At 66.8% G+C, this 56,841-nt stretch carries 52 protein-coding genes and 1 tRNA gene (2 of these 53 running past the window's edge); 27 read left to right on the top strand and 26 right to left on the bottom strand.

The window, feature by feature from the left end:
• From N1F91_RS11035 to N1F91_RS11020, 4 genes are all read left to right on the top strand, one after another.
• Positions 1–118: the 3' portion of an FAD-dependent oxidoreductase gene (locus tag N1F91_RS11035; RefSeq protein WP_289992123.1), read on the top strand. 1,097 nt of this gene lie to the left of the window's left edge; the window shows 118 of its 1,215 coding nt (coding positions 1,098–1,215); its start codon lies off the left edge, out of view; it ends in the stop codon at positions 116–118.
• Between the two features lie 99 nt (positions 119–217).
• On the top strand, positions 218–1,234 hold the full coding sequence (locus N1F91_RS11030) for an alpha/beta fold hydrolase (protein WP_289992121.1): 1,017 nt from the start codon (positions 218–220) through the stop codon (positions 1,232–1,234).
• A gap of 119 nt (positions 1,235–1,353) precedes the next feature.
• Entirely contained in the window at positions 1,354–2,307 is a 954-nt protein-coding gene (locus N1F91_RS11025) for an SPFH domain-containing protein (RefSeq protein ID WP_289992120.1), read from the top strand.
• Positions 2,308–2,332: 25 nt separating this feature from the next.
• Positions 2,333–2,791 carry an NfeD family protein gene (locus N1F91_RS11020; RefSeq protein WP_289992119.1) on the top strand — a complete coding sequence of 153 codons (459 nt, stop codon included), beginning with the start codon at positions 2,333–2,335 and terminating at the stop codon, positions 2,789–2,791.
• Between the two features lie 12 nt (positions 2,792–2,803).
• Here N1F91_RS11020 and N1F91_RS11015 read toward each other — a convergent pair whose 3' ends face one another.
• Positions 2,804–3,802 carry a KpsF/GutQ family sugar-phosphate isomerase gene (locus tag N1F91_RS11015; protein ID WP_289992117.1) on the bottom strand — a complete coding sequence of 333 codons (999 nt, stop codon included), beginning with the start codon at positions 3,800–3,802 and terminating at the stop codon, positions 2,804–2,806.
• 139 nt (positions 3,803–3,941) lie between these two features.
• On the opposite strand from N1F91_RS11015, the gene N1F91_RS11010 reads away from it, so the two are divergent.
• On the top strand, positions 3,942–5,579 hold the full coding sequence (locus tag N1F91_RS11010) for an outer membrane beta-barrel protein (protein ID WP_289992115.1): 1,638 nt from the start codon (positions 3,942–3,944) through the stop codon (positions 5,577–5,579).
• A 39-nt stretch (positions 5,580–5,618) separates the two neighbouring features.
• Here N1F91_RS11010 and galU read toward each other — a convergent pair whose 3' ends face one another.
• Positions 5,619–6,521, bottom strand: a complete 903-nt coding sequence (gene galU, locus N1F91_RS11005; RefSeq protein WP_289992110.1) for a UTP--glucose-1-phosphate uridylyltransferase GalU — start codon at positions 6,519–6,521, stop codon at positions 5,619–5,621.
• Positions 6,522–6,724: 203 nt separating this feature from the next.
• Between galU and N1F91_RS11000 the strand changes: the two genes are divergently transcribed.
• A complete protein-coding gene (locus N1F91_RS11000; protein ID WP_289992109.1) occupies positions 6,725–7,945 on the top strand; it encodes a lytic murein transglycosylase in 1,221 nt (406 codons plus the stop codon).
• Between the two features lie 5 nt (positions 7,946–7,950).
• The gene (locus tag N1F91_RS10995) at positions 7,951–9,210 is read left to right on the top strand and encodes a DUF459 domain-containing protein (RefSeq protein WP_289992107.1); all 1,260 of its coding nucleotides are present in this window, start codon (positions 7,951–7,953) and stop codon (positions 9,208–9,210) included.
• A gap of 33 nt (positions 9,211–9,243) precedes the next feature.
• On the opposite strand, the gene N1F91_RS10990 is transcribed toward N1F91_RS10995, so the two are convergent.
• The 4 genes from N1F91_RS10990 to gltB all read right to left on the bottom strand — a co-directional run bounded on the left by N1F91_RS10990 (position 9,244) and on the right by gltB (position 16,462).
• Positions 9,244–9,435: a hypothetical protein gene (locus N1F91_RS10990; RefSeq protein WP_289992106.1), complete on the bottom strand. Its 192-nt coding sequence runs from the start codon at positions 9,433–9,435 to the stop codon at positions 9,244–9,246.
• 162 nt (positions 9,436–9,597) lie between these two features.
• On the bottom strand, positions 9,598–11,052 hold the full coding sequence (locus tag N1F91_RS10985; protein ID WP_289992105.1) for a glutamate synthase subunit beta: 1,455 nt from the start codon (positions 11,050–11,052) through the stop codon (positions 9,598–9,600).
• 14 nt (positions 11,053–11,066) lie between these two features.
• Positions 11,067–11,672, bottom strand: coding sequence for a DUF4274 domain-containing protein (locus tag N1F91_RS10980; RefSeq protein WP_289992104.1), 606 nt, complete (start codon positions 11,670–11,672; stop codon positions 11,067–11,069).
• Positions 11,673–11,719: 47 nt separating this feature from the next.
• Positions 11,720–16,462, bottom strand: a complete 4,743-nt coding sequence (gene gltB, locus N1F91_RS10975; RefSeq protein WP_289992103.1) for a glutamate synthase large subunit — start codon at positions 16,460–16,462, stop codon at positions 11,720–11,722.
• Positions 16,463–16,972: 510 nt separating this feature from the next.
• Between gltB and N1F91_RS10970 the strand changes: the two genes are divergently transcribed.
• From N1F91_RS10970 to N1F91_RS10950, 5 genes are all read left to right on the top strand, one after another.
• A complete protein-coding gene (locus tag N1F91_RS10970; protein ID WP_289992102.1) occupies positions 16,973–18,019 on the top strand; it encodes a low specificity L-threonine aldolase in 1,047 nt (348 codons plus the stop codon).
• Between the two features lie 168 nt (positions 18,020–18,187).
• A complete protein-coding gene (locus tag N1F91_RS10965; protein WP_289992100.1) occupies positions 18,188–18,490 on the top strand; it encodes a DUF2282 domain-containing protein in 303 nt (100 codons plus the stop codon).
• 31 nt (positions 18,491–18,521) lie between these two features.
• Complete coding sequence (locus tag N1F91_RS10960) at positions 18,522–19,442, top strand: DUF692 domain-containing protein (RefSeq protein ID WP_289992098.1); 921 nt, start codon at positions 18,522–18,524, stop codon at positions 19,440–19,442.
• A complete protein-coding gene (locus N1F91_RS10955) occupies positions 19,426–20,238 on the top strand; it encodes a DNA-binding domain-containing protein (RefSeq protein ID WP_289992096.1) in 813 nt (270 codons plus the stop codon). Before N1F91_RS10960 ends, N1F91_RS10955 begins: the two co-directional genes overlap by 17 nt.
• A 24-nt stretch (positions 20,239–20,262) precedes the next feature.
• Positions 20,263–20,871 (top strand): DoxX family membrane protein, encoded by a 609-nt coding sequence (locus N1F91_RS10950; protein WP_289992093.1) that lies wholly within the window; start codon positions 20,263–20,265, stop codon positions 20,869–20,871.
• A gap of 99 nt (positions 20,872–20,970) precedes the next feature.
• On the opposite strand, the gene N1F91_RS10945 is transcribed toward N1F91_RS10950, so the two are convergent.
• From N1F91_RS10945 to N1F91_RS10930, 4 genes are all read right to left on the bottom strand, one after another.
• Positions 20,971–21,441 carry an Hsp20 family protein gene (locus N1F91_RS10945; RefSeq protein WP_289992091.1) on the bottom strand — a complete coding sequence of 157 codons (471 nt, stop codon included), beginning with the start codon at positions 21,439–21,441 and terminating at the stop codon, positions 20,971–20,973.
• A 157-nt stretch (positions 21,442–21,598) separates the two neighbouring features.
• Positions 21,599–22,018, bottom strand: a complete 420-nt coding sequence (locus tag N1F91_RS10940; protein WP_289992088.1) for a GFA family protein — start codon at positions 22,016–22,018, stop codon at positions 21,599–21,601.
• A gap of 84 nt (positions 22,019–22,102) precedes the next feature.
• The gene (locus tag N1F91_RS10935) at positions 22,103–22,567 is read right to left on the bottom strand and encodes an SRPBCC domain-containing protein (RefSeq protein ID WP_289992086.1); all 465 of its coding nucleotides are present in this window, start codon (positions 22,565–22,567) and stop codon (positions 22,103–22,105) included.
• Positions 22,564–22,893: a metalloregulator ArsR/SmtB family transcription factor gene (locus N1F91_RS10930; protein WP_289992084.1), complete on the bottom strand. Its 330-nt coding sequence runs from the start codon at positions 22,891–22,893 to the stop codon at positions 22,564–22,566. Before N1F91_RS10930 ends, N1F91_RS10935 begins: the two co-directional genes overlap by 4 nt.
• A 367-nt stretch (positions 22,894–23,260) precedes the next feature.
• On the opposite strand from N1F91_RS10930, the gene N1F91_RS10925 reads away from it, so the two are divergent.
• Positions 23,261–24,256: an alpha/beta hydrolase gene (locus N1F91_RS10925; protein WP_289992082.1), complete on the top strand. Its 996-nt coding sequence runs from the start codon at positions 23,261–23,263 to the stop codon at positions 24,254–24,256.
• A 27-nt stretch (positions 24,257–24,283) separates the two neighbouring features.
• Here the strand turns inward: N1F91_RS10925 and hisN are convergent, their stop codons facing one another.
• Together hisN and N1F91_RS10915 are read right to left on the bottom strand one after the other, a co-directional pair.
• Entirely contained in the window at positions 24,284–25,054 is a 771-nt protein-coding gene (gene hisN, locus N1F91_RS10920; protein ID WP_289992079.1) for a histidinol-phosphatase, read from the bottom strand.
• Positions 25,055–25,326: 272 nt separating this feature from the next.
• Positions 25,327–26,217 carry an N-formylglutamate amidohydrolase gene (locus N1F91_RS10915; protein WP_289992077.1) on the bottom strand — a complete coding sequence of 297 codons (891 nt, stop codon included), beginning with the start codon at positions 26,215–26,217 and terminating at the stop codon, positions 25,327–25,329.
• A 225-nt stretch (positions 26,218–26,442) separates the two neighbouring features.
• Here N1F91_RS10915 and cpdR point away from each other — a divergent pair, with 225 nt between their 5' ends.
• The 4 genes from cpdR to N1F91_RS10895 all read left to right on the top strand — a co-directional run bounded on the left by cpdR (position 26,443) and on the right by N1F91_RS10895 (position 31,393).
• On the top strand, positions 26,443–26,805 hold the full coding sequence (cpdR, locus tag N1F91_RS10910) for a cell cycle two-component system response regulator CpdR (protein WP_126701504.1): 363 nt from the start codon (positions 26,443–26,445) through the stop codon (positions 26,803–26,805).
• Between the two features lie 115 nt (positions 26,806–26,920).
• Positions 26,921–26,995, top strand: a tRNA-Val gene (locus tag N1F91_RS10905).
• Positions 26,996–27,364: 369 nt separating this feature from the next.
• The gene (locus N1F91_RS10900; protein ID WP_289992075.1) at positions 27,365–29,482 is read left to right on the top strand and encodes a hydantoinase/oxoprolinase family protein; all 2,118 of its coding nucleotides are present in this window, start codon (positions 27,365–27,367) and stop codon (positions 29,480–29,482) included.
• A gap of 15 nt (positions 29,483–29,497) precedes the next feature.
• Positions 29,498–31,393, top strand: a complete 1,896-nt coding sequence (locus tag N1F91_RS10895; RefSeq protein ID WP_289992073.1) for a hydantoinase B/oxoprolinase family protein — start codon at positions 29,498–29,500, stop codon at positions 31,391–31,393.
• Between the two features lie 56 nt (positions 31,394–31,449).
• Here the strand turns inward: N1F91_RS10895 and N1F91_RS10890 are convergent, their stop codons facing one another.
• A complete protein-coding gene (locus tag N1F91_RS10890) occupies positions 31,450–32,418 on the bottom strand; it encodes a LysR substrate-binding domain-containing protein (RefSeq protein WP_289992216.1) in 969 nt (322 codons plus the stop codon).
• A gap of 182 nt (positions 32,419–32,600) precedes the next feature.
• Between N1F91_RS10890 and N1F91_RS10885 the strand changes: the two genes are divergently transcribed.
• The 10 genes from N1F91_RS10885 to N1F91_RS10840 are packed head-to-tail and all read left to right on the top strand — an operon-like array spanning position 32,601 to position 45,277.
• Positions 32,601–34,208 (top strand): ABC transporter substrate-binding protein, encoded by a 1,608-nt coding sequence (locus N1F91_RS10885; protein WP_289992072.1) that lies wholly within the window; start codon positions 32,601–32,603, stop codon positions 34,206–34,208.
• Between the two features lie 15 nt (positions 34,209–34,223).
• Positions 34,224–35,255 carry an ABC transporter permease gene (locus tag N1F91_RS10880; RefSeq protein WP_289992070.1) on the top strand — a complete coding sequence of 344 codons (1,032 nt, stop codon included), beginning with the start codon at positions 34,224–34,226 and terminating at the stop codon, positions 35,253–35,255.
• Between the two features lie 3 nt (positions 35,256–35,258).
• The gene (locus N1F91_RS10875) at positions 35,259–36,128 is read left to right on the top strand and encodes an ABC transporter permease (protein WP_289992067.1); all 870 of its coding nucleotides are present in this window, start codon (positions 35,259–35,261) and stop codon (positions 36,126–36,128) included.
• On the top strand, positions 36,125–37,099 hold the full coding sequence (locus tag N1F91_RS10870; protein WP_289992065.1) for an ABC transporter ATP-binding protein: 975 nt from the start codon (positions 36,125–36,127) through the stop codon (positions 37,097–37,099). Before N1F91_RS10875 ends, N1F91_RS10870 begins: the two co-directional genes overlap by 4 nt.
• Positions 37,096–38,049, top strand: a complete 954-nt coding sequence (locus N1F91_RS10865; RefSeq protein ID WP_289992064.1) for an oligopeptide/dipeptide ABC transporter ATP-binding protein — start codon at positions 37,096–37,098, stop codon at positions 38,047–38,049. Before N1F91_RS10870 ends, N1F91_RS10865 begins: the two co-directional genes overlap by 4 nt.
• Positions 38,050–38,077: 28 nt before the next feature.
• On the top strand, positions 38,078–38,965 hold the full coding sequence (locus N1F91_RS10860) for an amidohydrolase family protein (protein ID WP_289992063.1): 888 nt from the start codon (positions 38,078–38,080) through the stop codon (positions 38,963–38,965).
• Positions 38,966–38,968: 3 nt separating this feature from the next.
• On the top strand, positions 38,969–40,522 hold the full coding sequence (locus N1F91_RS10855) for an AMP-binding protein (RefSeq protein ID WP_289992062.1): 1,554 nt from the start codon (positions 38,969–38,971) through the stop codon (positions 40,520–40,522).
• A complete protein-coding gene (locus N1F91_RS10850; protein WP_289992061.1) occupies positions 40,519–42,156 on the top strand; it encodes an alpha/beta hydrolase in 1,638 nt (545 codons plus the stop codon). The genes N1F91_RS10855 and N1F91_RS10850 overlap by 4 nt, the downstream gene beginning before the upstream one ends.
• The gene (locus tag N1F91_RS10845) at positions 42,153–43,703 is read left to right on the top strand and encodes an FAD-binding oxidoreductase (protein WP_289992060.1); all 1,551 of its coding nucleotides are present in this window, start codon (positions 42,153–42,155) and stop codon (positions 43,701–43,703) included. Before N1F91_RS10850 ends, N1F91_RS10845 begins: the two co-directional genes overlap by 4 nt.
• Positions 43,703–45,277, top strand: coding sequence for an AMP-binding protein (locus N1F91_RS10840; RefSeq protein WP_289992059.1), 1,575 nt, complete (start codon positions 43,703–43,705; stop codon positions 45,275–45,277). Before N1F91_RS10845 ends, N1F91_RS10840 begins: the two co-directional genes overlap by 1 nt.
• Positions 45,278–45,384: 107 nt before the next feature.
• Here the strand turns inward: N1F91_RS10840 and N1F91_RS10835 are convergent, their stop codons facing one another.
• The 13 genes from N1F91_RS10835 to N1F91_RS10775 all read right to left on the bottom strand — a co-directional run.
• Positions 45,385–45,921, bottom strand: coding sequence for an N-acetyltransferase (locus N1F91_RS10835; protein ID WP_289992058.1), 537 nt, complete (start codon positions 45,919–45,921; stop codon positions 45,385–45,387).
• 98 nt (positions 45,922–46,019) lie between these two features.
• Positions 46,020–46,730: an HAD-IA family hydrolase gene (locus N1F91_RS10830; RefSeq protein ID WP_289992056.1), complete on the bottom strand. Its 711-nt coding sequence runs from the start codon at positions 46,728–46,730 to the stop codon at positions 46,020–46,022.
• Complete coding sequence (gene rpe, locus N1F91_RS10825; protein ID WP_289992054.1) at positions 46,727–47,410, bottom strand: ribulose-phosphate 3-epimerase; 684 nt, start codon at positions 47,408–47,410, stop codon at positions 46,727–46,729. Before rpe ends, N1F91_RS10830 begins: the two co-directional genes overlap by 4 nt.
• Positions 47,411–47,523: 113 nt before the next feature.
• Positions 47,524–48,591, bottom strand: a complete 1,068-nt coding sequence (locus tag N1F91_RS10820) for an ABC transporter ATP-binding protein (protein ID WP_289992052.1) — start codon at positions 48,589–48,591, stop codon at positions 47,524–47,526.
• Between the two features lie 15 nt (positions 48,592–48,606).
• Positions 48,607–49,398: an ABC transporter permease gene (locus tag N1F91_RS10815; RefSeq protein ID WP_289992049.1), complete on the bottom strand. Its 792-nt coding sequence runs from the start codon at positions 49,396–49,398 to the stop codon at positions 48,607–48,609.
• The gene (locus N1F91_RS10810; protein ID WP_289992048.1) at positions 49,395–50,288 is read right to left on the bottom strand and encodes an ABC transporter permease subunit; all 894 of its coding nucleotides are present in this window, start codon (positions 50,286–50,288) and stop codon (positions 49,395–49,397) included. The genes N1F91_RS10815 and N1F91_RS10810 overlap by 4 nt, the downstream gene beginning before the upstream one ends.
• Positions 50,289–50,370: 82 nt before the next feature.
• Positions 50,371–51,477 carry an ABC transporter substrate-binding protein gene (locus N1F91_RS10805; protein ID WP_289992046.1) on the bottom strand — a complete coding sequence of 369 codons (1,107 nt, stop codon included), beginning with the start codon at positions 51,475–51,477 and terminating at the stop codon, positions 50,371–50,373.
• A gap of 224 nt (positions 51,478–51,701) precedes the next feature.
• Positions 51,702–52,868, bottom strand: coding sequence for an iron-containing alcohol dehydrogenase (locus N1F91_RS10800; protein ID WP_289992043.1), 1,167 nt, complete (start codon positions 52,866–52,868; stop codon positions 51,702–51,704).
• Between the two features lie 120 nt (positions 52,869–52,988).
• The gene (locus N1F91_RS10795) at positions 52,989–54,371 is read right to left on the bottom strand and encodes an aldehyde dehydrogenase family protein (RefSeq protein WP_289992042.1); all 1,383 of its coding nucleotides are present in this window, start codon (positions 54,369–54,371) and stop codon (positions 52,989–52,991) included.
• Between the two features lie 41 nt (positions 54,372–54,412).
• The gene (locus N1F91_RS10790; RefSeq protein WP_289992041.1) at positions 54,413–54,835 is read right to left on the bottom strand and encodes a type II toxin-antitoxin system VapC family toxin; all 423 of its coding nucleotides are present in this window, start codon (positions 54,833–54,835) and stop codon (positions 54,413–54,415) included.
• The gene (locus N1F91_RS10785) at positions 54,832–55,212 is read right to left on the bottom strand and encodes a helix-turn-helix transcriptional regulator (protein ID WP_289992039.1); all 381 of its coding nucleotides are present in this window, start codon (positions 55,210–55,212) and stop codon (positions 54,832–54,834) included. The genes N1F91_RS10790 and N1F91_RS10785 overlap by 4 nt, the downstream gene beginning before the upstream one ends.
• Before the next feature lie 50 nt (positions 55,213–55,262).
• Positions 55,263–56,633: a glutamine synthetase family protein gene (locus N1F91_RS10780; protein ID WP_289992037.1), complete on the bottom strand. Its 1,371-nt coding sequence runs from the start codon at positions 56,631–56,633 to the stop codon at positions 55,263–55,265.
• 98 nt (positions 56,634–56,731) lie between these two features.
• A protein-coding gene (locus N1F91_RS10775) for a TRAP transporter substrate-binding protein (RefSeq protein ID WP_289992035.1) crosses the window boundary here: on the bottom strand, positions 56,732–56,841 show its end. Its footprint extends 949 nt past the window's final position; only the last 110 of its 1,059 coding nucleotides appear in the window; its start codon lies beyond the right edge, outside the window — the gene reads right to left on this strand; the stop codon is at positions 56,732–56,734.

The raw sequence follows: 56,841 nt of genomic DNA, 5'->3' as shown, positions 1-56,841 counted from the left end.
GCTCGGCTACGGCGGCAATGGCATCACCTTCTCCCGCATCGCCTCGGAACTGATCACGGCAGCCCTGACAGGGCGGAAGGACCGCGACGCCGACCTGTTCGCCTTCGACCGCGACTGAGGTCAAAAGCGTTCGCACCGGCGAAGGGCCGCACGTGTCCTTTTGCCTTGCAGCGCCGGCTGGGCTAAGCCGTCACCGAGGCGGACGGGGAGACGGCGCGTGTTCGAAAAGCTCATAGCCATTGCGGCGATCTTCGTCGCGATCTGTATTGCGATCGCGCTGACGCTGGTGGCCTCGTCGGCTCCTCCGGCGGCAGGGGGGCAAGGCGCCGCTGAGGACGAGACCCTCGACTTCGCGCCGGCATTCGCGCAGGATCTGTCCGATCTGCCTGCATCGTCGAGCTTCGACGCCCGCGATGGGACCGCCCTTCCCTTCCGGCGATACCCCGGGGCGCCGGGTCGCTACGTCGTGTTGATTCACGGCTCTGGCTGGCACGGCATGCAGTTCCACGCCATGGCGAAGCGCCTGGCCGCGGCCGGGCTCGGGACGGTGATCGTGCCGGACATGCGCGGCCATGGCGAGGCGCCGGTCCGGCGCGGCGACATCGACCATATCGGCCAGCTGGAAGAAGACACCGCGGACCTGATCGTCGCCCTGCGCGACGAGGCTGGCGGTCAGGCGCGGGTCGTGCTTGGCGGCCATTCCTCGGGCGGCGGCTTCGTCGTTCGTTTCGCCGGCGGCACCTATGGCGACATGGTCGACGCCTATGTTCTGATGGCGCCCTTCCTCAAATACGACGCGCCGACCACCCGGCCCGATTCCGGCGGCTGGGCGCAGCCTGCCACACGTCGCATCATCGGCCTCATCATGCTGAATGCCGTCGGCGTGACGGCACTCAACCACCTGCCGGTCATCTCCTTCGCCATGCCGAAGGCCGTGCTGGACGGACCGCTCGGCCACACGGCGACGACCAGCTACAGCTACAGGCTCAACACCTCGTTTGCTCCCCGCTCCGACTACCAGGCCGACCTGAAGGCCATGACGGCGCCCTTCCTGCTGATCGCCGGAGCCGACGACGAGGCGTTCTTCGCCGATCGCTACGAAGCGACCATCGCACCGCACGCGCCCGGCGGATCCTATGTGGTCCTCCCCGGTGTCGGCCACCTCGCCATCGTGTCGAACGACGCGGCGATCGCCGCGGTTGAGACATTCCTGAAGGGCCTTTCCGGCGACTGAGGTCGCGTACCGGCCTTCACGAATTGTTTCCGCCATGATTCACCCCTACATGATCCTCACGATCCGGCGTCGGCCGAATCGCGATCGGCCTGCGTGCGGGCGAACAAGGGGGAAAGCCGTTGCCATTCACGGGTTTTGACATCGTCGTCGTCATCCTGGTCATCCTCGTGCTGCTGGTGCTCTTTGCCGGCATCAAGACGGTGCCGCAGGGGTCCAACTGGACCGTCGAGCGCTTCGGCCGCTACACGCGCACGCTGGCGCCCGGCCTCAATCTCATCGTTCCCTTCATCGATCGCATCGGCGCCAAGCTGAACATGATGGAGCAGGTGCTCGACGTCCCGACCCAGGAGGTGATCACCCGCGACAACGCCATCGTGGCAGTGGACGGCGTCGCGTTCTACCAGGTCCTCGTCGCCGCCCAGGCGGCCTATCAGGTCTCCGACCTGCAGAACGCGCTGCTCAACCTGACCATGACCAACATCCGCTCGGTGATGGGATCGATGGATCTCGACGAACTGCTGTCCAACCGCGAGGCGATCAACGAGCGCCTGCTGCGCATCGTCGACGAGGCGGGCAAGCCGTGGGGCATCAAGGTCACGCGCGTCGAGATCAAGGACATCAACCCGCCGGCCAACCTGGTGGAATCGATGGCCCGCCAGATGATGGCCGAGCGTAACAAGCGCGCCCAGATCCTGGACGCGGAGGGTCTCAAGCAGGCGCAGGTGCTGGAGGCGGAGGGCCGCAAGGAAGCCGCTTTCCGAGATGCCGAGGCGCGCGAGCGCTCCGCCGAGGCCGAGGCGCGCGCGACCCAGGTCGTCTCCGAGGCGATCGCCAAGGGTGACGTTCAGGCGATCAACTATTTCGTGGCCCTGAAGTACACAGAGGCGCTTGCCAAGATCGGTTCGTCCGGCAACAGCAAGATCGTTATGCTGCCGATCGAGGCATCGGCACTGGTCGGCTCGCTTGGCGGCATCGGCGCAATCGCCAAGGAAGTGTTCGGTGGTCAGTCGCCGACCCAGAACACGCGCGGCGCCAACCGCCCGCCGGTCGTGCGGCCGACGGACGAGTCCTGATCCGGGCGCAGCGGGAGACGACGACATGATCGAGCGTATCGTGAGCGAACTCGGCCCGTGGAACTGGATGGTCCTGGGCTTCGTCCTGCTCGCGCTGGAAATCTTCGTGCCGGGCGTCTTCCTGGTCTGGATCGGGATCGCCGCGATCGCGATCGGCGCCCTGTCCTTCTTCGTCTGGGACGCCGCCTTCTGGACCTGGCAGATCCAGGTGCTTGCCTTCCTTGCCGCGTCGCTCGCAGCTGCCTGGTTCGGCTACCGTTTCTACCGCCGCGACAGCACGCCGACCGACGAACCGCTTCTCAACCAGCGCGCCCGCCAGCTCGTCGGCCGCACGGGAACCCTCGAGCACCCGATCCGCAACGGCCGCGGCCGCCTCAAGCTCGGCGACACCTGGTGGAGCATCGTCGGGCCGGACGCCGCTCCGGGTGCGCAAGTGCGGGTCTGCGACGTCAGGGACGGAGATCTCGTGGTCGAGCCGGTCTGAGTTGCCGGCGGCTCAGGCCGCCCCGAGCTTCAGCAGGTCGTGGAAGTGCACGACGCCGAGCGGATAGCCGTTCTCTTCGACCACCAGCGCGCTGATGTTGTGCTCGTTGAGCAGCGCCATCGCCTCGGCAGCCAGCAGGCGCGGGCCGATGGTCTTTGGCGTGCGCGTCATCAGGTCGTCGATGCGCGTGTCTGCGAGGTTGAGGTGCAGGCTGCGCGCCAGGTCGCCATCGGTGAAGATGCCGGCGATTCGTCCGTCGTCACGCGTCACGCACACGCAGCCGAACCGCTTGCGCGCGAGTTCGCGGATCGCGTCCGGCATCAGGGTACCGAGCGGCACGGTCGGCAGTTCGTCGCCCGCATGCATTATCTCGCGCACCTGCGTCAGGTTGGCGCCCAGCTGGCCACCGGGGTGGAAGGTGCGGAAATGATCGGGCGTGAAGCCGCGTGCCTCCAGCAGCGCGATCGCCAGTGCGTCGCCGACCGCCAGTTGCAGCAGCGTCGACGTCGTCGGTGCCAGACCGTGCGGACAGGCTTCCGGCGCCCTGGGCAGGCACAGCACGACGTCGGCGGCGGTCGCCAGGGTCGAGGCCTCGCCCGAAGTCATGGCGATCAGCGGGATCTTGAACCGGCGCGAGTAGGCGACGATGCCCTTGAGCTCGGCGCTCTCGCCCGACCATGACATGGCCACGATCGCGTCGTCGGCCGCGATCATGCCGAGGTCACCATGATTGGCTTCGGCCGGATGGACGAAGAAGGCAGGCGTGCCGGTCGAGGCGAGCGTCGCGGCGAGCTTCGAGCCGATGTGGCCGCTCTTGCCGACACCCGTGACGATCACCCGACCCGAAATTTGCGACAGGATACCGATCGCCGTGGCGAAAGGCTCTGAAAGCCCGTTGTCGAGCGCGGCGGCCAGAGCCGCAAGGCCCGCCTGTTCGGTCGCGATGGTTCGCATCGCGGACGCGATCGCCTCGCGGGCATCGGATTTCGTCTTCGGTCTCTGTCCATGCATGCGTGCCGTCTAGAACAATGTCTTCGGACTGTCCAACGCTGTTTGCCGACCGTCGGCAGGCATGCTCAACGCTCCGTTAACCAAGCCTGTTTACGCTTCGCCAAAGTCTGCGCGGCGGGCGCGGTCGTGGGAAAACGTAATGTCGATGATAGGGGCGGTCTGGACAACGCGCATCGGCGGCCGCCGCATCCTGCTCGCGACGGTCGGTCTCGCCGCGCTCTCGGCCCATGCCGTCGCGCAGGACGCCGCGCTGCGTGGCGAGCTTCCCGCAGCCGACATCCAGCGCCGGGCAGACGGGAGCGCTACCGCCCTGTCGCTTCCGCCCTACCGCCCGGCGAGCGCAGGCGCGGTACCGGACGAACCGGATGACGGCGCCAGCCTCTTCCCGTTCGAAGCGGAACCCGAGCAGGCAGCCGCTCCCGCCATGCCGCGGCGGGCGGCAACGACGCGCCAGGAGCGCTCGGACGCGCAAGCTGCACGGACCGAGGCGCCGGACGCGGCGGCTCCGGCCGAACCGGTCGTCGAACCCGCCCAAGGCCGCGCGCAGCGCGTCGACGCGCTGGACGAGGAGTTGAACCGGCGCGCCGAAGCCGAGAACACCAGGCTGGATGCCATAGAAACCGGCACCATTGAGCAGGAGGAGAACCCTTATGCGCCACTCGGCCTCAGGCTTGGAACTTTCGACGCCACGGTGACGCTCGATCAGGGCATCCTGTGGTCGTCCAACATCAACACGACGCAGCAGGGCGGCGAGGCCTTCGTCTCGCAGACGGAACTGCGCCTGCGTGCCGTCTCCGACTGGACAAGCCATTCGGCCGAGATCAACGCGGTTGGGATTTTCCAGAAGTCCGTTTCCGGCGAGGACTTCAAGGAGACCGAGCTCGGCATCGATGGTGCACTTGCCTACGAACTCGGCCGCGACACGACGGTGACCGCGACCGCCTCCTACCGGATCGCGCCGGAAGCCGCTTCGTCTCCGATCGTCCTGCCCGCCACCGACGACGAGCCGCTGAATCACGAGATGTCGGCGAGCCTCGGGGTGCAGCGCAGCTTCGGCCGCACCAGTCTCGGCCTGACCGGCTCGGTCGAGCGGGAGGTCTTTTCCGATCTCGAGGGCCTGTGCTGCGGGACCGTCTCGCAGGAGGATCGCAACTTCACGCTGTCGACGCTCGCGCTGCGCGCCGGTTACGAGGTCTCGCCCGCGTTCACCCCCTTCGTCGAGGCCGAGATCGGTCGCCGCAACTACGACCTGGAGCAGGACACCTCCGGCTATCGCCGTTCCGCCGACCGCTACGCTCTGAAGGGGGGAGCAGAGATCGACCTCGGCGAGAAGATCGAAGGCGAAGTTTCGATCGGCTGGCTGAGGGAGAGCTTTGATGACGATCGGCTCGTGCCGGTCTCGGCCCTCCTGCTCGACGGCGTCCTGTCCTGGTCGCCGATGCGGGGCACGACACTGCGATTGACCGGCGGGACTTCGGTAGAGGGCTCGACCACCGCCGCCGACAGCGGATCCGTGCTCTACACATCCCGCGTGGAACTTTTGCGCGAAGCCCGGCCCAACCTGACGCTCGGGCTGCTGGGTGGCATCTCGTTCCGCGACTACGTGAACTCGTCGGACACCGAGACGACCCTCTCGGCCGAGGCCAGCTCCACCTGGTGGATGAACCGCTTCGCCGGGATCAACGGCCGCATCCGCCACGAGCGGTTCGACAGCACCCGGCCGAACCGCGATTACGACGAGAGCAGCATCTATCTCGGACTGAAACTGCAGCGCTGAAGGTGACCGACGGATCGGTTCCTTCAGCGCCGGACTTTCTCAGCTCCCGGTCTTGCGGAGCCCGGGCGCATAGTCGTCGAGCAGCCCGGCGATCATCGCGCTCATGCGTGGCGACAGGTCCTTGCGCCACAGCGCGAAGGCCACGTTCGCCTCCACGAAGCCTTCGGGCGAGCCGCAATCGAAGGTCCGGCCCTGATAATGGAAGCCGTGGAAGGGCTGCCGGGCCTGCAGCTTCAGCATCGCGTCCGTGAGCTGGATCTCGTTGCCCGCGCCGCGCTCCTGCTCCGACAGGATGTCGAAGATCTCAGGCTGCAGGATGTAGCGGCCGTTGAGGTAGAGATTGGACTGCGCCGTGCCGCGCGCAGGCTTCTCAACCATCGACGTCACCTCGAAGCCGCTCGCGACGTCCGGGCCGCGTCCGACGATGCCGTATTTGTGGGCTTCGTCGGGGTCGCATTCCTGCACCGCCACGACGTTGCCTCCAGCCTGTTCGTGCAGTTGCACCATCGAGCGCATGCAGCCCTTGTCCGATTGCATGATCATGTCCGGAAGCAGCACCGCGAAGGGCTCGTCGCCCACGAGCTGGCGGGCACACCACACCGCATGCCCGAGCCCGAGCGGAACCTGCTGGCGGGTGAAGGATGTCTGTCCCGGCTCCGGCTGCATGCGCTGCAGCATCGCCAGCTGCTCGTCCTTCCCCCGCTGCGCCAGCGTGTCGTAGAGCTCGAACTGCAGGTCGAAATGGTCTTCGATCACCGCCTTGTTGCGGCCGGTCACGAAAATGAAGTGCTCGATGCCGGCATCCCGCGCCTCGTCGACGACGTACTGGATCACCGGCTTGTCGACGACCGTGAGCATCTCCTTGGGGATCGCCTTCGTCGCGGGAAGGAAGCGGGTGCCGAGACCCGCCACAGGAAACACTGCCTTGCGCACTTTTTTCATTCGACCGACCATTGGATCTGGTGTTGCTTGCTGGAAGACATCTTGGTGCCGGAATTGCCGACCATCGTCGGGAACGGGAGGCTTGCGCCTCGGAGAATTGCCGGCAACTCGATCGTTTATTGAGAATTCGACCTATGGTAAACCCTTCGCTAACCGGAGCAGGCCAAGAATCCGACCTTTGCGGAACGTCCTTGGAGAATGCAATGTTCCAGATCAAGATGCGGATTCGTACTGGTGCCCTCGCCGCCGCAGCGGTGCTGGCGACCTCCGCGCTTTGCCAGCCTGCATTCGCTGATGCAGGATTCCAGAAGTGGGTTGCAGGTTTCCGGTCGGTCGCCGCCCAGAGCGGCATCTCCGGCTCGACCTATGACCGGGCCTTCCGGGGCGTGAATGCGCCCGATCCCGAAGTGCTCGAGAAGGCGCGCTACCAGCCCGAGTTCACAGCGCCGGTGTGGGACTATTTCGACAACCGGGTGCACGAAGATTCGATCGCCGTCGGCCGCCAGATGGCGCGCCAGTGGAAACCCTGGCTCGACCGGATCGAACGCCAGTACGGCGTCGACCGCCACATCCTGCTGGCGATCTGGTCCATGGAATCGAACTACGGCGAGATCCTGAAGAACGACAAGGTGATGCGCAACGTGGTGCGCTCGCTGTCGACACTGGCTTATGCCGACAAGCGGCGTGCGAAGTTCGCACGACAGCAGCTCATCGCGGCGCTGGAAATCCTTCAACGCGGCGACATCGACGAGAGCCACCTCACCGGCTCCTGGGCCGGCGCGATGGGCCACACCCAGTTCATCCCGACGAGCTACAAGGCCTATGCGGTGGACATGGACGGCAACGGCCGGCGTGACATCTGGAGTTCCGTGCCCGACGCCCTGGCGACTGCCGCAAACCTGCTGCGCCAGAACGGCTGGCAGACCGGCAAGACCTGGGGTTACGAGGTGACGCTGCCGGCAGGCCGCAAGTTCCCGGGCGGGTCGATGTCGCTCTCGAAGTGGCAGGGTATCGGCGTCGTGCGCGCCCGCAACAAGCCCTTCCCGTCCCCGTCCGACAATGCGGAACTGAAGGTTCTCGACGGACGCGAAGGCCCGGCCTTCCTGATGACGAAGAATTTCTTCGTGCTGAAACGCTACAACAACGCCGACAAGTACGCGCTGGCCGTCGGCCTGCTAGCCGACGAGATCGCCGGCCATGGCGGCCTCGTTCGGGACTGGAACCGGCCGTTCACGAAGCTGTCCTTCGACGAGAAGCAGGAGTTGCAGAAGCACCTTTCCGCGCTCGGCTATTATGACGGCAAGGTCGACGGCAAGATCGGTCAGGGCTCACGGTCGGCGATCGTCGCCGTCCAGCAGGCGCTCGGCATGCAGCCGGACGGTCATCCGAGCAAGGAAGTCCTCTCGCGGCTGCGGAAGAAGTGAGGCTCATGGGTCGTTCTCCTCGCGCCCGCATCGCCGCCTGGCTCGCCCTGACGATCGTGCTCGCGACGATCGTCACGGCGGGCGGCGGAGCATTGTTGGCGGTTTCCGGCACGCCGGCCTACGCCCAGGAACGACCCCGAACCCTCTTCGAACTCCTGTTCCGGCGCGATGAACCACTGTTCCGGCGGGGCGAGCGCCGCCGCGAAGCGGCGCCGCAGCGGTCGCAGCCGCGCAACGTCAAGCGCGTTCCCCGGACGGACCGCGCAACGGCGCCCGCCCAGAGCGCCGCGGCAGAACTCGACAAACAGGAAGACGCGCGCGTTCTTCTGGTGGTCGGGGACTTTCTGGCTGGCGGCCTCGCCGAAGGATTGGGAACGGTCTACGCCGAGGATCCGACGGTTCGGGTCGTCGATCGCTCCAATGGCTCGTCGGGCTTCGTGCGCGACGACTTCTACGACTGGCCGGGACGCATCGGGACGATTGTCGAGGAAGAGAAGCCTGCGGTCGTCGTCGTGATGCTGGGCTCCAACGATCGCCAGGCGATGCGCGTCGGCGGCTCGTCCGAGGACGTCCGGTCCGAGAAATGGGAAGCGGAATACACGGCCCGCTCGTCGCGTTTCCTTGCAGAGATCACCGGCCGGAACGTTCCCGTCGTCTGGGTCGGACTGCCGTCGTTCCGGTTTCCGAAGATGTCGTCCGACATGATCGCCTTCAACGACATCCAGCGCGGTGTCACGGAGGCGGCGGGCGGCGTCTTCGTCGACATCTGGGACGGCTTCATCGACGAAACCGGCGCCTTCGTCACCAACGGCCCCGACATCAACGGCCAGCCGGTGCGCCTGCGCGCCGGCGACGGGATCAATTTCACCCAGGCAGGCAAGCGCAAGATCGCCTTCTACGCCGAGAAGCCTCTCGCGCGGCTGCTGCAGACGGGTCCCGCAGCACTGGCCCCGGATGCAGGCATCGGCGAGATGTTCGGCCCGCCGATCCCCGGCGAGGCGCCGGTCATCCAGCACACGCCGCCGGTCTCGCTTCTGGATCCCGCGCTCGATGGCGGCGATGAACTGATGGGCCTCGTCGTCGAGCCGAGACGCACGACAGCGCTCACGCCAGCGCAGAAGCTGGTGATCCAGGGCGTTGCTCCCGAGCCGCGGCCTGGGAGGGTAGATGATTTCGGATCCAGCCCGCTGCCGCTGGCGGCAGCAGTCTCGACCGAAGAACCATCCTCGGACATGCGATCCGTGACCGGCGCGGTCGTCGAGTAGACGGCGGGCGGCGAGGTTGCGCGTCGCGACTGGTCAGCGCAGGCTTTCCAGTTTGCGGGCAAGCAACCAGGCGATCGGGATGGCCACGACGGCGCCTGCAACGGCCGCGCCGGCCATCATGGTTGCGTCGAAACCGCGCATGTCCAGCGTCAGCAATGCGGTGAGGAATACGCCCATCAGAACGGGCGCGACGAGAATGTAGGCGACGAGCGGAAGCTTGGCCATGATGCCCTCCAGACCGGCCACTTCGGCCGGCGGCTGGAGAATGGCCGAAGCCCGCCGCTCTCGACTTGATCTGGCTCAACTGGCGCACGGCGTTAGCCGGAGTCCAGCCCGATACCACGAGGCCAGCTCCGCTCGAACCGTGGATGCCGCGACCCTTCCGCCTCACCGTGGCAGGAGGGTCGAGCCCATCAGCGCCTCGTCGATGGCGCGCGCCGCCTGGCGTCCCTCGCGGATGGCCCAAACCACCAGCGACTGGCCGCGGCGCACGTCGCCTGCCGCATAGAGCCGGTCCATGCTGGTGCGATAGTCGCGGTCGTTGGCCACCACGTTCTTCGAGCCGCGGCGGTCGGTGTTGATCGCGAGCTTGCCTTCCAGCTCGACTGCCACCCCGGTCTCCGCCGGACCGGAGAAGCCAATGGCGATGAAGGCGAGATCGGCGCGGATGACGAATTCGGTGCCGGCGATCGGCTTGCGCGCCTCGTCGACCTCGCAGCACTTCACACCGGTCAGGACGCCGTCCTCGCCGATGAACTCGAGCGTCGCGACCTGGAACTCGCGCTCGGCGCCCTCGGCCTGCGAGGACGACGTGCGCATCTTGGTCGCCCAGTAGGGCCAGACGGTGAGCTTGTCTTCCTTTTCGGGCGGCTGCGGCCGGATGTCGAGCTGGGTGACGCGCACGGCGCCCTGCCGGAAGGCGGTGCCGACGCAGTCCGACGCTGTGTCGCCGCCGCCGACGACCACCACGTGCTTGCCACCCGCCAGGATCGGCTCTGAAGGCCATGCAACCGACTGGATGTCCTCGCCGCCGATGCGGCGGTTCTGCTGCACGAGATAGGGCATGGCATCGTGCACGCCATGGAGGTCGCGGCCCGGCATGTCGGACGGACGCGGCTTTTCCGAGCCGCCGCAATAGAGCACCGAATCATAGCTGGCGAGGAGGTCCTCGACCGTCTTGTCGACGCCGACATTGACGCCGCAGAAAAATGTCACGCCTTCGCCTTCCATCTGCGCGACGCGACGGTCGATCGTGTGCTTCTCCATCTTGAAATCGGGGATGCCGTAGCGCATCAGGCCGCCCGGCTTCGATTCACGCTCGTAGACATGCACCTCGTGCCCGGCGCGGCCGAGCTGCTGCGCGGCCGCCAGTCCCGAAGGGCCGGACCCGATGATCGCCACGGTCTTGCCGGTCTTCCGCTCGGGCGGGAAGGGTCGCACGAAGCCGAGTTCATAGGCCTTGTCGGCGATGGCCTGCTCGACGGTCTTGATCGCGACCGGTATGTCCTCGAGGTTGAGCGTGCAGGCTTCCTCGCAGGGCGCGGGGCAGATGCGGCCGGTCCATTCGGGGAAGTTGTTGGTCGAGTGGAGGTTGCGGATCGCGTTCTCCCAGTCGCCATTGTAGACGAGGTCGTTCCAGTCGGGGATCTGGTTGTGGACCGGACAGCCCGTCGGACCATGGCAGTAGGGAATGCCGCAGTCCATGCAGCGCGCCGCCTGCTTCTCGACCTCCTTGTCGGACATCGGCAGCGTGAACTCGCGGAAATGCCGGATGCGGTCGGACGCGGGCTGGTACTTCTGCACCTGCCGGTCGATCTCGAGAAAACCTGTTACCTTGCCCATGCTATCGGTCCAACTCAGTGCGCCATGCGTGGCGACGATCCAATGTCAACATTCGCGAAGTAGATCTCGCTTGGGATACCTTCCGGAAACCCCGGATGGGCGTTCCATTCGAAGATTGGGCGTTTCGGCAGGAATGCCAGTGCGCGTTCCCATTTCGCGTGGAGCTTTGATGGCGAAAGCATCGACGCGAACCGCCTAGTGCCCTGCTCCCAATCTTCAGACCATTGAGTTTCGAGATTTTCTTCGGTGAAACGACCATCGCCTATGAGGTCGGCGATGAGTTCGAGGAGATTGTAGACGCTCGATCGATCCTCCAAATAGCTTGCGGTGAACTCCGAAGTCGGATCGAGTACCTCGTGTGGACGAGCTGCCCAGAAAACGTGAATGGCCGTTGCCCTATCGCATGTCGGCTGGGAAACGATCCAACCGAGCACGCGATGGCCGTTGTCCCAGTTCCAACTGTAGGCACAGCGATGGCGTACGATAGGATGCGGATGGTCGTTCAGCCACTGAATGACCGCATCCGCCTCACCATCGTCCGCAGCAAAAAAATCACGATAGTCGATCACGCAACCATCCACCCATTTCGACAATGCGCCGAAGAATTGAAGCGCGAGCATAACCCATGTCCGCGCTCCCAACGCCCATCGGCGCAGCAACGACCGACCTACTCCGCCGCGATGCCCATCCGCATGCGCTCCATCTCCAGCAGCGCCCGGCGATACTCCACCGGCATCACCTTGCGGAACTTGCTCCGATAGGTCGCCCAGTCGTCGAGGATCGCGCGCGCGCGGGTCGAGCCCGTGTAGTGCGCGTGGTTGGTGATCAGCTGCACCAGCCGCTCCTCGTCGTGGCGCGTCATGTCGTCGGAGACGTTGACGCGGCCCTTGTGCATCAGGTCACCACCATGATGGTGCAGCTTCTCGAGGATGTCGTCCTCCTCCGGCACAGGCTCCAGTTCCACCATCGCCATGTTGCAGCGGTCGGCGAAGTCGCCATCCTCGTCGAGCACGTAGGCCACGCCGCCAGACATGCCCGCAGCGAAGTTGCGGCCGGTCTGGCCGATGACGACGACGACGCCGCCGGTCATGTACTCGCAGCCATGGTCGCCGCAGCCCTCGACGACGGCCACCGCGCCGGAATTGCGGACGGCAAAGCGCTCGCCGGCAACGCCCCGGAAGTAGCACTCGCCCTCGATCGCGCCATAGAGCACCGTGTTGCCGACGATGATGGATTCCTCGGCCACGATGCGCGAGTTCTCCGCCGGACGAATGACGATGCGACCGCCCGACAGGCCCTTGCCGACATAGTCGTTGCCGTCGCCGATCAGTTCGAACGAGATGCCGCGCGCCAGGAATGCGCCGAAGGACTGGCCGGCGGTGCCGGTCAGCCTGACGGAGATGGTGTCCTCCTTCAGGCCCTTGTGCTTCCACCGCTTGGCCACCGCACCCGACAGCATGGCGCCGGCCGACCGGTCCGTGTTGCGGATCGGCACCTCGATCGACACCTTCTCCTTGCGCTCCAGCGCGGGCTCGGCCAGTTCGATCAGCTTCCGGTCGAGCACGTCCTCGATCGGGTGCTTCTGGCGCGTGGTCCAGTAGGTCTCCGACTTCGGCGCATCCGGCTTGAAGAACACGCGGCTGAAGTCCAGCCCGCGCGCCTTCCAGTGGTCGATCAGATCCTCCTTGGCGAGGAGGTCGCTCTGGCCGATGATCTCGTCGATCGTGCGGTAGCCCATTTCCGCCAATAGGGCGCGAACCTCTTCCGCGACGAAGAAGAAGTAGTTGATCACATGCTCCGGGGTTCCCTTGAAGCGCTTGCGCAGCACCGGATCCTGGGTGGCGACGCCCACCGGGCAGGTGTTGAGGTGGCACTTGCGCATCATGATGCAGCCGGCCGCAATGAGCGGTGCCGTCGAGAAGCCGAATTCGTCGGCGCCCAGGAGCGCGCCGATGACGACGTCGCGACCGGTCTTCAGCCCGCCGTCCACCTGCAGCGCGATGCGTGACCGCAACCCGTTCAGCACCAGCGTCTGGTGCGTCTCGGCAAGCCCCATCTCCCAGGGGCTTCCCGCATGCTTGAGCGAGGTCAGCGGCGAGGCGCCGGTGCCGCCGTCATAGCCCGAGATGGTGATATGATCGGCGCGCGCCTTGGCGACGCCGGCGGCGACCGTGCCGACACCGACCTCCGAGACGAGCTTCACCGAGACGTCGGCCTGCGGGTTGACGTTCTTCAGATCGAAGATCAGCTGGGCCAGATCCTCGATCGAGTAGATGTCGTGGTGCGGCGGCGGCGAGATCAGGCCGACGCCCGGCGTCGAATGCCTGGTCTTGGCGATCGTCGCGTCGACCTTGTGGCCGGGCAACTGGCCGCCCTCGCCGGGCTTGGCGCCCTGCGCGACCTTGATCTGCATCATGTCCGAGTTGACGAGATACTCCGCCGTCACGCCGAAGCGCCCCGACGCCACCTGCTTGATGGCCGACCGCTCCGGGTTAACCGTGCCATCCGGCATCGGCAGGTAGCGGTCCGGTTCCTCGCCGCCCTCGCCCGTGTTGGACTTGCCGCCGATGGCGTTCATCGCGCGTGCCAGCGTCGAATGCGCCTCGCGGCTGATCGAGCCGAAGGACATCGCCCCCGTCGAGAAGCGCTTGACCAACTCGACCGCCGGCTCGACTTCCTCGATCGGCACCGGCGCGCGGCCGGCCTCGGCCGCGGTACGGATCTTGAACAGGCCGCGGACGGTTCTGGCCTGGGCGGCTGCGCCGTCGATCTGACCGGAGAACTCCTTGTAGCTTTCCCACGAGCCCTTGCGGACGGCGTGCTGCAGGGTGGCCACCGAATCCGGCGACCAGACATGCGCCTCGCCGCGAACGCGGTAGACGTACTCGCCGCCGATATCGAGTGCGTTGCGCAGGATCGGATCGTCGCTGAAGGCGGCAAGATGCCGCTCGACGGTTTCGGCCGAAACCTCCTCCAGGCCGACGCCTTCGATGGTCGTCGCCGTTCCCGTGAAGAACTTCTCCACGAAGTCCGACTTCAGGCCAACCGCGTCGAAGATCTGCGCACCGCAATAGGACTGGTAGGTCGAGATGCCCATCTTGGACATGACCTTGAGGATGCCCTTCCCGATCGACTTGATGTAGCGGTAGACCAGTTCATGCGCATCCACCTCCGGCGGAAACTCGCCGCGCTTGTGCATGTCGGTCAGCGTGTCGAAGGCCAGATAGGGGTTGATCGCCTCCGCGCCGTAGCCTGCCAGGCAGCAGAAATGATGCACCTCGCGCGGCTCGCCCGACTCCACGACAAGTCCGACCGAGGTCCGCAATCCCTTGCGGATCAGGTGATGATGCACGGCAGCGGTGGCGAGCAGCATCGGGATCGCGATGCGGTCCGGCCCGATCTGACGGTCCGAAAGGATGATGATGTTGTAGCCGCCGGCGACCGCCGCCTCGGCGCGCTCGCACAGCCGCTCCAGCGCGCGCGGCATGCCCTCGGCCCCCTCGGCGGAGGCATAGGTCACGTCGATCGTCTTGGTGTCGAAGCGGTCCTCGGTGTGGCCGATCGACCGGATCTTCTCCAGGTCGCCATTGGTCAGGATCGGCTGGCGCACCTCCAGCCGCTTGCGGCGCGAGGAGCCGACCAGATCGAAGATGTTCGGCCGCGGCCCGATGAAGGACACCAGGCTCATGACGAGTTCCTCGCGGATCGGGTCGATCGGCGGGTTCGTCACCTGGGCGAAGTTCTGCTTGAAATAGGTGTAGAGCAGCTTCGACTTGTCCGACATCGCCGAGATCGGCGTATCGGTGCCCATCGAGCCGATCGCCTCCTGGCCGGTCGTGGCCATGGGCGCCATCAGGATGCGCGTGTCTTCCTGCGTGTAGCCGAAGGCCTGCTGCCGGTCGAGCAGCGTCACGTCCTTGCGCAGCGCGCGCGGCTCCACGGGCTTCAGCTCTTCCAGGATCAGCTGGGTGTTCTCCAGCCACTGCTTGAACGGATGCTTGCCGGACACCTGGGCCTTCACCTCCTCGTCGGAGATGATGCGCCCCTGCTCCAGGTCGATGAGCAGCATGCGGCCGGGCTGCAACCGCCACTTCTTGACGATCCGCTCCTCCGGCACCGACAGCACGCCGGCTTCGGATGCCATGATCACACGGTCGTCGTCGGTCACGACGTAGCGCGCCGGCCGCAATCCGTTGCGGTCGAGCGTGGCGCCGATCTGGCGCCCGTCCGTGAAGGCCACGGCCGCCGGGCCGTCCCACGGCTCCATCAGGGCGGCGTGATACTCGTAGAAGGCCTTGCGGTCGGCATCCATCGACTTGTTGCCGGCCCAGGCTTCCGGGATCAGCATCATCATGGCATGCGCGAGCGAATAGCCGCCCTGGAACAGGAACTCCAGCGCGTTGTCGAAGCAGGCGGTGTCGGACTGCCCCTCGTAGGAAATCGGCCACAGCTTGGAGATGTCGTTGCCGAACAGTTCGCTGTCGACCGAGGCCTGCCGCGCCGCCATCCAGTTGACGTTGCCGCGCAAGGTGTTGATCTCGCCGTTGTGCGCGACCATCCGGTAGGGATGGGCGAGCTTCCACGACGGGAACGTGTTGGTCGAGAACCTCTGGTGCACGAGGATCAGCGCGCTGTCGAAGCGCGGATCCGTGAGGTCCTTGTAGTAGGCGCCGACCTGGTAGGCGAGGAACATGCCCTTGTAGACGATCGTGCGCGACGACAGCGACACCGTGTAGAACCCGTTGTCGGCTCCGGCATTCTCCGCATAGATGCGGCCCGAGATCACCTTGCGCAGGATGTAGAGCCGCCGCTCGTATTCGTCGTCGCTGGCGATCATCGGATCACGCCCGACGAAGACCTGCCGGTGCACCGGTTCGGACGCGGCGATGTGCGGCGCCTTGGACAGCGATGCATTGTCGACCGGCACGTCCCGGAATCCGATGAGCGGCAGGCCTTCGGACCTGGCCAGTTCGGCGATCACGTCCTCGACATGCGCCCGCAAACCTGCGTCGCTCGGCATGAAGAGATGACCGACGGCGTAGTGGCCGGCAGGCGGCAACTCGATGCCCTGCGCTGCCATCTCCTCGCGGAAGAAGCGATCGGGAATCTGCACGAGCACGCCCGCGCCGTCGCCCATCAGCGGGTCGGCGCCCACGGCGCCGCGATGCGTCAGGTTCTCGAGCATGGCCAGGCCATCGAGCACGATCTGGTGCGAGCGCACATTCTTCATGTTGGCGATGAAGCCGACGCCGCACGCGTCGTGTTCGTTGCGCGGATCGTAGAGACCCTGGGCAGCCGGAAAGCCGCGCTGCGCGGCGCCCGTTCCGGTGACGACGCGTTTGGCGGAACGCGCGGCAAGCTGGGCGGCCGAGCGAAGCTCCGTCGTCGCAGATGGCGTGATGTCCGTCATCGTCAATCCTCCATGGTGCTCCCCGCAGGGGGAAAGAAACGTCCTCGCCGGGCCTTATATCAGCCTGCCCGGGTCCTTGCACACGTCGCCTGCCGCGACCGTCGGACGCGCGCGAGGAACGCCCTCGCGGTCGGACCGCCCACACGGATTCGTCGACGGCCTGGACTTCACCGGTGCGCAAGGACCCGGACCGGCGTTTGCCAGTCCCGGTCCGGACTTACACGATAAAATAAGACAGCATTACTGTCCTAATTGCACATTGGCAGAAATAAGGCATCGACACAAGACCGAACAACAAAAAATTCCGGCTGCTCACGCAAGAATCGGGACGCAGGCTCAGCGTGAACGTAATATTATTGCGAAAGCGCCGCTGGGATCCCGTTTTCGCTTATGGCCCGGCCGGGCGAACCGGCCGATGAAGCGATCACGGCGCGCTTGTGCCGGCACCGCCCCTTGAAGCGGCTGCACGGGCGGGGCAATGTCCGCGACCCTCTCCAACGGACCAGTGACATGATCTTTGCTTCAGACAATTGGGCCGGCGCCCACCCCGCGATCGCCGCCGGCTTGACCGCCCATTCCGCCGGCCACGCCAGGGCCTATGGCAATGGCGACCTCGACCGGTCTGTGAAGGAGACCTTCAGCACGATCTTCGAACGCGAGGTCGCCGTGTTCTTCGTCTCGACGGGCACGGCGGCCAATGCGCTCTCGCTGGTGGCCGTCAACAGGCCCGGCGGCGTCGCCTTCTGCCACCGCGAGGCGCACATGACCGAAGACGAGGCCGGGGCACCGGAATACTTCACCGGCGGCGCCCGCCTCTGCCGCGTCGACGGTCCCCTCGGCCGCATCGCGCCAGCCGAACTCGATCGCGCCGTGCAGCGCTATCCGGCCGAGTTCCTGCACTCGGGCCGGCCGATGGGCATCTCCGTCACCCAGGCGACCGAGATCGGCACCGTGTATTCGCTGGACGACCTCGACGCGGTGGCGAGCGTCGCGCGCCGCCACGGCCTGCCGCTGCACATGGACGGCGCCCGCTTCGCCAATGCTCTCGTCTCCCTCGGCGCCACGCCGGCCGAGATGACGTGGAAGCGCGGCGTCGACATGCTCTCCTTCGGCGGCACCAAGAACGGCTGCTGGTGTGCGGAAGCGGTGGTGTTGTTCGATCCGTCGATGGCCGCGGAGTTCTCTTTCATCCACAAGCGGGCAGCACAGCTCTTTTCCAAGGCGCGTTTCGTTTCGGCGCAGTTCGAGGCCTATTTCCGCGATGGGCTCTGGCTCGAGACCGCCCGCCATTCCAACGCAATGGCGGCCAGCCTCGCCGACGGCTTCAGGACATCCGCATCTGTGCGGCTCGCCTGGGAGCCGCAGGCAAACGAGGTCTTCGCCATCATGGGCCAGGACGTCGCCGAGCGGCTGCAGCGACAGGGCGCCGTCTTCTATCCCTGGCATGCACCGGCCGGCTTCGACGGCGACATGGCGGCCGACGAGAGCGTTTACCGCTTCGTGACCAGCTTCGCCACGACGCCGCACGACGTCGCGGCGTTCCGCGCGCTGCTCTGACCCGCATGCACGAACGCGCCAACCGGCCGTGACATGCAGTCACGGCGCCGTGCAGGCAGCGTGACCATTGGCTCGCGCCGTCTTTACTTCCAAGTGAGCAGTCTCTTCGCGATGTTGTTCTCGCCGGATGAAATGTCCGGCCGAACAGATCATCCAGAGGAGATTTCGATGTCCACCAAGATCGCGCTCAGCGCCGCTTATCTCGCCGGCGTCGTCGCCACCGCCCTGACGACCGGCGCCATCACCACCGGTGCCGCCCAGGCGCAGGAAAAGGAGAAGTGCTACGGCGTCTCCATGGCCGGAAAGAACGATTGCGCCGCCGGCCCCGGCACCACCTGCGCCGGCACCTCGAAGGTCGACTACCAGGGCAACGCCTGGACCTACGTCGCCAAGGGCACCTGCACCACTGTCAGCCTCCCCGAGAACCGCATGGGCTCGCTGGAGCCGCTGCAGCGCGACCTGCCGTCGTAAGCAGCCGAATCCCGGGAAGCGGAGACCGACGATGACCGTTGAGACCACCGTCCGCCGGCCGAGCCGGCTTCGCTTCCCGGACCGCCCCGTCGCCGGCCGCGCCGGCGCCTCCTTCAAGCCCGAGCATCTTCCCGAGATCGACACCGACCCGTCATTTCATGGCTTCTTCGAGGTCCACGCCGAGAACTACATGGGCGCCGGCGGTCCGCCACATGCCGCGCTCGTGGCGATCAGGCAGCGCTTCCCGGTTTCGCTGCACGGCGTCACGATGTCGATCGGCGGTCCCGAGCCATTGGACCGCACCCATCTCGCGCGGTTCGCCACGCTGGTCGATCGGTATGAACCCGCGCTGGTGTCCGAACATCTTGCATGGTCCACGCATGAGGACGTCTTCTTCAGCGACCTGCTTCCCCTCCCCTATACCCGCCAGACGCTCGACCATGTCTGCGCCCATGTCAGCCAGGTCCAGGATGCTATCGGGCGGCCGATCCTGATGGAGAACCCCGCCACCTACGTGTTCTTCCCGCAATCCACCTATGCCGAGACCGACTTCATCCGCGAGATGGCGCAGCGCACCGGTTGCGGCCTGCTGCTCGACGTCAACAACGTCTTCGTCTCGGCCACCAACCACGGCTTCGGCGCGTTGGACTATCTGATGGACTTCCCGCTCGACCTCGTCGGCGAAATCCATCTTGCGGGGCACGACGAACAGGCCGACGACGAGGGGCGGCCGCTCCTGATCGACACACACGATCGCGCCGTCGCCGACCCGGTCTGGGCGCTCTACGACACCGTCATCCGCCAGTGCGGCCCGATCCCGACGCTGGTCGAATGGGACAACGACGTGCCCGACTGGTCTGTGCTGCGCGACGAGGCGAATGCCGCCCAGCGCATCCTCGACCTGCATGCCGACCGCTATCTGCTGGGCAAGCGCCATGCCGCGGTCTCCTGAGCCAGCGGCGAACGCCGGCACCGGGTTCGCGGCCGGCTTTGCCGCCTCGCTGCTCGATCCCGGGCGCGCGACACCGCCGATCGTTTCGACCACGACCGGTGGCCGCGCCGACCGCCGCTATGCCGTCTATCGCAACAACGTCACCACGAGCCTGGCCGACGCGCTGGCCGACATCTTCCCGGCGGTGCGCCGTCTGGTCGGCGACGCGTTCTTCTCCGGCATGGCCATCGCCTTCGCCCGCGCCCATCCGCCGCGCTCCCGCCTCCTGTTCCAGTATGGGCACGACTTCCCCGCCTTCGTCGCAAGCTTCGAACCCGCACGCGACCTGCCCTACCTCGCCGACGTGGCGAGCATCGAGCGCGCCTGGCTCGACGCCTTTCACGCCGCCGATGCCGATCCGCTGCCGCCGCAGGTGCTGGGCACGATCCCGCCGGACGATTTGCCGGCGGTCGTCTTCCACCCGCATCCGGCGCTGCGGATCCTGCGCTCGCCCTACGCGGCCTTCTCGATATGCACCGCCAACCGCGACGGACGGGAGCCGGATGCGCCGATCCGCGGCGACGTCGCCGAGGACACGCTGGTCACGCGACCTGGCCTGATAGTGTCGATGCGCCGTCTGCCGCCCGGCACCGCTGCCTTCCTGCTGGCGCTGGTCGGCGGAAGCAGTTTCGGAGCCGCGATCGGCACAGGCTTCGCCGATACGGAGGAGTTCGCACCGGCGGAAGCGATCCGCATCATGCTGAACGCGGGCGCGTTCGTCGCCGTCGGCGCCTCCCGCGACAGACCATCCGAGTGACTGCACGTTGACGGGAGAAGAGACATGGTTGCCATCGCCACGCGCCTGAAGGGGCTGCACGACGCGGTGTTCGGTGGGGTGGAGCGGGGGCTCGATGGCTGGTTCCTCGGGCTGGCCGCGCGCTTCGTCTTTGCCGCCGTCCTGTGGATGTACTTCCTGAACTCCGCCCGCACGAAGGTCGGCGAGGGCGTCCTCGGCTTCTTTTCGATCAAGGACGGCGCCTACTACCAGATCGCGCTGCCCTCCGTGGACGCGGCCGGCGGCGACGTCGCGCAGGTTGCCTTCCTGCCCTGGGGGCTGATGGTCTTCATGGGCACCTATGGCGAGTTCGTCCTGCCGCTGCTCGTCGTGCTCGGCCTGTTCGCCCGCATTGCCGCGCTGGGCATGATCGCCTTCATCGCCGTCCAGACCCTGGTCGACGTGACGGTCCACCAGGTCGGGCCGGAGACGATCGGCGCCCTGTTCGACCGGTTCCCGGATTCCGTCATCATGGACCAGCGGCTGCTCTGGCTGTTTCCGCTGGTCTACGTCGTCGTCAAGGGTGCTGGGGCCGTGTCTCTCGATGCGCTGGCTGACAGGATACTGCTGCGCCGACGCCGCGCCACCCAATCGGCTGGCCTCGGCCTCGCCTGACCCTCTCCGGTCACGTCCCCGCTACGAGAAAGGGCGGCTCCTTCCGGAACCGCCCGCATGGCCTTTCGGCCGTTCGGCACTGGCGAGAGGAGCGACCGGTCAGTTGACGGCCTGCGCCTCGATCTGTTTCGCCGACTTCGCACCGCCATTGGCGATGGCCACCTTGCGGGGCTTCATCTCCTCGGGGATGTTGCGCTTCAGCGAAATGTGCAGGAGCCCGTTCTTCAGTTCCGCGCCGACGACTTCGACGTGATCGGCGAGCTGGAAGCGGCGCTCGAAGGCGCGCGAGGCGATGCCGCGGTAGAGGAACTCGGACGTCTCGCCCTTGTCGGCCTCTGCCTTTTCGCCCTTCACCGTCAGGACGTTGCGGTGAGCCTCGATCGAGATCTCGTCCTCGCCGAAGCCGGCCACTGCCATGGTGATGCGGTAGGCGTCCTCACCGGTTCGTTCGATGTTGTAGGGCGGATAGGTCTGCGCGCCCTCGGGCTGCGCGAGCGAGTCGAGCATGGTGAACAGCCGGTCGAAACCGACGGTCGAGCGATAGAGCGGGGAAAAGTCAACGTGACGCATGGGTGTTCTCCATTGAGCAACATGGTTTTGCGCTTTGGTCGCCTGTAGGAAGTCCGAAATCGGCACCTCCCGGAGCGTCCAGCGATCCCGGTTCCGGCGATCGCAACAGAGATTTGGGAACCCGCGTCGCGGCTTTCAAGACCTGCACGAACGCCTGTCAGCCGGCGGCCGGCGGCATCCGCGCGAGGATTTTCAGCGCCGGGTTGGGCGGGTCCCAGGACTGCGCGGCTTCAGCCCAGAACACGACCTGCGGCCGATAGCGCTCCGGCTCATCGAGGGTCCCGGCCTTCACGACGATCAGGTCCGGCATCTGAGGGAACAGAATGTAGACCGGCGTTCCGCAGGTCGGGCAGAAGACGCGCCGCTTCACCGTGCCGAGATCGCCGATGAAGTCATGGCTCCTGGTTTCGCCCTGCAGAACGGCCGCAGCCACCGGGAAGGCCATGTAGGATCCGTGTCCCGTGCCGCTGTCCCTCTGGCACTGCCGGCAATGGCAGTCGTTGGTCTGGAAAGGCTCCGCAGCGATTTCATAGCGAAGCGCGCCGCAGCCGCAGCCGCCGCGATAGGGTGTGGTCATGACAATATCCTCCGATCGGCACGCGCGTTCCCGCGCGGCCCGGTTGCCTTTGATCGATGTCAGTTCCAGTCGCGGGAAACCCGCTCAGTCCAGCCCGTCGGCCGTCTTGCGCAGCCTGGGCACCACGGTCTTCCAGCCGCCGCTCATGGTGCGGAAGGCGCTCTCGTTGCGCGGCAGTTCGAAGCCCGCATGCGTCAGCGTGACATGCGTCCCGCCCTCCGACGCGACGAGATCCCAGGTGACGACCGTATCGAGCGGCGAGCCGTAGCCGGAATTGTCCGCGTGCCCGCCTTTCCACGAATAGACGAGCCGCCGGCTCGGTATCGCCTCCAGCACCTTGCAGTGAATGGTGCCGTCCCACTTGCCCCCAGGCGTTGTCTGGAAGGTGAAGCGATTGCCGACCACGGGTTCGAAGCCGGCCGGCTCCATCAGCCAGCGCGACATCAGTGCACCGTTGGTCAGCGCCTTCCACACGGTCTCCGGCGCATGCGGAAAGAAGTCTGCCACCACGATCTCTCGGGCAAGCCCGGCGATGACGGCATCGTTCATCGGTCGATCTCCTTCAACAGAGCCTTCAGGTCGACGAAGCGGTCGCGCCAGAAGGCGTCGTAGTGCTTCATCCAGTCGAACAGCGGTGCCAGTCCCTCCGGCCTGGCGCGATAATAGACGTTGCGGCCTTCCGGCCGCTCGGTCACCAACCCCGCCTGCTTCAGCGATTTGAGGTGCTGCGAGATAGCGCCCTGCGTCACGCCGCTGCCGCGGGTGAGTTCGACGACGGTGATCTCACTGGCGGAGGCGACGCGCTCGAAAAGGCCGCGCCGGGTCGGGTCGGCCAGGGCGCGCAGCACGGTGTTGACGGGTACGGTTTCGATCATGGGATATTGATAAGTGACCGCTCATCAATTAGTCAATACTATTATTTTCGGCACCGGGGACCCGTCTGGGCCTGACGCGATGAAGTCGCGGATGAACTCCCGATGAACGGACCCTTCCGTCTGCGTTCATCGTGGCTCCGCTAACGTCCATCCAACAAAGCGACAAGGGGCAGCCGGACGACACGGCGCCCCAGCTTTCGGTCCGGGTGCAATGTCCCTTCCTCCCGGACCGGCAAGAGGCCGGAAGCGATGTTTCGCTTCCGGCCTTCAACTTTCACGCGATGTTCATGTTTCGGGAAGAACTGGGTGCGATGCTTTCCCTTCTTTTCCTTTGCTTTTGGACGAGCAGCTTTCTATCAGACCGCACATGAGCGCCACTGACGACATCGCACCGACCAAGCGGCCCGCGAACGACATCCTCGTCTCCACGGCGAACAACGACGTGCCGGCCCGGGCACGCGCCGGTTTTCTGGTGTCGAAGGCGGGCCGCAAGCGGCTGCGCTATGCCCTTTTTCCGGCAGGCGGCAGGCCCCGACGCGGAACAGTCGTGATCCTCCAGGGCCGCAACGAGTGCATCGAGAAATACCACGAGACGATCGGCGACCTTTCGCGGCGCGGTCTCGGCACCGCCATCATGGACTGGCGCGGCCAGGGCGGATCCGAACGCCTGATCCGCGACCGCGAGAAGGGCCATGTCCGCAGCTATGGCGATTACGTCGCCGACCTCGACCAGTTCTTCGAGGAGATCGTGCTGCCGGACTGTGCCGGACCGTTCTACGTCCTGGCCCATTCGATGGGCGGGTTGATCGCCCTTCTGGCGGCCCCGCGTCTGGTGAACCGGGTGCGGCGCATGGTGCTCTCGACGCCCCTGCTCGTCTTCGAGGGCCTGCCCCTTTCGATGCCCGCCCTCCGCAGCCTCTCGAACCTGCTCTGTGGCATCGGCTTAGGCACGACCTATCTCGGCGGCGGACCGCGCGCCCGCAATACGACCCTCTTCGCCGGCAACAAGCTCACGTCGGACTATGCGCGCTTCACCCGCAACAGCGGGATCTATCTGCGCCATCCCGAACTCGCGCTCGGCGGCCCGACGGCTGCCTGGATCCGGGCATCCTGCGAGGCCGTCGCCACCGTGGCGGAGCCCGAGCACAGGGCGAGGATCCAGGTCCCGACCCTGATCATCGCGGCCGGAGCCGACGAGGTGGTCTCGACGCCGGCCATCGAGACCTTCGGCTCGCGCCTCAAGTCCGCCTCCGTGCTGACCATCGACGGCGCCCGGCACGAGCTCCTGCAGGAAGCCGACGCCTATCGCGAGCAGTTCATGGCCGCTTTCGACGCCTTCATTCCCGGCACGGACGATTTCTGACGCCCGCCCGGAAAATCCCGGCTCAGACTAGCCCCTGATCGCCGCCAGCGCCTGGGCATGGATGTCCGGCGTCGCCGCAGCGATGATGTCGCCGCCATTCTCGGCCGGCCCGCCCTCCCAGGTTGTGACGACGCCGCCCGCGCCCTCGATGACGGGGATCAGGCCGACGATGTCGTAGGACTGCAGCCCGGCATCGACCGCAAGATCGGCATGGCCGGCCGCCACCATGGCGAAACCATAACAATCGGTGCCATAGCGGGCGAGCCGAACCGCCTTCTCGAGGCGGTCGTAGCGCAGGCGCAGATCTCCCGCAAACAGCGCCGGCGTCGTTGTGAACAGCGTCGCGTCGGCGAGGCTGGGGAGCCGCCGCGTCGCCAGCCGCCGTGGCCCGCCGGGTCCTTCGTAGAAGGCGCCGTCTTCCGTGCCGTAATAGAGTTCGCCGGTGAAGGGCTGTGACATCATTCCGCACACCGCCTTGCCGCGAACCGTCAGGCCGACGAGCGTGCCCCAGACGGGAACGCCGGAGATGAAGGCGCGCGTGCCGTCGATCGGATCGATCACCCAGATCCGCTCCGAATCCTGTTTCTCGCCGCCATGTTCTTCGCCAAGGATGCCATCGTCGGGAAACTCGGCACGGATCAGATCCCGGATGACGCGCTCGGCCTCGCGATCGGCTTCGGTGACCGGATCGAAGCCGACGGAATACTTGTTGGCCACCGCGCCCGCGGCGCGGAAGCGCGGCAAGGTCTCGCTGGCTGCAGCCGACGCGAGGCGCCGCATGAAATCCGCCATTGCCATCCGATCACCACCCGTCCCTTCGCCGAACCGTCTGCCGGCTGGGATAGCCGGACGGCAGCGCCCGGTCCAGTCCGGGAACGCACGGGAAAGCGCTTGACATTTGTGCAGCGCACAATATTCTTGCACTCGAACGGTTCGTTCCGTTCATGCCCTCCTTGGGCGTTTCCTCCCTAGACTTCGACCGCGTCGCCACAACGATGCGGTCTTTTTTTTCGCGCGGCAGGCGTTTGCGCTCCCTTCAGGGCTCGCCCCGTGAAGGCGGACTGCTGCGATCACTCCGCAGCGAGAGGCACGCGTTCCTCGCCGAAGGGCGCCGCCATGACGAGCCGGGCGATGAAGCGGCCGATGTCCTCGGCCAGCGGCAGGAAGCCGTTCGATTTCTGGTAGGTCCGTTCGTTCATGTAGAGGCCGCGATTGACCTCAATCTGCAGCGCGTGCAGGCCGCGCGCCGGGCGACCGTAGTGCTCGGTGATGAAACCGCCGGCATAGGGCTTGTTGTGCGCGACCGTATAGCCGAGCGAAATCAGGATGCCGATCGCCGTTTCGGTCATGGCGGCCGAGGCGGAGGCACCGAACCGGTCGCCGACGATGAAATCGGGCCGCACGCCCGAATCGCCGACGCGGATGCTGGCCGGCATCGAGTGGCAATCGATCAGCGCGGCGACGCCGAAGCGCGCCTGCGTGGCGAGCACGAGGCCGCGCAGCCGGTCGTGGTAGGGCTTGTAGATGCCTTCGATGCGACTGGTCGCCTCGTCGAGCGGAATGCGACCGGCATAGATCTCCTGTCCTTCCCCGACGATGCGGGGCACCGTGCCAAGCCCGCCGGCCACGCGTGCCGAGCGGATGTTGGCGTGCGGCGGCGGCGCCTGCAGGAACATCCGCGGGTCGAGCTCGAATGGCTCGCGGTTCACGTCCAGGTAGGCGCGCGGGAAGTTCGCCGCCATCATCGGCGCGCCGAACGTCAGCGCGTGCGAGAACAGTTCGTCGACGAAGCAGTCCTCCGAGCGGCGGATCGCCTCGGCGTCGAGCCGCGCCATCGCCAGGAAGCGCGGCGGATAGTGGCGCCCGCTGTGCGGCGAGTTGAACACGAAGGGGGCGGTCTGCCGGGCCGGCTGCCGCACCTCGAAGGGTGCGACCTGCGCGAAGTCGAGTTCGGCGCTCATGGGCGGGGCGCCGGCCGCATCGGGGCGATCGTCATGCCCGGAACGTGCCACCGCGTCACGCCGCTGTCCAGTGCGCGACATCGCCGCGACGCCCGCCGGCAAGCGCGCCGGAAGCGCGTCCGGAGGGCCGAATTCACTTGATGTTTACCCCCGCTCCCTCATATATCCGGCTTGATCCGGGGTGAGCCTCGCGCCGGCAGGCATCGATGATTCGGAACGGGAGACATGGCGAGAATCCTTCTTGCTGAAGACGACGACGACATGCGCCGCTTCCTCGTCAAGGCGCTGGAACGGGCGGGATACGACGTCAGCGATTTCGACAATGGCGCCAGCGCCTACGAGAGGCTGCGCGAGGAGCCCTTCTCGCTTCTCCTGACCGACATCGTCATGCCCGAGATGGACGGCATCGAACTGGCCCGCCGGGCCACCGAGATCGATCCGGACCTCAAGGTGATGTTCATCACCGGTTTTGCCGCCGTCGCCCTCAACCCCGATTCCAAGGCCCCGAAGGACGCCAAGGTCCTGTCGAAGCCCTTCCACCTGCGCGATCTCGTGCACGAGGTGGAGAAGATGCTGCAGGCCGCCTGAGGCCTGCCGCGACCCACGGTCGGCCGCCCCTCGGCCTGCCGCTGCGGAAACGAAAACAACGACGCTTTTGCCATTGACGCCCCCGAGGTTTGTGTGGTGTATGCGCGTCGCTGATGGGCGTGTAGCTCAGCGGGAGAGCACTACGTTGACATCGTAGGGGTCACAGGTTCAATCCCTGTCACGCCCACCATCAGTTCCCGGACGCCAGCTTGCGCGTCTATCTTTCTTCCTGTTCGTCCGTAAACGGCGCCACGTAAGGTGCAGGCAAGAAGTGGGTGTCCACTTCACCCTACTTCAATGGCGATGGCCCGCGTTGACCGGGTCGCGAACTGACTCTGCCTGCCGCAACTTCCCTCACCGCGTCACACCGCGTGCTCCGCGCCGCTCCAGCCGCGCTGTCCTGCCGCGCCTCTCTGGACAAACCGGCGCCGTCCCGCCGACGAATCCGCTTGCGGCTGCTTGTCCATACAATTAGGTTGCCCCTAAGGAATTTGTCATGATGAATCCCGCCATACCGCCCATCCGGCCGGCCTGGGGGAGCTTGCAGAGGAGGACGAAAGTGGCCGCAGCGGAATCGACGACGACGATGCCGAAACCCGGCGGAGGCAGGCTGCGCCTGGGCGTGGACGTGGGCGGTACGTTCACGGACCTGCTTCTCCTCGATGAGAAGAACGGCAGGACCTACATGGCCAAGGTGCCGTCGACGCCGCAGGACAGCTCGGTCGGCGTCCTCAACGGGATCGAGAAGATCTGCCGCATCGCCGGCATCGACCCGCACGACATCACCGAGGTGATGCACGGAACCACGGTTGCCACCAACACGGTGCTGACCTCGTCGGGTGCGCTGGTGGGCCTGGTGACGACCAAGGGCTACCGCGACATCCTGCAGATTGCCCGCTCCTACGTTCCGGGCGGCCTGGGCGGCTGGGTGATCTGGAACAAGCGCCCGCCGCTGGCGCCGCTCGAGCACACGATCGAGGCTAACGAGCGCCTCGACGCGAAGGGGGCGGTCCTGGTGCCGCTCGATGAAGACGCCATCCGCCGCGACCTGACCGTGCTGCTGTCTTCCGGCATCCAGGCGCTGACGATCGCGCTGTTCAACAGCTACGTGAACGACGTCCACGAACGGCGCATCGCCGAGATCGCGCGCGAGATCGCGCCGCACATCCCGGTCTCGACCTCGGCCGCGGTCATGCCGGAAATGTATGAATACGAGCGCGCCGAGACGACGGTGGTGAATTCCTACGTCCGCCCGGTCGTGTCGAAATATGTCTCCAACCTGCAGAACGAGATCCAGCGCCGCATGGGCGCCGACGTCAACCTGCGCATCCTGCGCTCCGACGGCGGCCTGTCGTCGGCGCAGGGCGCCATGGACCAGCCGGTCAACCTCCTGATGTCCGGCCCGGCCGGCGGCGTGGCCGGCGCGCTGTGGATCGCCAAGCAGGGCAAGCTGAAGAACCTGCTGACCTTCGACATGGGCGGAACCTCGACCGACGTCGCGCTGATCCAGAACTCGATCGCCCGCACCCGTCGCGAGACCCGCGTCGGCGACGTGACCGTGCGCGCGCCGTCGATCGACGTCCGCACCGTGGGCGCAGGCGGCGGCTCCATCGCCTACATCCCCGCGCTCACCAAGGCCCTGCGCGTCGGCCCGCAGTCTGCCGGTGCCGTTCCCGGACCCGCCGCCTACAAGAAGGGCGGCGAACTCCCGACCGTCACCGACGCCAACGTCGTGCTGGGCTACCTGCCCTCCGACGCCAAGCTCGGCGGCGACATGGAGATCAGCCGCGACCTCGCCGCCAAGGCCGTCGGCACGATCGCCGAGGTGCTCGGCAAGTCGATCGAGGACACGGCCGAAGGCATCGTCCGCATCGTCAACGAGAACATGGTGGGCGCGCTGCGTCTGGTCTCTGTCGAGCAGGGCTACGACCCGCGCGACTTCGCCCTGATCGGCTTCGGCGGCGCCGGCCCGCTCCACGCCAATGCGCTCGCCCGGATCATCAAGTCCTGGCCGGCCGTCATTCCGCCCGGGCCGGGCGTGCTGTGCGCCTATGGCGACGCGACGACCCGGCTGCGCAACGAGGCCAGCCAGACCTACGTGACGCTGGTGCGCGACGTGACCGACGCCGAGATCGCCGGCCGCCTCGAGGACCTCGCGGCATCCGCCGCGAAGGAGCTGACTGCCGAGGGCGTGTCGGAGAAGGAGCAGCACGTCGTCTACCAGGTCGACATCCGCTACAAGGGCCAGGGCATGAAGCTCACGGTCGACATCGGTCCCGCCGACTTCGCGGCCGAAGGTCTCGCGGGCGTGACGACGCGCTTCGATGCCGAGCACGAGCAGCTCTTCACCTTCGCGCTCGATGCCGAGCACGAACTGGTCGGCCTGCGCGCAGTGGTGCAGGGCGCGGAGAAGAGCTTCGTCAACCCCGAAACCAGCAGGGACGGGCCGGACTCGTCCGCGGCCCGCGTCCAGGCGACCCGCATCTATGCCGACGGCGCCTGGCGCGACGGCCACATCTACGAGCGCGGCAAGCTCAGGCCCGGCAACAGGGTCGCCGGACCGGCCATCGTCGTCGAGATGGATTCGACCACCGTCATCCTGCCCGACCATGTCGGGGTGATCGACGACGTCGGCAACATCCTGATCTGGCCGTCCGACCACAAGAACGCGCAGTAAGAGGGGGAAGAAACAATGCCAGCCCGTATCATCGAAACCAGCACGGTCCCCTTCAACCGCGTTGCGGTCGACCCGATCACGCTCGACATCGTCGAGAACGCCCTGCGCAATGCCCGCAACGAGATGGACGCGGTGCTGTTCCGCACCGCCATGTCGCCGGGCATCCGCGAACAGCACGACGCCTTCCCGATGATCGCCAACCACGAAGGCAAGATGGTCGTCGGCCAGTTCGGCTCGTTCCTCTACGGCTTCATCGCCGGCTATGACGGCACGATCGAGGACGGCGACATCTTCATCACCAACGATCCCTACAGCTGCGGCGGCGCGGTCAGCCATCTCAACGACTGGCTCCTGATGATGCCGATCTTCCACGAGGGCAAGCTGGTCAGCTGGGCGGCGATGTTCGGCCACATGACCGACGTGGGCGGCAAGGTGCCCGGCTCGCTGCCGACCGACGCCAAGATGATCTACGAGGAAGGCATCATCATCCCGCCGACCAAGATCTACCGCAAGGCGCAGCTGCAGGGCGAGATCCTCAACATCCTGCTGCACAACACCCGCATGCCGGAGTGGAACAAGTCGGACTTCTTCGCCATCATCGCGGCGCTCCGGCTCGCCGAACGCCGGGTGCGCGAGAACATCGACCGCTTCGGCGCCGACGAATACATCTCCGCCATGTGGGACATGCTCGACCGCAACCGCGCGGCCATGAGCGCCATCATCCAGATGATCATCCCGGAGGCCAAGGACGGCAAGAAGGCCTATTTCGAGGACTGGATCGACGACGACGGCATGGGCAACGGCCCCTACAAGATCGCCTGCTCGCTGCACCGCGAGGGCGAGATCGCCTATTTCGACTTCTCGGCCAGCGATCCGCAGAGCTTCTCGTCGATCAACTTTCTCCTCAACGAGGAGATGTTCAAGATGTTCTTCGGCGCCTTCACGATCAACCTCTTCGACCCGCAGATCCTGTTCAACGACGGGTTCTACGATCTGGTCGACGTGCACATCCCGGAAGGCTGCATCCTCAAGCCGAAGAAGCCGGCGGCGCTGTCCTGCCGCACCCACATGCTCGGCCGCATCTTCGACCTGATGGGCGGCCTGCTCGGCCAGGGCGCACCCGACGCGCTCAACGCGGCCGGCTTCTCCGACAGCCCGCATTTCATGTATTCGGGCTTCAACCAGGAAGGCGAGTGGTACCAGCTCTTCCAGATCGGCTTCGGCGGCGTGCCCGGCCGCCCCGCCGGCGACGGACCGGACGGGCACTCGATGTGGCCGGCCTTCACCAACGTGCCGAACGAGTTCCTCGAGGCCTATTTCCCGCTGCGCATCCGCGAGTACTCCACGATCCCCGACAGCGGCGGCGCGGGCCTGCACCGCGGCGGCAACGGCATCGTCATCGCCTACGAGATGACCGAGCGCGGCGAGATCTCCATCCACGACGACCGCTGGCTGACCTATCCCTGGGGCGTCAATGGCGGCGAGCCCGGTCTGCGCTCGACCAAGCGCCTCGTGCGGACCGACGGCACGGAGGAGAACATTCCGTCCAAGTGCGACCGCATCGAGGTCAATCCCGGCGACATCCTCTACTTCAACACCTGGGGCGGCGGCGGCTGGGGCGACCCGACCGAGCGCGACGCCGAACTGGTGCTGCTCGACGTCAGGCGCGGTCAGGTGACGGTGGAGGGCGCGCGGCGCTACGGCGTCGTGATCTCGGATAGCAAGTTGGACGCGGCGGCGACTGAGGCGCTGCGCACCGAGATGAAGGCGCGGCCGAAGCCGGTTGGCCTGTTCGACCGCGGCTTCACCTCGATCGAGGAACTCAAGTCGCGCTGCAAGGCCGAGACCGGCTTCGAGGCGCCCCGCGCCCCGGTGTTCCGCAACCGCCCCCGCCTGATGGCGGCGGAGTAGCAGAGAAACGGGCTGGCGCGGGGCTCAGCTCCGCGCCGGCATCTTGCAACATTCGCTCAGCCGTCGCGGCGGGCGCCCGCCCCGCTCCGATCCGCGGCGCCGAACCGACGCAATTCCGACTCCTCCGGCGAAGCGGACGCTCCCGCTGCGTCCGTCGGCGCCGATCCGGCGGCTTCGAAAAGCCATTTCACCAGGATGCGGACCGCGGGCGTGTCGACGAGCACGCCGCTGCCGACCAGGAAATAGGGCGATGGCGATGCCGTCGACATGCCGGTCGGGTTGACCAGCTTTCCCTCCGCGAGCAGCGACTCCACCAGCCGGCTCCTGCCCAGTGCCACGCCGCCCCCGGCGGCGGCAAAGGAGAGGCACATCGCCGACGAGGCGAAGCTGACGCCGGATTCGGTGGGAAGGTCGAGATAGCCCACGGTCTCGAACCAGCCCTGCCAACCCGGCATCAGCCCTTGGCTGCCGAACGTGTGGTCGTGGATCAGCACCGCGCGCCGGAACCAGTCCGGCCCGTCGAATGGTCCGACCCGGGAGAGCAGGTCCGGCGAACAGACAGGCATGATCTGCTCGGTCATCAGCTCGACCACCTTCAGGCCGACATAGCTTCGCCAGCCATAGGCGATGGCGATGTCGCTGAATCGCGTCGCCTCGTTGCGCGGGAGCGGTCGCGCCGCGACATGCAGCACGATCTGCGGATGGCGCCTGAAGAAATCCGGAAGCCGCGGAATGAGCCAGTTCTGGGCAAGGGAGCTTTCGACACTGATCGTGATCTCGGAAGGACTTTCCGCCCGCATGATGCGGCGCGTGGCATCGCCGAGCAGATCGAACGAACGCCGGACGTCGATGAAATAGCGCTCGCCCTCGGCCGTGAGTTCCACGCCGCGCGCCTTGCGCCGGAAAAGCTCGGTGCCGAGTTCCTCCTCGAGTGATTTGATCTGCTGACTGACCGCGCCCGGCGTGATGGCGAGTTCGAGCGCCGCCTTGGCGAAGCTGCGGTGGCGGCCGCACGCCTCGAACACGTGCAACGGGCGTATGCCGGGTATCCGCGTGGAACTCTCCCATAGGCTTAGTCCAGCTAAACCGTAGGCTAACTAATTCTGGCTTGCAAGCGCCCCGAAGCGCGCGGAAGGTGTCGATTGAACGCCTATGCAGAGATCGGAACGACCGCATGGCACTCTCACCGGCATCGAAGGGGAACAGGATGCAGCAGGGAACCACCCTCACAGTACGCAACGGAAGTCTCGCCGCGCTGCGAGGCTCCATCGCCGCCATTGCCATGGCCGCGGCGGTCATGTGCACAGCCACCGCCGCGACGGCTCAAAACCTTGTCATTGCTGGTGTTTCTGCACCGACGAGCCTCGATCCGGACGTCTGGACGCCGGGCACCATCGAGACGATGGTCAACGTCTACGAAGGCCTCGTCCAGTATGGCTACACCGACGGACCGGATCGCGAGAGGATCATCAATCCGACCGACATCAAGCCTCTGCTCGCGGAGAGCTGGACCTCCAACGAAGAAAAGACTGAATACGTATTCAAGTTGCGATCGGACGTCGTCAGCCCGTATGGCAACAAGCTTCGCGCCCAGGACGTCGTCTGGTCCTGGAACCTCGCCGCGGAACGAAAGCAGACAGGCGGGTTCCTGCGCAGGACGGCTGCGGTCACGACTGTCGAGGCAGTCGACGATAGCCACGTCAAGTTCACGCTGTCGGCGCCGCGCCGCATGTTCCTGCAGATCCTGGCGCTCTACACGCCGCACATCATCGACACGACGGAAGCGCTGAAGCACGCCACGGCGGAGGACCCCAACGCGCTGGCCTGGCTGAAGCAGAACACGGCGGGCTTCGGTGCTTACCACCTGACACAGCTGCGCCCCGGCGAAGCCGCGATGTTCGAGGTGAACCCGAACTATCCGTTCGAGAAGCCCTACTACAAGCGCGTCATGTATCGCGAGGTCCCGGCCCCGGCGAACCGCGTCGCGCTGCTGCAGGGCGGAGACGTGGCGATCGCCGAGGAAGTGCCGCTGGACCAGATCGTCAACCTCGTCGACGACAAGCGCACCAAGGTGACGTCGGTCCCGGGGACGGCGTCAGCGTCGCTGCGCATCAACGTGACGAAGCCGCCCTTCGACAACAAGCTGGTGCGCCAGGCCGTCGCCTGGGCGCTCGACTACGAGGCGCTCAACCAGAACGTCTTCCGTGGCAAGGGCCTGCGCGCCCGCTCGATCCTGGCACCCGCCAACACCGGCTATGTCGAGGCCTACCAGTACGACCACGATCCGGAGAAGGCCAAGGCCCTGCTCGCCGAGGCCGGCTTCAAGGACGGCGTCGACATCACGCTCGAATATGCCGCCGCCTGGTGGTGGGAAGAGTCGCTGGCGATCCAGATCGCGGACCAGCTGCAGAAGAGCAACTTCCGCGTCGACCTGAAGAAGCTGCCGAACGCGGAGATGGCTGCGCGGCGCAACGCGACCGAGCGGAGCTCGCCATTCTTCCTGCACTCCGCCAACGCCTTCGCGCTCGATCCGACCTATTCCTTCTCGCTGCAGGTTTATTCCAGCGGCGTCGGCAACAACACCGGCTACGAGAAGCCGGAGTTCGACAAGCTGGTGGATGAGGCGCTCGTCGAGAAGGACGACGCCAAGTGGCTCGATCTGGTCGCGCAGGCCCAGCAAATGGTGGCCGACGACGCCCCCGTCATCCCGACCTATTATCCCGGCACGTGGTTCGTCTCGGCGCCCTGCATCAAGGGCAACCTCTGGCAGCCACACAACCGTGTCATGTGGCGCTATCTGAGCTGCGCCGAGTAAGGCGGCCGGTTCGACGTGAGAGCCAACTCGGTCATCCTCGCAGTCGCGCGAGCCATCCTCGCGCGACTGCTGGTCGCCATACCGATGCTGCTGGGGGTGATCCTCGTCACCTTCCTGCTCATCCGGATCGGCACCCGCGACGCCTCGCTGATGCTGGCGGGTCCCTTCGCCGACGCAGCGATGCTGGAGCGCATTCGCAGTAACCTCGGGCTGGACCGACCGATCTACGAGCAGTTCATCATCTATGTCGGCCACCTCGCCCAGGGGGATTTCGGCCTGTCCTGGATCTCCGGACGCCCGGTGATCGACGAGATCCGGCCGCGGCTGGTCGCGACCATGGAACTCCTCCTGCCGGCCTTCGCCATCGGCGGATTCGCCGGTGCATCGATCGGCATCGCCTCCGCCTTCCGATACGGATCGCGGTTCGATCACACCTCGCGCTTCCTCTCGCTCCTCGGCTTCTCTGTTCCGACATACTGGATCGGATTGATGGCGATCTTCCTGTTCTATTCCGTGCTGGGCATTGCCGCCGCCCCGATGGGGCGCATCGGCATGGCCGCTTTCCCGCCGCCGCCGGTGACCGGCAGCGTCCTGATCGACGGCGCGCTGGCGGGCGACTGGGAAGCAGTGGTCGATGCGCTGCATCATCTCGCGCTGCCCGTGACCATCCTGGCCATCATCATCGCTGCCCCCATCCTCAAGCATTCGCGCGTCATTGCGCTCGACGTGATCAACAGCGACTACGTGTCGTATGCCCGGTCCTGCGGACTGCCGCCGCGCATCGTTCGCCAGATCGTCGTCCGCAACAGCCTTGCGCCGATCCTGACGCTCGCCGGCTCGGAGCTCACCGGCACGCTGGCGGCGGTCTCGCTGCTCGAACTCATCTTTGCCTGGGGCGGCTTCGGACAATGGGGCCTCAACGCGATCCTCTCGGGCGATTTCGCGGCGGTGCAGGGCTATGTCGCGGTCATCGCCCTGTTCTCGATCGGCGTCTTCCTGGTGATCGACCTGCTCGTGCTCTGGCTCGAACCGCGGGCGAGGAGCTGACAGATGGCATCCGCGATCTCCGACATCAGGGCTGGCGACCGGCTTGCGCGGCTATGGCGGCGCTCGTCCAGCTTCGTCGTGGGCAGCGCGCTCGTCGCTCTGCTCGTTCTCACGGCGCTCCTCTGCGGCGTCGTCAGCCCCTACGGGCCGACCGAGGTCCTGCCCAACGCCATCCTGCAGGCGCCCTCCGCCGCCCACTGGTTCGGGACCGATGGCAACGGGATGGACGTCTTCACCCGCGTCCTCTACGGCGCGCGCTACGCCATCGCCATCGCCCTGCCCTCGGCCCTCGTCATGGTTGCGGTCGGGGTCCCGCTCGGGCTCATCGCCGGCTACTATGGCGGCGTGATCGACGAGGTGCTGACGCGCATGCTCGACGTGCTGCGCGCCTTCCCCTCGATCATCCTGGCGCTCGCCGTCGTCTCGGCGACCGGACAGTCGCTGGTCAACGTCGTCGTCGTCATCGGGCTGATCGACGCGCCGATCTTCGCGCGGATGGTGCGCTCGGAGGTCATCTCGATCCGGCGCAGCGATTTCGTCGCCTCCGCGGTGGTGACCGGCAATCCCACCTGGCGCATCCTGTTCGTCCATCTCCTGCCGAACACCATCAAGGGCGCGGCCGCGCTGCTGCCGCTGCGCATGGCCTGGGCGCTGCGCGTCTCGGCGACACTCGCCTTCGTCGGCGTCGGCATCCAGGCGCCGGAGCCGGAATGGGGCGCGCTGATCCGCCAGGGCGCCGAATACATCATCAGCGGCCAGCACTGGGTGGCGATGTTCCCCGGCATCGCGCTGGTCATCGCCGTCTTCGGCTTCAACCTGATGGGTGACGGTCTGCAGGAGCTCACCGACCCGCGCCTGGACGTCAAGAAATGACCGACATCCTGAAAGTCCGGGGTCTGCGCACCCACTTCATCTCCCGCAACGCCGTCAACGAGATCCGTACCGCACGCGCCCTCAACGGCGTCGACCTCACCCTGCCGCCCGGCCGTATCCTCGGCGTGGTGGGCGAAACCGGCGCCGGCAAGTCGCTGACCGTCCAGACGATCCTCGGCACGCTGAAGGCACCGGCCGAGCGCGTCGCGGGCGAGGTCGAGCTGATGGGCCAGCGTCTCGACACGATGTCGGAAGCCGAACTCAACCGCCATCGCGGCGCCACCATCGGCCTCGTCGTGCAGTCGCCGGTCACCAGTCTCGATCCGCGCGTGCGGGTCGGCGACCAGCTCGTCCGGCTGCAACGCGCGCATCGCGACATCTCGCGCGCCGACGCCCGGGCCCGCGCGATCGACATGCTGAAGCGCGTCGGCGTGCCGAGCCCGCAGGACCGCATGAAGACCTGGCCGCACGAGCTCTCCGGCGGCATGGCGCAGCGCGTGGTCATCGCCATGGCGCTGATCAACGATCCGGTCCTGCTCATCGCCGACGAGCCGACGACCGGGCTCGACGTCACCGTCCAAGCGCAGATCCTCGACCTGATCCGCGACCTCGTAAAGGGCACCGATCGCGGCGCCATCATCGTCACCCACGATCTCGGCGTCGTCGCACAGTACTGCGAGCATGTCGCGGTGATGTATTCGGGCGTCGTCGTCGAGCAGGGACCGGTAGGCGAGGTCTTCGTCGCGCCGCGCCACCCCTATACTGCCGCTCTGCTCGCGGCGGCCGATCTCGCCGCCGCCGCGTCTGGCCAGCGCTCGCTTCCGCCATCCACCCCGCCCAACCTCTACGACCTTCCCTCAGGCTGCCTTTTTGCCCCGCGCTGCCCGAAGGTTCAGCCCGTCTGCGCGACGGAACCTCCGGTAAAGATCAGCCAGCCTGCCCAGGTCGAGACGCGGTGCCACTTCGCATGAACACATCCGAACCCCTCCTCTCCGTGCGCGACGCGGTCAAGCATTTCCGCGGCGGCGGCCGCACGGTCCATGCGCTCAACGGCGTCAGCCTCTCGATCGCGCCGGGCGAATCCGTCGGCCTGGTCGGCGAAAGCGGATCGGGCAAGACGACGCTCGGCCGGCTGATCCTGCGTCTCGAACAGGCGACGTCCGGCTCCGTCGTCTTCGACGGCCACGACGTCACCACCTGGCGCGAGGGGCGCATGCGCCGCCTGCGGCCGTCGGTGCAGATGGTGTTCCAGAGCCCCTACGCTTCGCTCAACCCGCGCATGAAGATCGGCGCGCTGATCGAGGAGCCGCTGAAACTGCACACCGCCCTGTCGAAGGAGGACAGGAAGAAGGAAGTACGCGCTCTGGCCAGCCGCGTGGCTCTGTCGGAGGTGCTGCTCGAACGGCACGTGAACCAGGCGTCGGGCGGCCAGCTGCAGCGCGCCTCGATCGCCCGCGCCATCGCGACCAAGCCGAAGCTCCTCGTCCTCGACGAGCCGACCAGTTCGCTCGACCTGTCCGTGCGGGCCGAAATCCTGTCGCTGCTTTCCTCGCTGAAGGAGGAGCACGGCATGGCGATGCTGTTCATCAGCCACGACCTCGATACCGTCCACGCGATCTGCGACCGCGTCTGCGTCATGTATCTCGGGCGCATCGTCGAGACGGGCAGCCGCGACGCGATCTTCCGCGCGCCGCTGCATCCGTACACGCGCACGCTGCTCTCGGCCCAGCTGTCGGCCGACCCGCGCGTCCGCCGCGAAAGGATGCCGATCCTCGGCGAACCGCCGAGCCCGCTCAGGCTGCCGCCCGGCTGCGGCTTCGCCGCGCGCTGCCCGATCGCCGAACCGGCCTGCACCACGAAGGCCATCGCCCTCACTGCCAAGGCGGAAGGCGACCATGCGGTCGCCTGCATCAAGACCTGACCCCGGCGATCTCCAGAAAGGAATACCCATGACCGGCCATATCGATATCGTCGTGAACGTGCTGACGCCACGCGAGATCGCCGAAAACCGCAACCCGACCGACGACCGTTTCCACGATCAGGTCCGCCACTCGAACGAGCTGCGCCGCGGCGTGGAGATCGAGGACTATCTGCGGAAAATGGACAGCGCCGGCATCGAGCGCTCGCTGCTGGTGGCCGTGCGCTGCGGCGACCTGCGCATTCGCGGCTCGATGGAAATCACCTACGAGCGCGTCCACGAGATCTGTCAGGCCCATCCCGACCGCTTCTCGGGCCTCGCCGGCATCGATCCGATGCGCGGCATCGCCGGACTGCGCGAGCTCGACCGGGCCGTCAAGGACTACGGCTTCGTCGGCGCGCATCTCTATCCGCACTGGTTCGGCCTCGCACCCGATGCCGCACAGTACTATCCCTATTATGCCCGCTGCGCCGAACTCGACATTCCCATCATGATGCAGGTCGGCCACAACCTGATCTACCAGAAGGACCGCCGCCTGCCGTCGGTCGGCCGCCCGATCTGCCTCGACCAGGTGGCGATCGACTTCCCCGAACTCGTCCTCATCGGCATCCATCTCGGCGTGCCCTGGACGGACGAGATGATCTCGATGGCCTGGAAGCATCCGAACGTCTACATCGGCGGCGACGCCTACGCGCCGCGCTACTGGCCGCCGCAGATGGTGCACTACGCCAACACCTATGGCAGCCACAAATTCCTGTTCGGCACAGACTGGCCGGTGATCGACCCGGAGGATGCCGTCAAGCAGGTGGCCGAACTCGGCTTCCGCCCCGAATCCCATCGCAGGATCATGCGCGACAACGCGCTGCGGCTGTTCAAGCTGCCGGGCTGGCGCGAAGACGCGGCCATCGCGGCGGAGTAGACCATGGCCGTCAGCACCTACCGTCCGAAGACGATCAGCTCCGGCGTGCGCATCTCGGCGGTCCGGACGCCGGGCAAGGTCGCGCTGCGGGGCGATTTCGACCCGATGACCTATGCCACGGTGGTCGACCGCATCAACCGCGTCGCCAACCTGGCCCGCGACGGGCTCGGCCTGCGCCCGGGCGACCATGTCGCGATGATGTGCGGAAACCGGCCGCAGTTCCTCGAGATCACGCTCGGCATCGCCGACGCCGGCTGTGCCACCGCGATGATCAGCCCGTTCTCGACCCGCTTCGAAGCCGCCTACATCGCCAATGACAGCCGGGCCAGGGTGATCTTCGTCGACCCGGACTATGAGGAGATCATCCGCGAAGCCGAACTGGAGCACGAGCCGAGGATCATCGTCCTCGACGCGCGCTACGAGGCGCTGCTTTCGAGGGCGTCAAGCGCCGAGCCCACCGTGCCGGTGGATTCGGGCGACATCTTCTGCATTCCCTACACCTCGGGCACCACCGGCAAGCCGAAGGGCGTGCTGCTCTCCCACCGCTCCCGCGTCGACCACATGACGCTGGTGCTGGGCGCCTTCCAGGGCGGCTACAACCCGACCTGCCGCACGCTCGCCTTCACGCCCTTCTTCAACGGCGCCGGCTTCATTGCAGCACTCGTCCCGATCTGGTTCGGCGGCGACTGCCGTATCATGCGCAAATACGATCCGGAAGAGTTCCTGCACTGGCTGGAGGCCGACCGGATCAACAACATGTTCACGGTGCCGACCCATTTCCACGGCCTGTTCAAGCTCGACGAGAGCGTGCTGCGCCGTGCCGACACGTCGTCGCTGAAGGTGATCAACTCCAACGCCGCCGCCCTGCCGCACGCCACCAAGGAGCGCATCATCGACTATTTCGGCGAGGGCATCCTCTTCGACAGCTACGGCGCGACAGAGACCGGAGGCGCGACGACGATCCGCCCCGAGGAGCACATGCGCAAGATCTCCTCGGTCGGCCAGGCCAATCCCGGGGCCGAGATCCGCATCGTCGATGCAGACTGGCAGCCGGTGGAGAACGGCAAGCCGGGGCGCGTGGCGATCCGCAACAGCTGGCTCTTCTCGGGCTACTGGAACCGGCCCGAGGCGACGGAGGCCGCCGTGCGCGACGGCTGGGTCAGCGTCGGCGACCTTGGCTTCCTCGACGAGGACAACTTCCTCTACATCGTCGACCGTGAGACCAACACGATCATCTCCGGCGGGCAGAACATCTTCCCCCGCGAGATCGAGGACGTCCTCTACGGCCATCCCGCCGTGGCCGAGGTGGCCATCGTCGGCAAGCCGGACGACTACTGGGGCGAGGCCGTCATCGGGTTCGTCGTCGCCCGCCCCGGCGTGCCCCAGCCTGGCCTCGAGGAGTTGCGCGCCTTCTGCGAAAAACGGCTCGCCCGCTACAAGCTGCCGAAGGAAATACGCTACGTCTCCGAACTGCCAAAGAACGGCACCGGCAAGATCATGCACCGCACCCTGCGCGACCAGCTGGTCGCCGAAGCCAAGGGGCGGACGCCGGGATGAGACGCGGCTACCTGCGGATCGGCGACCGCCACGTCCACTACCGCCGGACCGGCCAGGGCCCGGCCGTCATCCTGCTGCACGCATCGCCGGTGTCCGGCGCGATGTTCCTCGAACAGCTCGAGGTGTTCGGCCGGCACTTCGACGCCATCGCCATCGACACGCCCGGCTATGGCCTGTCGACGCCGCTGGACCACCAGAAGCCCGAGATCGCCGACTATGCCGACGCGGTGGTCGAGACCTTGGACGCGCTCGGCCTCGACCGGGCCATCCTCTACGGTCGGCACACCGGCGCCTCGATCGCGGTCGAGACCGCGCGGCGGCATCCGAGCCGCGTGGCGCTCGCGCTTTGCGACGGCTATCCGGTGTTCACGCCCGGCGAGAGCGAACGCTATCTCACCCAGTATCTCGTCCCGGTCGAACCGCAATGGGACGGCAGCCACCTCGCCTTCTGGTGGCTGCGCTATCGCGACCAGCACGTGTTCTGGCCCTGGGACCTCCAGCAGACCGCCTACCGCGCCGACACCGACCTCCCCGACGTCGACTTCCTGCATCGCGGCTTCACCCAGATCATGATGGCGGGCGACGGCTACCGCACCGCCTATGCGGCGGCCTTCCGCCACGATTCGATTCCGGCGCTGCAGGAGACGCGCGCGCCGGTGATGCTGACGGCCCGGCCGGGCGACAGCCTCTACGGCGCCTTCGCCACGGTCCCGGAGCTTCACCCGAAACGCGAACTGCCGCGCGACACGATCGAGGCCGCCCATGCGGAGGTCGCGATCATGCAGACCGTGTCGGCCTCCGTCGCGCCCGCTGAGCCGGCCCCGGCCTGGGCGGACGCCCAGACGGACGGACGCTACATGCTTCCCTGTGGCCAGGGCACGCTCCACGCCCGCCTCTTCGGCACGCCGAACGGACGGCCGCCACTGGTCGTCGTCGCGCCGCTGCCCGGCGGCATCGGCGGAATCGAGGACCATCTCGCCGAGATCGCCCGCTCCTGGCCCGTGCTCGCCGTCGAGGCTCCCGGCCAGGCCGACAGCGAGACCGGCGATCCCGGGAGCATCGAGACCTCCGCCGCCTGGATCCGGCAGGCGCTCGACGCCTTCGGCTGCCCGATCCGCGCGGTGCTGGGCTGGGAAGGCTCGGCGGCTCTGGCGCTGGAGATCGCAGCGGCTAGCGGCGCGAGCGCCTTCCTCTTCGATCCGCCCGCCATACCGCCCGCGCTGCGCGACGCGTTCCTCGATCGCTACACCGCCGACCTGACGCCCCATGTCGACGGACGCCATGTCCCCGTCGCCTGGAGCCTTCTCCGCGACGAGCGCCTCTGGGCGCCCTTCTATCATCGCGTCCGCTCCGCCGCTCTGCCCGCGGTTGTCGGTCTCGACGCTACCCTGCTGCACCGGAAGGCGGTCGACCTGTTCAAGCAGCCGGCCATGCTCGCCCCCTCCTATCGTCAGCTCTGGAGCTACCCGCTCGCCGAGAGACTGGCGGAGCGGCGAGACGGCACGATCGTCCTCGCCATGCCCCACGACCGCTTCGCCGGGCTCTGCGTCGAGGGCATCGCGCGGCGTGCCGTCGCCGATTTCGCAGGCCTCGGCGCCCTGGTGGCCAAGACGCTGTCCGGTCGCCCCGGATGAGCCTCGCGGAAGGCGATCTCGCCGAGATTTCGAGGCTGCTGGCGCCCGGCTCGGCCAGCATCGAGGCAGAGCTGCGCGCGCGCCTGTCGATGGACGTCTTCGAATGGGAGGACGAACGCCCGGCCGACATCGTGCTCTCACCCGTCGACGTCGACGGCGTGCGGGCCGCCGTCTCCTGGGCGGCCGGTCGAGGCATGGCCATCGCGCCCCGCGGCGGCGGCATGTCCTACACGAGGGGCTTCCAGCCGCAGGCCGGAAGCGTCGCGCTCCTCGACCTGCGCGGGCTGCGCAAAATCCGCCACCTGTCGCCGGAGGATCGGCTCGTCGTCGTCGAGGCCGGCGCCACCTGGCTCGACCTCGAAGCAGCCTTGCGCCCGCACGGGCTGCAGCCGGCGCTCGCCGGGCCGATCTCGGGCGCGGTCTCGACGATCGGCGGCGCGGTCTCGCAGAACATGCCGTCCGGCATGCATCACGTGCTCGGGCTCGAACTGGTGCTCGCCGACGGCAGCCTCGTCACGACTGGCGCGCTGGCGCGGCCCGGCGCACCCGGCGCGCTGCGCGCCAGCGGCCCGGACCTGACCGGCCTCTTCATCGGCGACTGCGGCGCGCTGGCCGTGAAGACGGCGGTGGCCCTGCGCCTCGAACCGCGTCCCGCGGCCGCCGAATGCGCCTCCTTCGGCTTCGCCGACCCGGTGTCGCTCGCCGCGGCCATGGCCGCCATCCAGGCGCGCAACACCGGCGTGACGCTGATGGGGCTTGCGAACCGCAGCGTGCGCGACCAGGCCGCCGCGGCCAGCCTCGGCGAGGCGATTGCGCTCCTGCGCGGCACCGTCACCGGCGCTTCCTCTCTGCTTCAGGGACTTGGCCGCGCCACACGGCTGGCGCTGCGCGGCGTCGGCAAGACCGGCCTGCCCTGGGGGCTCCATCTCACCGCTCAGGCCGGCAGTTCCGGCACGGCACGCAGCGTCCTCGCGGAGGCCGTCGCCGCCATTCCATCGCACGCTGCCCCGATGCCACCCACCATCCCGCTCGCCATGCTCTCGCGCCCCTACTCGGTTCGCGGCATGCTCGGTCCGAACGGCGAGCGCTGGGCCCCGGTGCACGGCATCCTGCCGCTTGGCCGGATCGCCGGCGCGACGCGCGCGGTCGAGCACTTCTTCGCCGACGCGCGGCCGCGCATGGAGGCGGAAGGCCTCTCCCACTCGTTGATGTTCTCGGCACAGGACACCAGCGTCCTCGTCGAGCCGATGATCTACTGGCCCGACAGCCTGAGACAGGTCCATACGAGCGTGCTGAAGGCGGAGGTCGCCCGGCGTTTTGCTGACCAGCCGCGGAACCCCCGCGCCCGCGCGCTTGCTCGCGAGATCCGCCGCAGGCTGCTCGAAATCCTGTTGCAGGAAGGCGCGATGATGGCGCAGCTTGGCCGTTACTATCCCTACGAGGCCCTGGCGGAAGAGCCTGCGCGACGGCTGGCGCATGCGATCAAGGACGTGCTCGACCCCTGCTGCGTCCTCAACCCCGGCGCACTCGGCTGGGACCGCCGCTGATGGATCTCGCGACCATCGGCGACGTGCTGAGGCGGAACGCCGCCGCGCACCCGGACAGGACGGCCTTCGTCTTCGGCGAAACCCGCGTTAGCTTCGCCGAGCATCTCGAACGCGCCGAACGCGTCGCGCGCGCCATCGCCGCAGCAGGCGTCTCACCGCAGGACCGCGTGGCGGTGATGTCGCGCAACACCCGCGCCTTCATGGAGGTCTATGCCGGTGCCGAACTGTCGGGCTACATCGTCGCCACCGTGAACTTCCGGCTCGCCGCACCCGAAGTGCAGCGCATCGTCTCCATCGCCCGTCCGCGGATCCTGTTCTACGAGGCAGCCTATGAAGCTGTGGTCGAGACGCTGGTCGGAAGCGGCGTGCAGCTGTTCGTCGCCATCGGCGGCGAACCGGCGGAATGGGCCGTGTCCTACGAGGACTTCGTCGCGACCGCCGATCCGTTGCGGCCGCTCGCCACGCCCGACATCGACGACATCCTGCACCTGATCTTCACCAGCGGCAGCACCGGCACGCCGAAGGGCGTGATGCGCTCGCATCGGACGGAACTCGCCGTCTGCGACTACTTCGCCACCGAGATCGGGATGGAAACGCACGACCGCCTGCTCCTGATGATGCCGGTCTTTCACGTCGGGCACCGCTTCATGCAGCTCGGTGGGCATTTCCGCGCGGCGGAGATCCACGTCCAGGCGGAGTTCAACCCGCGCGCCATCCTCGACACCATCGAGCGCGAGCGGATCACCATCACCCATCTCGCGCCGACCATGGTCAAGGCGCTGCTGGACGTTCCCGACGTCGGGACGCGGGACCTGAGTTCGCTGCGGAGCATCGTCTATTCCGGCGCGCCCATGCCTGTGCCGCATCTGGAGCACGGAATGCAGGTGTTCGGCGACGTCTTCCTGCAACTCTACGGGATGTCGGAAGGCAGCGCCACGACGCTCCATCGCCACGAGCATCGTACGCAGACGCCGCGGGACCGAATGCGCCTCGCTTCCGTCGGCCGCGCCTCGCGGGGCGTCGCTATGAGGATCGCCGACGCGGCCGACCGCCCCGTCCCCACCGGCACGGTCGGAGAGGTGCAGCTTCGGGCGCCGACCATCATGAAGGGCTACTGGAACGACAGCGAGGCGACCGTGGCGGCGCTTCGCGGCGGCTGGTACCACACCGGCGACATGGGGCGGCTCGACGAGGACGGCTATCTCCATCTCGTCGACCGGGCCAAGGACATGATCATTTCCGGCGGCGAGAACATCTATTCGCGCGAGGTGGAAACGGCCATCGCTTCCCATCCCATGGTCGAGGACGTGGCGGTGATCGGCTGCCCGGACGCCTATTGGGGGGAGACCGTGCTGGCCATCGTCGTCGCCAGCGATCCGGCGCTCTCCGCCGAAGCGGTCATCGCGCACTGCCGCAGCCGGATCGCCAGCTACAAGAAGCCGCGCACGGTCGTCTTCGCCACCGATCTGCCGCGTCTCGCCTCGGGAAAGGTCGACAAGGTCACGCTGCGCCGGGCGTTCGGCCGCGCCGCCGACGCGGCCGCCTCGTCTGGCGGATCGCCGGCACCGGCCTGATGCCACCCGCTGATCGGCGCGGGCGACGCGCTGTACAGCCTGCACCCCTCTTTGCGGCCCGGACGCGAATGTGATCGCGGGCATCGCGGATGTCGGACCTGCCGCGGTCAGTCCGATCCGGCTGCGCTGGATACGTCCTCTCGGCCGCCATCTCCCGAAAGCGCCTCGAAAGCGGCGCCGGTCGCGGTGAAGATGCGCTCCTGGCGCGACCAGTTCATGCCGATGCGCTCGTAGAAGGCGCGGGCGCTGCCGTTTTCCGCATCGACGGACAGGCGGACATAGGCCCAGCCCCGGTCGCGGATGGTGGCGGCGAGCCGCCGCAGGAGCGCCTCGCCAATGCCCCGGCCGCGCAGGGCGGGCGCCACGTGGAGATCCTGCACGTAGGCGCCGGGCTTCCCCGACCAGGTGGAAAAGCTGCGGAAGAACAGGCAGAGCCCGACGACCGCGCCGTCTGCCTCCGCAACCAGCGCCTCGAAGGCGGGGGCCGGGCCAAAACCGTGGCGACGGATGTCCTCGACCGTGCTGCGGACGCGGCCGGTCCCGCCGGTTGCTTCGGCGATGCCGAGCAGCGCCGCGTGGATTGCCTCCGCGTCGGACGCGACGGCGGGACGAATGGCGATGCCCAACGGGTCTGCAACGGCCATGGCGCGGTCTCCGGCTGGCGGGCGGTCCGTCCGCTTCTACCGGACGCTGTCGCAAGGCCGCAACCGGCGCCTTGGCCAGGGCTTCGGCCGGACGGCCGCTACAGCCGGCGCAGGGCCTCGGCGAGAGCGGACAGGTCATCAATAACGAGGTCGGGCGCGAAGGTCTCCGCCGGCTCGGCGCCGTAGCCGCCGCGCACGACGACCACCGGCAGGCCGGCCGCGCGGGCGGCCTGGACGTCGGCTTCGCCGTCGCCCACCATCACCGCGCCGGAGCGATCGACACCCAGCACGGCCAGCGCGGCAAACAGCATGTCGGGCGCGGGCTTCTTCGCCAGGTGCGCCTCGGCGCCCTGCACCGCCGCGACGTGGCCGGAGAAGCCGTAGTGGTCGCAGATCGCGCGCGTGAAAGGCATCGGCTTGTTGGAGACCACCGCGAGCCGGACGCCGGCCTGAGCCAGCGTCTCCAGGCAAGCGGACGCGCCGGGCAGCAGCGTGGTGAGATTGACGAGGTGCCGGCCGTAGATCGGCATCATCTCGGTCACCCGCGCTTCCAGCCCGTCGGCCGAGAGAGGGATCGAGCGGGCGGCGAAGGCGCGCCGCACCAGAGGCGAGACCCCGTGGCCGACCATCAGTCGAACCTCGTCGACGCCGAGCGGCTCAAGCCCGTGGCGGGCCAGCAGTTCGTTCGTCGCCGCGGCGATGTCGGGCACGGAATCGATCAACGTCCCGTCGAGGTCGAACAGGACCGCCTCGGGCAGTCCACCGCCGGGACGGCCCGCAACGGGCGCAGCCGCGTCGGGCCGGTTCACGCTGCAGTCTTCATGGCGCCGTCCGAGGCGGCGCGGATGGCGGCGATATTGGCGGCATAGGCCGCCTCGACGCCGCCCTTGAAGACGGCCGAGCCGGCTACCAGCACGTTGGCGCCGGCGGCGGCCACCAGCGGCGCGGTCTCGGCGGTCACGCCGCCGTCGATCTCGATGTCGATCGGTCGGGCGCCGATCATCGCCTTCACGCGGGCCACCTTCTCCACGACGGCAGGAATGAAGGCCTGGCCGCCGAAGCCCGGGTTGACGGTCATCAGGAGCACGAGGTCGAGCCGGTCGAGCACGTATTCGATGACGCTTTCGGGGGTCGAGGGATTGAGCGAGACGCCGGCCTTCTTGCCGAGGTCGCGGATCGCCTGCAGCGACCGGTCGAGATGCCTCGTCGCCTCGGCATGCACCGTGATGATGTCGCAGCCCGCATCGGCGAAGGCGGCGAGGTAGGCGTCGACGGGCTCGATCATCAGATGGCAGTCGAAGATCTTGCCCGTGCGGTTGCGCACCGCCTTGATCAGCGGCGGGCCGAAGGTGATGTTCGGCACGAAATGCCCGTCCATCACGTCGAGATGGATCCAGTCGGCGCCGGCCCGATCGATCGCCTCGATCTCCTCGCCGATGCGCGAGAAGTCGGCCGACAGGATCGAGGGGGCGATGATGGTCTTGGTCATGGCGCGAAACCCCGCTCAGGCGGGCTCCGTTGATCGTTTCGCGGCTCAATGGCCGCAACGGCGCCACAAATCAAGCGCCATCCGCGCCTGCGCAACCGGACGATCCGAAAGCCTCAGCGGTCGAGGATCAGCATATCCGACGACGAGAAGCTGATCTCGGCCGTCTCGCCGGCCACCGGTGGCGGGCTGGCGGGATTGTTGAAGGTGTCGAGCGACAGCAGCGCCTCGCCCACCGCCACGCGCACCCGGATGACCGAACCGAGGAAGCTCACCTCGCGGATGGTGCCCTTCACCAGTCCGTCGCGGCCCTCGCGACGGCCGAGGGCTATCGCCTCGGGACGCAGCGCCAGCGACACCGCCTCGCCGGCCTTGCGGCCAGCAACACGGTTGCCGACCGAGACCGCGCCCCCCGCGATCGAGACGGTGCCGGCGGTCGGATCGGTGATCGTGCCCTCGATGACGTTCAGCGTGCCGACGAAGCCGGCGACGAAACGGGTGGCGGGCCGGTTGTAAATCTCGAAGGGCGTGCCGACCTGCTCGGCGCAGCCATTGTACATGACCACGATGCGGTCCGACATCGACAGCGCTTCCTCCTGGTCGTGCGTCACGAACACGGTGGTGATGCCGAGTTCCTTCTGGATCGCACGGATCTCCTCGCGCAGCGACACGCGCACCTTGGCGTCGAGTGCCGACAGCGGCTCGTCGAGCAGGAGCACCTGCGGCCGCGGCGCCATGGCACGCGCCAGCGCCACGCGCTGCTGCTGGCCGCCCGAGAGCTGGTAGGGATAGCGGTTGCCGAAGTCCTGCAGCTTGATCAGGTCGAGCATCTCGCCCACGCGCGAGCGGATCTCCGTCGCCGGCTTGCCCGCCACCTTCAGCCCGAAGCCGATGTTGCCCGCCACCGTCATGTTGGGAAACAGCGCATAGGCCTGGAACACCATGCCGATGTTGCGCTGGTTGGGCTTCAGCGCGGTGACGTCCTTGCCGCCGATGTTCACGGTCCCCGCGCTCGGCTCCTCGAAGCCGGCGACGATGCGGAGCATCGTCGTCTTGCCGCAGCCCGACGGGCCGAGGAAGGAGACGAACTCGCCCTGCTTCACGTCGAGATTGAACTCCTGCACGACGACGGTCGGGCCGAAAGCCTTGCGCACCTGCCGGATGGAGAGAAACGGATCGGACATGAGACGTCGGTTTCCTTAGTGCGGCTGGGCGGGCGGGCGCGGCGCAAAGCGCGAGACCACCTGGATCAGCGCCATGCAGCCCCAGGTGATGGCAAACGCGATGACGGCGAGCGCGGCGGGCTCATAGGCGCGGTTGGCGCCGATGAGCTGGAGATAGGGCCCGAAGGCCGGCCGGTTGAGAAGGGCCGCCAGCACGAACTCGCCGATGACGATGGCAAACGTCAGGAAGGCGCCCGACAGCACCGCCACGAAGACGTTTGGCAGGATGACACGCCACATGATGGTGATCCAGCCGGCGCCCAGGCTCTGCGCCGCCTCCGTCAGCGTGCCGACGTCGATGGCCCTGAGGCCGGTGTCGATGGCGCGGTACATGTACGGCAGCGACAGCACCACATAGCCGAACATCAGGAGGATGTTGGTGCCCATGGCGGTTCCGGTGAGCGGCAGCCAGGACGATGTGTTGTAGAGGCGGATGTAGCCGAAGACGATGACGATGGGCGGGATCACCAGCGGCAGCAGCGTCACGAACTCGAGCACCGGCCGCCAGGACGGCAGTTTGAGCCGCACCCAGTAGGCGGTGGGCACCACGAGCAGGACGCCGACCACGATGGTGGCCAGCGCCATCATCACCGAATAGCCGAAGGTGGCCTGGAAGCGCGGGTCGAAGATCACGGCCTCGTAGGCGTCCAGGCTGTAGACCCCGCGCCGCATCTTCAGCGAGAACTCGAAGGTTCCGATCAGCGGCAAAAGGAAGTAGAGGACGCCGATCGCGAGGAAGAGGAAGGACCAGAAGCGGTTCTGCTTCATTTGATCCACCTTTCGCTGCGGGTGCGCAGCCAGATGTAGACGAAGTTTGCGATGCCGGTCACCACGATCATGCCGAAGGCCAGCGCATAGCCGAGATGCGGATCCTGCAGCACGTCGCCGCGGATCTGGGCGAAGAGCAGGATCGGCACGATCGACAGCGAGGAGCCGGTGAGCGCATAGGCCGTCGCGACCGCGCCGAAGGCGTTGGCGAAGAGCAGCGCGAAGGTGCCGAGCAGCGTCGGCCACAGGATCGGCAGCGCCACCATGCGCCAGTACTGGAAGCCGGTGGCACCGAGGATCGACGCCGCCTCGCGCCATTCGCGGCGCATGCCGTCGAGCGCCGGCGTCACGATCAGCACCATCAGCGGGATCTGGAAGAAGAGATAGGTGAGTGTCAGCCCGCCGAAGGACAGGATGTTGAAGCCGTAGGCGTAGATGTTGATGCCGAACCAGTCGCGCAGGATGAGCGTCACCAGCCCCAGCCGCCCGAAGGTGGACAGGAAGGCGAAGGCGAGCGGCACGCCGGCGAAGTTCGAGGCGACGCCGGAAAACGTCAGCAGGGGCGAGCGCACCCAGGACGGCAGGCCGCCGAGCACGATCGCCCAGGCGAGCAGGAAGCCGACCACGCAGCCGAGGAAGGCCGACGCCACGCTGATGCGGATCGAGATCCAGTAGGCAGACAGGATCGACGGCTGGAACAGGTTGGCGACGTTGGCCAGCGTGAACTCGCCGGCCGGATTGCGGAAGGCTCCGGTGACGATCTGCAGTGTCGGAAGGATGAGGAAGAGGAAGGCGAAGGCGACGAACGGCACGACGCCGACCCAGGCGAAGGATAGCTTCGGCCGATAGGCAGGCGGCGCGGCGGCGGCCGCGGCAGTGACGTCGTTCATGCTCGGCCCGCCCCCGGGTTTCGCGTCTGCTGGGTGCGGTCCCCGCCGGGGCGGAGACCGCATTCGATGTCAGGCGAATGCCTTACTGGACGTTGGCGCCGACGACGCTGTCCCACTTGGACGTGATCACGCCCTTGGCGGCGTTCTGCTCGTCCAGCGTCGGGAACACGGCCTTCTCGTACGCGGCTGCCGGCGGCAGCGCATCGAGCATCTCCTGCGGGACGACGCCGCGGGCGACCATGTCGTTGAAGCGGATCGGGTGGCAGTAGCCCTTCAGCCAGCCGAGCTGGCCTTCGTCGGAGTAGAGGTATTCCATCCACAGCTTGGCAGCGTTCGGATGCGGCGCGTAGGCGCTGATCGCCTGCACGTAGACGCCGGCCACGACGCCCGACGCCGGCACGACGACCTCGACCGGCGGGTTGCCGTTGAGCGCGTCGCGGCCCGAAAGCGCGTTGTAGTCCCACCAGATGACGATCGGCGTGGCGCCCTGCGCGAGCGTGCCGGACTTGCCGATGGTCGGGACGAAGTTGCCCGCCTTGTTGAGCTCGGCGAAGAAGTTCAGGCCAGCCTCGCCGGCCGCCTCGCCCGCCGCAGCACCGGTGGCCAGGCCCGCGGCATGAACGCCGAAGATCGCCTGGTTCGAGGCGCGCGGATCACCTGCGAGCGCGACGCTGGCGGCGTATTCCGGCTTGAGCAGGTCGGACCAGTCGGTCGGCAGCGTCTTGACGATGTCGGTGTTCACAGCGAACGAGAGCACGCCGTAGTAGTCGCCGTACCAGTGGCCATCGGCGTCCTTGACGTTGTCGGGGATCGAGTCCCAGGTCGAGACCTTGTAGGGCATCAACAGCCCCTCGGACTGCGCCTGCGGGCCGAAGGCCAGGCCGATGTCGAGGACGTCCGGCGCCTGCGGGCCCTTGTTGTCCTTGTTGGCGCGAACCGCTTCCAGCTCGTCGGCCGAGCCGGCATCCGGGTTCAGCTCGTTGACGGTGATCTCGGGGTACTTCGCCTTGAAGCCGGCGATCACTTCGCCATAGCCGCACCAGTCATGCGGCAGCGCGATCGTGGTAAGCATGCCCTCGGCCTTGGCGGCAGCTTCCAGCGCCGCGAGGTCCTGCGCCGACGAAATGGCCGTCGAGACCATCAGGAAGGCCGCAGTCATGGAAAGTGCTGTTCCCGTGCGTTTCATCATCTTTTCTTCTCCGTAGGGTGTGGCGTCGAACGACGCCTGCGACGCGGTTACCGGTGTCCCGTGACAATTGGATGAACGCCGCTGTCATCTTCGCACGAGCCCAGGAAAAGCTAGCCCTTGCCGCGTTCCACGGCAATCGGATTCGGTACTTCTCCGGCTAATTGATAGGCATCCACCGACCCGGCGCCGACACGCGAGCCGGCACCGGCGTTGCGCGCCGCTGCTCAGCCCGCGATCGCCTCCTCGAGAAGCGCCAGCGCGGCCTCCTTGGTGAGGCGGACGGGGTTGCCGCCGGCAGTCGGATCGACGATCGCCATCTCGGCGATCAGGTCCTTGCGCGCGTCGTCCATGGCCAGGTCCTTGATCAGCCCGCCCAGCGTGTGCGGCACGCCGAGGTCCTCGCGCAGCTTGAGGATCGCCGCTGCGAAGCCGTCGAAGCCTCCGGAAATGCCGCAATAGGCGGAAAGCCGTTCGATGCGCTCCTCGATCGCCGGACGATTGAAGGCGAGCACGTAGGGCATGAAGACGGCGTTGGTCATGCCGTGATGCGTGTCGTAGAGCGCGCCGATCGGATGCGACAGCGAGTGGATGGCGCCGAGCCCCTTCTGGAACGCGGTGGCACCCATGGCGGCGGCAGACATCATGTGCGCGCGCGCCGTCAGGTCCTTGCCGTCGGCGACTGCCTTCGGCAGGTTCTCCAGCACCAGCCGCACGCCCTCGACCGCGATGCCGTCGGCCATCGGGTGGTAGCCCGGCGCGCAATAGGCCTCGAGGCAGTGCGCCAGCGCGTCCATGCCGGTGCCGACAGTGATGAAGCCGGGCATGCCGACGGTCAGCGCCGGGTCGGCGATGACGATCGCCGGCAGCATCTTCGGGTGGAAGATGACCTTCTTGGTATGGCTCGCCTCGTGCGTGATGACGCCGGCGCGGCCGACCTCGGAGCCCGTTCCGGCCGTCGTCGGCACGGCCACGATCGGCGCGATCTTGGAGGCGTCGGCGCGGGTCCACCAGTCGCCGATGTCCTCGAAGTCCCACACCGGCCTCGTCTGGTGGGCCTGGAAGGCGATCAGCTTGCCCAGATCCAGCGCCGAGCCGCCGCCAAAGGCGATCACGCCGTCATGGCCGCCCTCGTTGAACATGGCGATGCCGGCAGTGAGGTTGGACTCGACCGGGTTCGGCTTGACGTCGGAGAACACCCGGTAGGGAATCTTGGCCGCGTCGAGGATCTTCAGCGTATCGGCCACCACCGGCAGTTTCGCCAGCCCTGGATCGGTCACGAAGAGCGGATGCCTGATGCCGGTCTGCGCGAGCGCGTCCGGCAGTTCCGAGATGCGCCCCGCGCCGAAGCGGACCGTGGTGGGGTAGTTCCATTTGGAGACGAGGGTGGTCATGGGGAGGTGCTCTCGGATGAATGTGATTTCGGAAACGTCGCGTTCCTGCGCGCGCGCCCTCTGGCCTGCAGGCCAGAGGGCGCGCGAGGGAGCGAATTCATCGGCCTGTTCGCAGCGAACCTAGATCTTCTCGCGCAGATGAAAACCCTTCGGCCTCGTCAGGTTGTCGTAGCCGACGAGGCCCATGGCGCCGCCCTTGCCGGTGTCCTTGACGCCGGTCCAGACCAGCCCCGGATCGACGTAGTCGCAGCGGTTCATGAACACCAGGCCGGTCTCGACGCGGTCGCCGATCGCGGCGGCGTGGTCGGTGTCGGTCGACCAGATCGAGGCGGTGAGACCGTAGGGGCTGTCGTTCATCAGCGCGATCGCCTCCACGTCGTCGCGCACCTTCATGATGCCGACGATCGGGCCGAAGCTCTCCTCGCGCATGACGCTCATCTGGTGGTTGACGCCGGTCAGCACCTCGACCGGCAGATAGGGCGAGCCGGCCGTGTCGCGCTCGTCCATCACGTTCAGATGCGCAGTCGCCCCCTTGCGCAGCGCCTCGGCCTTCTGCTCGCGAATGAAGTCGGCGAAACGCGCCTGCGCCATTGGCCCCATCACCGTGTCCGTTTCGACCGGGCTGCCGAGCGTCCAGTTGCGGCTTTCGGCGATGAAGCCCTCGACGAAATCGTCATAGACCTTCTCGTGCACGTAGATGCGCTCGATGCCGCAGCAGCACTGGCCGGAATTGAAGAAGGCACCTTCGGCGAGGTTGGCGATGGCGTGGTCGAGCTTCACGTCGGGCAGCACATAGGCCGGATCCTTGCCGCCGAGCTCGAGCCCGAGCGTCATGAAGGTGCCCGCAGCCGCCTTCTCGATCGCGCGGCCGCCGGCCACCGATCCGGTGAAGTTGCAATGATCGACCTTGCCGGACGCAAGCAGCCTCTCCGTCTGGCCGTGGCTCATCACGAGGTTCTGGAACAGGCCCTTCGGCAGCCCGGCCTTGTCGAAGGCTGCCTGAAACCGCTCGCCGACCAAAAGCGTCTGCGCCGCGTGCTTCAAGATCACGGCGTTACCGGCCATCAATGCCGGCACGATGGTGTTGACCGCGGTCAGGTAGGGATAGTTCCACGGCGCGATGACGAAGACGACGCCGACAGGCACCTTCTTCAGGTAGCGCCGGAAACCCGGGCGGTCTTCGGGCACATAGGGCGCCAGCGCCTTTTCCGCCAGCGCCACCATGTAGCGCGTGCGCTCCTCGACGCCGCCCTTTTCGCCGCCGTAACGGACGGGACGTCCCATCTGCCAGGCGAGTTCGGGCACGATCTCGTCGTTCATGGCCAGCAGCGCCTCGAGGAAGGCGAGCAGGTATTCGCCGCGCCTGGCGATCGGCACGCCGGCCCAATCGGCCTGCGCCGCCTTGGCACGCGACACCGCCGCGTCGATGACCTGGTCGGTGGCGACAGGTCGCTCTATGTAAACCGACCCGTCGACGGGGGATGTGAGTTTTACGGTTTCCAAGGGAGTCTCCCCGACATGTTGTTTCTTCAGCAGGCAGTTTTCTAGCAGGTAATTGTTCGAACATGGCCTTCGCGGCCGTAGGCGAGGATCGGACCGTCTCTGGTCACAAGGATCATCCCCAGCATCCGTGCGGATGCAACGAGGACCCGGTCCATAGGATCCTTATGAATCGTACCGGGCAGCAGCGAGGACCCGACGAGAATCCCCGGCGTCACGGCGCTGAGTCTCGCTCCGATACGTTTCACGAAGTCATCGAAGAACTCCAGGGGCCCCAGAGGTAGCTTCAGCCGCCCTTTCGCAACCCCGATGCCGATTTCCCAAGCGGAGATCGGGGACACGTAGAGCCGCTGCTCTAGAGCCGCTTTCCCTATCTCGCGATCAGCGTCGTCGTCCAGACGCGACGCATTGCCGATGAACAGGATCGTACATGTGTCGAGCAGCAAAGGAGGCGCGCGCCCTGTCATGGACGATCTTCGCCCAGATAGCCCCGATCCCATGGTTCGTCATCGTAAGGTCCGGTTCCGTCGAATCCCTCTTCGAACTTGATGAGGCCCTTCATGAACCCGAAGCCCGGATGCCGGCTGATCCGCACATCGTCTCCAGTCTCGACGCCTTCATGCGACGCACCTGGCAACTCGATATGCCCGAGTACTTCCGCGCTCGACACCTCCAGCACGGCCGCAATCCGCCCGATTTCCGGGATCTTCATTTCGCGCTCGCCATTCAGCATCCGCGAGAGAGCGCTCGGATCCAAGCCAATCAACTTCGCCACCTTCCGTAAGGTGAGGCCCTTTTCTGTCCACCGGTCCACGAACCATTGCTTGTCGACATTGACGGTCATGGGCACCTCTTGATCTCAGAAGCGCAACATACTGCAACGTTGTGATTTCCTCAATACCGCTCGAATCCCCGGTGCAGTTCCCAGTCGGTGATCCGCCGGTCGTATTCGAACTGCTCCCACTTGGCGGTGTGGACGTAATGCTCGATCACGTCCTCGCCGAGCGCGCTCTTCAGCATCTTCGACTTGGCCAGCGTCTCGGTGGCGTCGCGCAGGGTCTTGGGGATCTCCGGCAGGCGCGAGGCCTGATAGGCGTCGCCGACGAAGGGCTTCTGCAGCGTCAGTTTCTCGTCGATGCCGGCGAGCCCGGCCGCGATCAGCGCCGCGAAAGCGAGGTAGGGGTTGAGGTCGGCGCCACCGATGCGGCACTCCATGCGGATGCCCTTGGTGCCCTCGCCGCAGAGCCGGAAGCCGGCGGTGCGGTTGTCCTCGCTCCACATGATCTTGGTCGGCGCGAAGGTGCCGGCCTGGAAGCGCTTGTAGGAATTGATGTAGGGCGCCAGGAACCAGGTGAACTCGCGGGCATACTTGATCTGGCCCGCCGCCCATTGCTGGCCGAGTTCCGACAGGGTCCACTCCGCGCCCTTGTCGAAGAACAGCGGCGTCTTTCCATCGGCGCTCCACAGCGAGTTATGGATGTGGGAGGAATTGCCGGCGAGGTCGTAATTGTACTTGGACATGAAGGAGATGGCCTTGCCCATCTGGCCGGCGATCTCCTTGGCGCCGTTCTTCAGGATCACGTGCCTGTCGGCCATGTCGAGCGCCTCGGCGTAGCGCACGTTGATCTCTTCCTGGCCCGGGCCCCACTCGCCCTTGGAATTCTCGATCGGGATGCCGGCGGCGTTCATCTCGTTGCGGAGCCGGCGCATGACGCCCTCCTCCTTCGAGGTGATGCCGATCAGGTAGTCGCCGATGTAGGGCGAGGCGGTGGAGAGGTTCTTCCAGTGCTTGGCGCGGATGGAATCATAGCTCTCGTCGAACAGGTAGAACTCGAGTTCGGAGGCGAAGTAGGCGAGCCAGCCGCGCTCCTTCAGCCGGGCGACCTGCTTGCGCAGGATGGCGCGCGGTGAATGCGGCAGGTCGGAATGGGTATGGTGGTCCTGAAGGTCGCACAGCACCAGCGCCGTCTTCTCGAGCCAGGGGATGCGGCGCAGCGTCGACATGTCGGGCTTCATGACGAAGTCGCCATAGCCCTTGTCCCAGCTCGCCGCCTTGTAGCCGGGCACCGGCTCCATGTCGATGTCGTTGGCGAGCAGGTAGTTGCAGCCATGCGTCTCGTCATGGGCGCTGTCGGCAAAGAAGCTCGCGAGGAAGCGCTTGCCGACGAGGCGGCCCTGCATGTCGACCGCGCAGGCGAGCACGGTGTCGATCGCACCGGCCGCGATCTCGGTCTTCAGTTCGTCGAAACTCAGGTTGCCTGCCATTGTCGTGGTCCTCGGAGCGGGTTGCCGGCCTCCCATGGCCGGTCTGACGTCGTACGGCCCGGCGTAGACCGCCGGGCCGCCTGTCGATAGGGCCAGTTTCAGCCTTGCGTGTAGACGCCGCCGGCCTTGTGCAGGATCTCGTTGTACTGCTTGAAGATCGAGACGACCTTGGCCTTCATCTCGCTCTCTGCCGCGATCTCGTCCCAGA

The sequence above is a fragment of the Aquibium sp. ELW1220 genome (assembly GCF_030398385.1).
GTDB lineage: Bacteria > Pseudomonadota > Alphaproteobacteria > Rhizobiales > Rhizobiaceae > Aquibium.
Note: the sequence above shows the minus strand (reverse complement) of the source record. Positions and strands in the feature narration are given on the sequence as shown.

Excerpts from the sequence above, each read along its gene's own strand:
- N1F91_RS11020 (WP_289992119.1), top strand. The coding sequence starts at position 2,333 with ATGATCGAGCGTATCGTGAGCGAACTCGGCCCGTGGAACTGGATGGTC.
- N1F91_RS11015 (WP_289992117.1), bottom strand. The coding sequence starts at position 3,802 with ATGCATGGACAGAGACCGAAGACGAAATCCGATGCCCGCGAGGCGATC.
- N1F91_RS11010 (WP_289992115.1), top strand. The coding sequence starts at position 3,942 with ATGTCGATGATAGGGGCGGTCTGGACAACGCGCATCGGCGGCCGCCGC.
- galU (WP_289992110.1), bottom strand. The coding sequence starts at position 6,521 with ATGAAAAAAGTGCGCAAGGCAGTGTTTCCTGTGGCGGGTCTCGGCACC.
- N1F91_RS11000 (WP_289992109.1), top strand. The coding sequence starts at position 6,725 with ATGTTCCAGATCAAGATGCGGATTCGTACTGGTGCCCTCGCCGCCGCA.
- N1F91_RS10995 (WP_289992107.1), top strand. The coding sequence starts at position 7,951 with ATGGGTCGTTCTCCTCGCGCCCGCATCGCCGCCTGGCTCGCCCTGACG.
- N1F91_RS10990 (WP_289992106.1), bottom strand. The coding sequence starts at position 9,435 with ATGGCCAAGCTTCCGCTCGTCGCCTACATTCTCGTCGCGCCCGTTCTG.
- N1F91_RS10985 (WP_289992105.1), bottom strand. The coding sequence starts at position 11,052 with ATGGGCAAGGTAACAGGTTTTCTCGAGATCGACCGGCAGGTGCAGAAG.
- N1F91_RS10980 (WP_289992104.1), bottom strand. The coding sequence starts at position 11,672 with ATGCTCGCGCTTCAATTCTTCGGCGCATTGTCGAAATGGGTGGATGGT.
- gltB (WP_289992103.1), bottom strand. The coding sequence starts at position 16,462 with ATGACGGACATCACGCCATCTGCGACGACGGAGCTTCGCTCGGCCGCC.
- N1F91_RS10970 (WP_289992102.1), top strand. The coding sequence starts at position 16,973 with ATGATCTTTGCTTCAGACAATTGGGCCGGCGCCCACCCCGCGATCGCC.
- N1F91_RS10965 (WP_289992100.1), top strand. The coding sequence starts at position 18,188 with ATGTCCACCAAGATCGCGCTCAGCGCCGCTTATCTCGCCGGCGTCGTC.
- N1F91_RS10960 (WP_289992098.1), top strand. The coding sequence starts at position 18,522 with ATGACCGTTGAGACCACCGTCCGCCGGCCGAGCCGGCTTCGCTTCCCG.
- N1F91_RS10955 (WP_289992096.1), top strand. The coding sequence starts at position 19,426 with ATGCCGCGGTCTCCTGAGCCAGCGGCGAACGCCGGCACCGGGTTCGCG.
- N1F91_RS10950 (WP_289992093.1), top strand. The coding sequence starts at position 20,263 with ATGGTTGCCATCGCCACGCGCCTGAAGGGGCTGCACGACGCGGTGTTC.
- N1F91_RS10945 (WP_289992091.1), bottom strand. The coding sequence starts at position 21,441 with ATGCGTCACGTTGACTTTTCCCCGCTCTATCGCTCGACCGTCGGTTTC.
- N1F91_RS10940 (WP_289992088.1), bottom strand. The coding sequence starts at position 22,018 with ATGACCACACCCTATCGCGGCGGCTGCGGCTGCGGCGCGCTTCGCTAT.
- N1F91_RS10935 (WP_289992086.1), bottom strand. The coding sequence starts at position 22,567 with ATGAACGATGCCGTCATCGCCGGGCTTGCCCGAGAGATCGTGGTGGCA.
- N1F91_RS10930 (WP_289992084.1), bottom strand. The coding sequence starts at position 22,893 with ATGATCGAAACCGTACCCGTCAACACCGTGCTGCGCGCCCTGGCCGAC.
- N1F91_RS10925 (WP_289992082.1), top strand. The coding sequence starts at position 23,261 with ATGAGCGCCACTGACGACATCGCACCGACCAAGCGGCCCGCGAACGAC.
- hisN (WP_289992079.1), bottom strand. The coding sequence starts at position 25,054 with ATGGCAATGGCGGATTTCATGCGGCGCCTCGCGTCGGCTGCAGCCAGC.
- N1F91_RS10915 (WP_289992077.1), bottom strand. The coding sequence starts at position 26,217 with ATGAGCGCCGAACTCGACTTCGCGCAGGTCGCACCCTTCGAGGTGCGG.
- cpdR (WP_126701504.1), top strand. The coding sequence starts at position 26,443 with ATGGCGAGAATCCTTCTTGCTGAAGACGACGACGACATGCGCCGCTTC.
- N1F91_RS10895 (WP_289992073.1), top strand. The coding sequence starts at position 29,498 with ATGCCAGCCCGTATCATCGAAACCAGCACGGTCCCCTTCAACCGCGTT.
- N1F91_RS10885 (WP_289992072.1), top strand. The coding sequence starts at position 32,601 with ATGCAGCAGGGAACCACCCTCACAGTACGCAACGGAAGTCTCGCCGCG.
- N1F91_RS10875 (WP_289992067.1), top strand. The coding sequence starts at position 35,259 with ATGGCATCCGCGATCTCCGACATCAGGGCTGGCGACCGGCTTGCGCGG.
- N1F91_RS10870 (WP_289992065.1), top strand. The coding sequence starts at position 36,125 with ATGACCGACATCCTGAAAGTCCGGGGTCTGCGCACCCACTTCATCTCC.
- N1F91_RS10865 (WP_289992064.1), top strand. The coding sequence starts at position 37,096 with ATGAACACATCCGAACCCCTCCTCTCCGTGCGCGACGCGGTCAAGCAT.
- N1F91_RS10860 (WP_289992063.1), top strand. The coding sequence starts at position 38,078 with ATGACCGGCCATATCGATATCGTCGTGAACGTGCTGACGCCACGCGAG.
- N1F91_RS10855 (WP_289992062.1), top strand. The coding sequence starts at position 38,969 with ATGGCCGTCAGCACCTACCGTCCGAAGACGATCAGCTCCGGCGTGCGC.
- N1F91_RS10850 (WP_289992061.1), top strand. The coding sequence starts at position 40,519 with ATGAGACGCGGCTACCTGCGGATCGGCGACCGCCACGTCCACTACCGC.
- N1F91_RS10845 (WP_289992060.1), top strand. The coding sequence starts at position 42,153 with ATGAGCCTCGCGGAAGGCGATCTCGCCGAGATTTCGAGGCTGCTGGCG.
- N1F91_RS10840 (WP_289992059.1), top strand. The coding sequence starts at position 43,703 with ATGGATCTCGCGACCATCGGCGACGTGCTGAGGCGGAACGCCGCCGCG.
- N1F91_RS10835 (WP_289992058.1), bottom strand. The coding sequence starts at position 45,921 with ATGGCCGTTGCAGACCCGTTGGGCATCGCCATTCGTCCCGCCGTCGCG.
- rpe (WP_289992054.1), bottom strand. The coding sequence starts at position 47,410 with ATGACCAAGACCATCATCGCCCCCTCGATCCTGTCGGCCGACTTCTCG.
- N1F91_RS10820 (WP_289992052.1), bottom strand. The coding sequence starts at position 48,591 with ATGTCCGATCCGTTTCTCTCCATCCGGCAGGTGCGCAAGGCTTTCGGC.
- N1F91_RS10815 (WP_289992049.1), bottom strand. The coding sequence starts at position 49,398 with ATGAAGCAGAACCGCTTCTGGTCCTTCCTCTTCCTCGCGATCGGCGTC.
- N1F91_RS10810 (WP_289992048.1), bottom strand. The coding sequence starts at position 50,288 with ATGAACGACGTCACTGCCGCGGCCGCCGCCGCGCCGCCTGCCTATCGG.
- N1F91_RS10805 (WP_289992046.1), bottom strand. The coding sequence starts at position 51,477 with ATGATGAAACGCACGGGAACAGCACTTTCCATGACTGCGGCCTTCCTG.
- N1F91_RS10800 (WP_289992043.1), bottom strand. The coding sequence starts at position 52,868 with ATGACCACCCTCGTCTCCAAATGGAACTACCCCACCACGGTCCGCTTC.
- N1F91_RS10790 (WP_289992041.1), bottom strand. The coding sequence starts at position 54,835 with ATGACAGGGCGCGCGCCTCCTTTGCTGCTCGACACATGTACGATCCTG.
- N1F91_RS10785 (WP_289992039.1), bottom strand. The coding sequence starts at position 55,212 with ATGACCGTCAATGTCGACAAGCAATGGTTCGTGGACCGGTGGACAGAA.
- N1F91_RS10780 (WP_289992037.1), bottom strand. The coding sequence starts at position 56,633 with ATGGCAGGCAACCTGAGTTTCGACGAACTGAAGACCGAGATCGCGGCC.